The sequence below is a fragment of the Burkholderia sp. YHN3-13 genome (assembly GCF_055810675.1).
In genome coordinates this window covers 1-49,689 of sequence record NZ_JBVVNQ010000032.1, presented here as the reverse complement: position 1 = coordinate 49,689, position 49,689 = coordinate 1, and the positions used below count along the sequence as shown (strand labels likewise).

General features: G+C 65.3%; 42 protein-coding genes. 20 read left to right on the top strand and 22 right to left on the bottom strand.

The annotated features are described in order from the left end of the window. Positions 1–539, top strand: a 539-nt coding sequence (locus AC0KUR_RS36075; RefSeq protein ID WP_473377246.1) for a DUF3592 domain-containing protein, incomplete at its 5' end; no start/stop codon positions are given. 36 nt (positions 540–575) lie between these two features. On the opposite strand, the gene AC0KUR_RS36070 is transcribed toward AC0KUR_RS36075, so the two are convergent. Next, on the bottom strand, positions 576–1,190 hold the full coding sequence (locus AC0KUR_RS36070; protein ID WP_069245723.1) for a CGNR zinc finger domain-containing protein: 615 nt from the start codon (positions 1,188–1,190) through the stop codon (positions 576–578). Between the two features lie 81 nt (positions 1,191–1,271). On the opposite strand from AC0KUR_RS36070, the gene AC0KUR_RS36065 reads away from it, so the two are divergent. Beyond that, positions 1,272–2,087: an alpha/beta fold hydrolase gene (locus AC0KUR_RS36065; protein WP_473377245.1), complete on the top strand. Its 816-nt coding sequence runs from the start codon at positions 1,272–1,274 to the stop codon at positions 2,085–2,087. Positions 2,088–2,111: 24 nt separating this feature from the next. On the opposite strand, the gene AC0KUR_RS36060 is transcribed toward AC0KUR_RS36065, so the two are convergent. From AC0KUR_RS36060 to phnA, 5 genes are all read right to left on the bottom strand, one after another. Next, a complete protein-coding gene (locus tag AC0KUR_RS36060; protein ID WP_226229456.1) occupies positions 2,112–2,870 on the bottom strand; it encodes an amino acid ABC transporter ATP-binding protein in 759 nt (252 codons plus the stop codon). Then, entirely contained in the window at positions 2,867–3,547 is a 681-nt protein-coding gene (locus tag AC0KUR_RS36055; RefSeq protein WP_034190212.1) for an amino acid ABC transporter permease, read from the bottom strand. The genes AC0KUR_RS36060 and AC0KUR_RS36055 overlap by 4 nt, the downstream gene beginning before the upstream one ends. A 14-nt stretch (positions 3,548–3,561) precedes the next feature. After that, positions 3,562–4,344, bottom strand: a complete 783-nt coding sequence (locus AC0KUR_RS36050) for an amino acid ABC transporter substrate-binding protein (protein WP_049028912.1) — start codon at positions 4,342–4,344, stop codon at positions 3,562–3,564. Between the two features lie 180 nt (positions 4,345–4,524). Continuing rightward, positions 4,525–5,979: a phosphonoacetaldehyde dehydrogenase gene (gene phnY, locus AC0KUR_RS36045; protein ID WP_034190339.1), complete on the bottom strand. Its 1,455-nt coding sequence runs from the start codon at positions 5,977–5,979 to the stop codon at positions 4,525–4,527. 29 nt (positions 5,980–6,008) lie between these two features. Next, positions 6,009–7,247 carry a phosphonoacetate hydrolase gene (gene phnA, locus AC0KUR_RS36040; protein ID WP_473377244.1) on the bottom strand — a complete coding sequence of 413 codons (1,239 nt, stop codon included), beginning with the start codon at positions 7,245–7,247 and terminating at the stop codon, positions 6,009–6,011. 209 nt (positions 7,248–7,456) lie between these two features. On the opposite strand from phnA, the gene AC0KUR_RS36035 reads away from it, so the two are divergent. The 5 genes from AC0KUR_RS36035 to AC0KUR_RS36015 all read left to right on the top strand — a co-directional run bounded on the left by AC0KUR_RS36035 (position 7,457) and on the right by AC0KUR_RS36015 (position 14,103). Further along, positions 7,457–8,512: a putative 2-aminoethylphosphonate ABC transporter substrate-binding protein gene (locus AC0KUR_RS36035; protein WP_069706579.1), complete on the top strand. Its 1,056-nt coding sequence runs from the start codon at positions 7,457–7,459 to the stop codon at positions 8,510–8,512. Between the two features lie 106 nt (positions 8,513–8,618). Continuing rightward, entirely contained in the window at positions 8,619–9,710 is a 1,092-nt protein-coding gene (locus AC0KUR_RS36030) for a putative 2-aminoethylphosphonate ABC transporter ATP-binding protein (RefSeq protein ID WP_059561576.1), read from the top strand. Further along, a complete protein-coding gene (locus AC0KUR_RS36025; protein WP_473377243.1) occupies positions 9,707–11,434 on the top strand; it encodes a putative 2-aminoethylphosphonate ABC transporter permease subunit in 1,728 nt (575 codons plus the stop codon). The genes AC0KUR_RS36030 and AC0KUR_RS36025 overlap by 4 nt, the downstream gene beginning before the upstream one ends. Positions 11,435–11,481: 47 nt before the next feature. Further along, positions 11,482–12,612, top strand: coding sequence for a 2-aminoethylphosphonate--pyruvate transaminase (locus tag AC0KUR_RS36020; protein ID WP_367190012.1), 1,131 nt, complete (start codon positions 11,482–11,484; stop codon positions 12,610–12,612). Between the two features lie 102 nt (positions 12,613–12,714). Beyond that, positions 12,715–14,103 carry an FAD-dependent oxidoreductase gene (locus tag AC0KUR_RS36015; protein ID WP_034190336.1) on the top strand — a complete coding sequence of 463 codons (1,389 nt, stop codon included), beginning with the start codon at positions 12,715–12,717 and terminating at the stop codon, positions 14,101–14,103. A gap of 91 nt (positions 14,104–14,194) precedes the next feature. Here the strand turns inward: AC0KUR_RS36015 and AC0KUR_RS36010 are convergent, their stop codons facing one another. Together AC0KUR_RS36010 and AC0KUR_RS36005 are read right to left on the bottom strand one after the other, a co-directional pair. After that, positions 14,195–14,923, bottom strand: coding sequence for a phosphonate utilization associated transcriptional regulator (locus tag AC0KUR_RS36010; RefSeq protein ID WP_069245725.1), 729 nt, complete (start codon positions 14,921–14,923; stop codon positions 14,195–14,197). Between the two features lie 190 nt (positions 14,924–15,113). Further along, positions 15,114–17,285, bottom strand: a complete 2,172-nt coding sequence (locus AC0KUR_RS36005; RefSeq protein WP_059561453.1) for a phosphocholine-specific phospholipase C — start codon at positions 17,283–17,285, stop codon at positions 15,114–15,116. 230 nt (positions 17,286–17,515) lie between these two features. Between AC0KUR_RS36005 and AC0KUR_RS36000 the strand changes: the two genes are divergently transcribed. Then, positions 17,516–18,433 carry a LysR family transcriptional regulator gene (locus AC0KUR_RS36000; protein WP_034190205.1) on the top strand — a complete coding sequence of 306 codons (918 nt, stop codon included), beginning with the start codon at positions 17,516–17,518 and terminating at the stop codon, positions 18,431–18,433. Between the two features lie 95 nt (positions 18,434–18,528). On the opposite strand, the gene AC0KUR_RS35995 is transcribed toward AC0KUR_RS36000, so the two are convergent. Continuing rightward, positions 18,529–20,169: an L-lactate permease gene (locus AC0KUR_RS35995; protein WP_034190204.1), complete on the bottom strand. Its 1,641-nt coding sequence runs from the start codon at positions 20,167–20,169 to the stop codon at positions 18,529–18,531. A 466-nt stretch (positions 20,170–20,635) separates the two neighbouring features. Between AC0KUR_RS35995 and AC0KUR_RS35990 the strand changes: the two genes are divergently transcribed. Continuing rightward, positions 20,636–20,947: a DUF4148 domain-containing protein gene (locus tag AC0KUR_RS35990; protein ID WP_034190203.1), complete on the top strand. Its 312-nt coding sequence runs from the start codon at positions 20,636–20,638 to the stop codon at positions 20,945–20,947. A 74-nt stretch (positions 20,948–21,021) separates the two neighbouring features. Here AC0KUR_RS35990 and gshA read toward each other — a convergent pair whose 3' ends face one another. The 3 genes from gshA to ada all read right to left on the bottom strand — a co-directional run bounded on the left by gshA (position 21,022) and on the right by ada (position 25,148). Continuing rightward, positions 21,022–22,635: a glutamate--cysteine ligase gene (gene gshA, locus AC0KUR_RS35985; protein ID WP_473377242.1), complete on the bottom strand. Its 1,614-nt coding sequence runs from the start codon at positions 22,633–22,635 to the stop codon at positions 21,022–21,024. 465 nt (positions 22,636–23,100) lie between these two features. After that, on the bottom strand, positions 23,101–24,060 hold the full coding sequence (locus AC0KUR_RS35980) for a DNA-3-methyladenine glycosylase family protein (protein ID WP_226254298.1): 960 nt from the start codon (positions 24,058–24,060) through the stop codon (positions 23,101–23,103). Further along, positions 24,057–25,148 (bottom strand): bifunctional DNA-binding transcriptional regulator/O6-methylguanine-DNA methyltransferase Ada, encoded by a 1,092-nt coding sequence (gene ada, locus AC0KUR_RS35975; RefSeq protein WP_473377241.1) that lies wholly within the window; start codon positions 25,146–25,148, stop codon positions 24,057–24,059. Before ada ends, AC0KUR_RS35980 begins: the two co-directional genes overlap by 4 nt. Positions 25,149–25,579: 431 nt before the next feature. Here ada and AC0KUR_RS35970 point away from each other — a divergent pair, with 431 nt between their 5' ends. Next, positions 25,580–25,993: a VOC family protein gene (locus tag AC0KUR_RS35970; protein WP_049029763.1), complete on the top strand. Its 414-nt coding sequence runs from the start codon at positions 25,580–25,582 to the stop codon at positions 25,991–25,993. 21 nt (positions 25,994–26,014) lie between these two features. Here AC0KUR_RS35970 and AC0KUR_RS35965 read toward each other — a convergent pair whose 3' ends face one another. The 3 genes from AC0KUR_RS35965 to speG all read right to left on the bottom strand — a co-directional run bounded on the left by AC0KUR_RS35965 (position 26,015) and on the right by speG (position 28,152). Continuing rightward, the gene (locus AC0KUR_RS35965) at positions 26,015–26,569 is read right to left on the bottom strand and encodes a YaeQ family protein (RefSeq protein WP_034190198.1); all 555 of its coding nucleotides are present in this window, start codon (positions 26,567–26,569) and stop codon (positions 26,015–26,017) included. Positions 26,570–26,758: 189 nt separating this feature from the next. After that, the gene (sap1, locus tag AC0KUR_RS35960) at positions 26,759–27,106 is read right to left on the bottom strand and encodes a surface attachment protein Sap1 (RefSeq protein WP_034190197.1); all 348 of its coding nucleotides are present in this window, start codon (positions 27,104–27,106) and stop codon (positions 26,759–26,761) included. A gap of 488 nt (positions 27,107–27,594) precedes the next feature. Next, positions 27,595–28,152 (bottom strand): spermidine N1-acetyltransferase, encoded by a 558-nt coding sequence (gene speG / locus AC0KUR_RS35955; protein WP_175028613.1) that lies wholly within the window; start codon positions 28,150–28,152, stop codon positions 27,595–27,597. A gap of 151 nt (positions 28,153–28,303) precedes the next feature. On the opposite strand from speG, the gene AC0KUR_RS35950 reads away from it, so the two are divergent. The 3 genes from AC0KUR_RS35950 (at position 28,304) to AC0KUR_RS35940 (ending at position 30,301) form a co-directional block, all read left to right on the top strand. Continuing rightward, entirely contained in the window at positions 28,304–28,474 is a 171-nt protein-coding gene (locus tag AC0KUR_RS35950) for a hypothetical protein (protein WP_006489933.1), read from the top strand. Between the two features lie 111 nt (positions 28,475–28,585). Beyond that, positions 28,586–28,834 carry a DUF2795 domain-containing protein gene (locus AC0KUR_RS35945; protein WP_049029761.1) on the top strand — a complete coding sequence of 83 codons (249 nt, stop codon included), beginning with the start codon at positions 28,586–28,588 and terminating at the stop codon, positions 28,832–28,834. 108 nt (positions 28,835–28,942) lie between these two features. Beyond that, on the top strand, positions 28,943–30,301 hold the full coding sequence (locus AC0KUR_RS35940; RefSeq protein WP_473377240.1) for a sensor domain-containing diguanylate cyclase: 1,359 nt from the start codon (positions 28,943–28,945) through the stop codon (positions 30,299–30,301). Between the two features lie 466 nt (positions 30,302–30,767). Here the strand turns inward: AC0KUR_RS35940 and mnmE are convergent, their stop codons facing one another. Beyond that, complete coding sequence (gene mnmE, locus AC0KUR_RS35935; protein WP_069245729.1) at positions 30,768–32,162, bottom strand: tRNA uridine-5-carboxymethylaminomethyl(34) synthesis GTPase MnmE; 1,395 nt, start codon at positions 32,160–32,162, stop codon at positions 30,768–30,770. A 328-nt stretch (positions 32,163–32,490) separates the two neighbouring features. Between mnmE and AC0KUR_RS35930 the strand changes: the two genes are divergently transcribed. Beyond that, positions 32,491–32,925, top strand: a complete 435-nt coding sequence (locus tag AC0KUR_RS35930) for a transcriptional regulator (RefSeq protein WP_034190192.1) — start codon at positions 32,491–32,493, stop codon at positions 32,923–32,925. 116 nt (positions 32,926–33,041) lie between these two features. On the opposite strand, the gene yidC is transcribed toward AC0KUR_RS35930, so the two are convergent. The 4 genes from yidC to rpmH all read right to left on the bottom strand — a co-directional run bounded on the left by yidC (position 33,042) and on the right by rpmH (position 35,671). Next, entirely contained in the window at positions 33,042–34,709 is a 1,668-nt protein-coding gene (yidC, locus tag AC0KUR_RS35925; RefSeq protein ID WP_034190191.1) for a membrane protein insertase YidC, read from the bottom strand. Between the two features lie 8 nt (positions 34,710–34,717). Beyond that, entirely contained in the window at positions 34,718–34,984 is a 267-nt protein-coding gene (yidD, locus tag AC0KUR_RS35920; RefSeq protein WP_006750110.1) for a membrane protein insertion efficiency factor YidD, read from the bottom strand. Positions 34,985–35,059: 75 nt separating this feature from the next. Next, complete coding sequence (gene rnpA, locus AC0KUR_RS35915; RefSeq protein WP_006489941.1) at positions 35,060–35,521, bottom strand: ribonuclease P protein component; 462 nt, start codon at positions 35,519–35,521, stop codon at positions 35,060–35,062. 15 nt (positions 35,522–35,536) lie between these two features. After that, positions 35,537–35,671, bottom strand: coding sequence for a 50S ribosomal protein L34 (gene rpmH / locus AC0KUR_RS35910; RefSeq protein WP_004198824.1), 135 nt, complete (start codon positions 35,669–35,671; stop codon positions 35,537–35,539). Between the two features lie 421 nt (positions 35,672–36,092). Here rpmH and dnaA point away from each other — a divergent pair, with 421 nt between their 5' ends. The 6 genes from dnaA to AC0KUR_RS35880 all read left to right on the top strand — a co-directional run bounded on the left by dnaA (position 36,093) and on the right by AC0KUR_RS35880 (position 44,918). Continuing rightward, complete coding sequence (gene dnaA, locus AC0KUR_RS35905) at positions 36,093–37,670, top strand: chromosomal replication initiator protein DnaA (protein ID WP_473377239.1); 1,578 nt, start codon at positions 36,093–36,095, stop codon at positions 37,668–37,670. Positions 37,671–37,840: 170 nt separating this feature from the next. Then, positions 37,841–38,947: a DNA polymerase III subunit beta gene (gene dnaN, locus AC0KUR_RS35900; RefSeq protein WP_006490996.1), complete on the top strand. Its 1,107-nt coding sequence runs from the start codon at positions 37,841–37,843 to the stop codon at positions 38,945–38,947. Positions 38,948–39,140: 193 nt separating this feature from the next. Next, positions 39,141–41,615: a DNA topoisomerase (ATP-hydrolyzing) subunit B gene (gyrB, locus tag AC0KUR_RS35895; protein ID WP_200089149.1), complete on the top strand. Its 2,475-nt coding sequence runs from the start codon at positions 39,141–39,143 to the stop codon at positions 41,613–41,615. 1,036 nt (positions 41,616–42,651) lie between these two features. Then, on the top strand, positions 42,652–43,743 hold the full coding sequence (locus tag AC0KUR_RS35890; protein ID WP_473377238.1) for a hypothetical protein: 1,092 nt from the start codon (positions 42,652–42,654) through the stop codon (positions 43,741–43,743). A 6-nt stretch (positions 43,744–43,749) separates the two neighbouring features. Next, entirely contained in the window at positions 43,750–44,160 is a 411-nt protein-coding gene (locus AC0KUR_RS35885) for a hypothetical protein (RefSeq protein WP_473377237.1), read from the top strand. Beyond that, positions 44,157–44,918 carry a hypothetical protein gene (locus AC0KUR_RS35880; RefSeq protein WP_473377236.1) on the top strand — a complete coding sequence of 254 codons (762 nt, stop codon included), beginning with the start codon at positions 44,157–44,159 and terminating at the stop codon, positions 44,916–44,918. The genes AC0KUR_RS35885 and AC0KUR_RS35880 overlap by 4 nt, the downstream gene beginning before the upstream one ends. Before the next feature lie 174 nt (positions 44,919–45,092). Here the strand turns inward: AC0KUR_RS35880 and AC0KUR_RS35875 are convergent, their stop codons facing one another. Then, the gene (locus tag AC0KUR_RS35875; protein ID WP_473377235.1) at positions 45,093–48,215 is read right to left on the bottom strand and encodes a type I restriction endonuclease subunit R; all 3,123 of its coding nucleotides are present in this window, start codon (positions 48,213–48,215) and stop codon (positions 45,093–45,095) included. Beyond that, positions 48,212–49,159, bottom strand: a complete 948-nt coding sequence (locus AC0KUR_RS35870; RefSeq protein ID WP_081064077.1) for a DUF4268 domain-containing protein — start codon at positions 49,157–49,159, stop codon at positions 48,212–48,214. Before AC0KUR_RS35870 ends, AC0KUR_RS35875 begins: the two co-directional genes overlap by 4 nt. Positions 49,160–49,689 lie beyond the last annotated feature (530 nt).

Below are 49,689 nucleotides of genomic sequence, written 5' to 3'. Positions count from 1 at the left end.
TCGCGATCGGCGGCCTGCTGATTGCCGCCGAGCGGCGGCGCCGGCCGGCCGAGCCGCCGCCGACCCGTGCCGCGCTCAAACGGGCGCGGCGCCGCTGGGATGTCGCGATCGTGCTGATTCCGATCGCGATCGGCACGGGCTTTTTCGCCGGCGCCGGCGCGACCGCGCTGCATCAGTGGCAGATCGTGCACCACTACGCGCGCTCGACCGGCCACGTCGTCGAGATCGCGAAAAACGGACGGTCGTCGCGCTCGCGCACGTCGCTCTATTCGGCCATCGTCGCGTTCACGACCGACAGCGGGCGGCTGATCACGTTCGCGCAAGGCTCGGCGTCGTCGCATCCGGGCCTGCACGAGGGCGACGCGGTCAACGTGCTGTACGACCCCGTCACCCCCGAACGCGCGATCGTCGACCGTTTCTGGGATCGCTGGGGCCTCACGGCCATCCTGTTCGCGATCGGTGCGCCGTTCCTCGCCGCCGGGCTGTTCATCGCCGCGACGCTGTGGCCCGAACACCGGCCGCGCGAAACCGTCCAATGACGCACGCACGGCGCGCGCCCCGTCACGCCGTGCGCTTCATCGTTCCCTGAACGCCTCCACCTTCGCGCGGTTCCCGCACGTGCGCATGTCGCACCAGCGGCGCCCGACACCACGGCCGCGATCGACGAAGAACCACGTACACCGGCCGCACTGACGCACACGCGCGAAATCGTCGCTGCGCAGCAACTGCTCGAAGCCGAGCGCGGCCGCATCGATCCAGCGCGACGCGGCGCGCGCGTCGGGCCGCCACGCGAAGCGGCCGTCGACCGCGTCGAATGCGCTGCGCCCGATCGCTTCGCGGATCGCCACCGCGAGCCGGCCCGCCGCGCGCGCGCCGGCGCTGCCGCCCCCATCCGCCGTCAGGTGCGCGATCGCGGCATACGCATCGTCACGAAAGCGGCGCAGCGCCGCCAGTTCGTCAGGCCCGTCCTGCCGCGGATGACGCAGCAGCCGCGCCAGATCGTCCGGCGCCAGCAATCCGGCCTGCTCCGCCCACGCGCGCACGGCCGGCCAGTCGACGAGCTTGTCCTCGTCGCGAGTCTTGCCCGTGTCGGCCACCGTATTGAGGAAATCGAGCGCCGGATGGCCGCCGACGAAATCCGCCGCGCGCCATTCATGCGCGTGTCGCGCCGGCTCGGTTCGAGTAACCATTTATTTTCACCTATCGGTTTCACATCCGGACGATCCGGCGTAACCTGTTAACAACCAAAACAGGTTATCACGGAGAAGCCGATGCTCGAACTCCCGAATCGCTTCAATGTCGACGGCCACCGGATTGCCTGGGGCGCGTTCGGCGAAGGGCCGCCGGTGGTGCTCGTGCACGGCACGCCGTTTTCATCGCAGGTGTGGCGCCGGATCGCGCCGTGGCTCGCGCGGCGTCATCGCGTGTATTGGTACGACCTGCTCGGCTACGGCCAGTCCGACATGCCGGACGCGGATGTGTCGCTCGGCCGCCAGAACGCGCTGTTCGGCGCGATGCTGAATGCGTGGGGCCTTTCGCGGCCACGTGTCCTCGCGCACGACTACGGCGGCGCCACCGTGCTGCGCGCGCACTTTCTCGACGGCATCGCGTACGCGGATCTCACGCTCGTGAATCCGGTCGCGATCGCGCCGCAAGGGTCGCCGTTCGTGCGGCACGTCGCGCAGCACGAAGCCGCGTTCACCGGCTTGCCCGCGTATGCCCATCACGCGCTCCTCACGGCCTATCTCGGCCATGCGGTGGCGCGGCCGCTGAGCGACGACGCGCTGTCGATCTACCGTGCGCCGTGGCTCACACCGGCCGGCCAGGCCGCGTTCTATCGGCAGATCGCGCAGATGCGCCAGTGCTACATCGAGGAAGCCGAGGCGCGCTACGCGCCGCCGGATTTCCCGGTGCGCATCGTGTGGGGCGAGGACGACGCGTGGATTCCGCTCGAACAGGGGCAGGCGCTTGCCGATCGCATCGCGAACGGCAGGCTGATCAGGGTGCCGCGGGCCGGGCACCTGGTCCAGGAAGATGCGCCGGAGGCCATCGTCGCCGCGGTACTGGACGGGCACGTGACCGGCTGACCACCGCCGGCGTCGCGCCGCGCGTCAGAACACCGGCACGCCCTGCGCGAGCGTCGCGACGAACTTCGCGGTGCGCGGGTCGCGCGGCCGGCCGAACAGGTCGCGCGACGCACCGGCCTCGACGATGCGGCCGTCGGCGAGGAACACCGCGTCGTGTGCGATCGACGCGGCCAGGCGCAGGTCGTGCGTGGCCATCAGCATCGTCGTGCCTTCGCGTGCGAGCTGGCGCAGCACCTCGACCACTTCGACCGACAGCTCCGGATCGAGCGCCGACGTCGGCTCGTCGCACAACAGCACCTGCGGAGACGGTGCGAGCGCACGTGCGATCGCGACGCGCTGCTGCTGCCCGCCCGACAACGTGGCCGGCCATGCGTCGGCCTTGTCCGCGATGCCGACCTTGTCGAGCAACGCGAGTGCCCGCTCGCGCGCCCGCTCGCGCGGCCAGCGCTGCACGGTGACGAGCCCCTCCATCACGTTCTGCACGACGCTCAGGTGCGGAAACAGCTGGAAGTTCTGGAACACCATGCCGGTCTGCCGGCGCACCGCGAACACCGCGTCGCGCGACGGCCGCCGCCCCGGCGCGAACGCGATGCGCGCGTCGCCGACCGCGAGCGTGCCCGCTTCCGGCACCTCGAGCAGGTTCACGCAGCGCAGCAGCGTGCTCTTGCCGCTGCCGGACGGCCCGATCAGCGCAGTCACGCTGCCCGGCTGCAATGCCAGGTCGATTCCGCTCAGCACGCGCTGCGCGCCGAACGACTTGTCGATGCGTTCGAGACGGATCATCGCAACTCCGCCTGGAACAGCGCGTGGCGGCCGAAGCGGGCTTCGAGGCGACGTTGCAGCGTGGACAGCACCGAGCTGAACAGCAGGTAGATCAGCGCGGCTTCGGTATAGAGAATCAGCGGCTCGTAGGTCACTGCCGCGATCCGCTGCGCGGCCTGGAAAATCTCGGGCACGGTCAGCACGGCCGCGAGCGACGTGTCCTTCACGAGCGAGATGAACGAGTTCGACAGCGCGGGCAGCGCCACGCGCGCGGCCTGCGGCAGGATCGCGCGGCGCAACGCCTGCGCGCGCGTCATCGCCATCGAGTAGGCGGCTTCCCACTGCCCCTTCGGCATCGATTCGATCACGCCGCGGATCACCTCGGCGTTGTACGCGCCGACGTTCAGCGAGAATCCGATCACGGCCGCCGTCAACGGATCGAGCACGATGCCGACGTTCGGCAATCCGTAGAAGATCACGAACAGCTGCACGAGCAACGGCGAACCGCGGAACAGCCAGATATAGAAACGCACGACGGCCTGCGCCCAGCGCGGCCCGAACAGCCGCGCCAGCGCCGCGCCGAACGCGAGCAGTAGTCCGATCGCGAACGACGCGAGCGTGAGCGGAACCGTGAACACGAGCCCCGCGTATAGCAGGGGCCGCAGCGATTCCGCCATCAGGTGCAGCCAGGCCGGCATCGTTCAGCCTCGCGTCACGGCTGCGACACGTCGCGGCCGAAGTACTTCTGCGAGATCTTCGCGTAGGTGCCGTCCGCCTTGATGTCGGCCAGGGCCTTGTCGATCGCGGCCACCAGCGCGGGGCTGCCCTTGCGCAGCAGCACGCCGGATGCGTCGCCGGCGCCGGTCTTGTCGGTCGCCGCGATCTTCAGTTTCGCGTCGGGCTTGTGCTTGCGGAAATCGAGGTACGACAGCGAATCGTTGATCGTCGCATCGACGCGCCCCGACGTCAGCAGATCGATCGATTCGTTGAAGCCCTGTACCGGCACCACGTCGGCGCCATGGGCGGCCGCGAGCTTGCCGAAATTGCTCGTCAGCGTGTTCGCGGACTTCTTGCCCTTCAGGTCGTCGAACGAGCGGATCGTCGTGTTGTCCGAGCGCACGATCAGCACCGCGTGCGACGTGATGTACGGGGTCGAGAAATCGTATTTCGCCTTGCGCGCGTCGGTGATCGACACTTCATTGACGACCGCATCGTAGCGGTTCACGTCGAGGCCCGCGATCAGGCCGTCCCACTTGCCTTCGACGAACTGCGGCTTCACGCCGAGGCGCTGCGCGATCGCCGTTGCGATATCGACGTCGAAACCGGTCAGCTTGCCCGTTTCGTCGTGGTACGTGAACGGCGCATAGGTGCCTTCGGTGCCGACCCGGAACACGCCGGACGACTTGATCTGCGACAGGTCATCGGCGGCCAGCGCGCTGGTGGCCGCGGTGGCCTGCAGCAGCGCGACGATCAGGATGGAGCGGAGAAATTTCATGGTGCGGACCCCGAATGATTGGAGGAAATCATCCCGCCGGCACGCATGCGCCGTTCGAGAGGTCCGCGAATTCTACCGATGCGCCGGAGCGCGACAAACACGCAAATCCGCTAACGATATGAGCCGATCGAATAACGCCCGCACCGGCCGCGCAACCGGCGCGGGCGCCTTACACGCCGCTTACCACGGCAGCGAATAGGTCTTCGTATTCGTGAAGCTCTTCATCGCTTCCTGCACGCCTTCCTTGTATCCGAGCCCCGAATCCTTCACGCCGCCGAACGGCGTCAGTTCTAGCCGGTAACCCGGCACTTCGCGCACGTTCACGCTGCCGACTTCCAGCTCGGTGATGAAGCGCGTGATGTGGTCGAAGCGGTTCGTGCACACCGACGACGACAGCGCATAGTCGGTGCTGTTCGACATCCGGATCGCGTCGTCGATGTCGCGAAAGCGCAGGATCGGCGACACCGGGCCGAACGTCTCGTACTTCACGATCGGCATGTCGGGCGTCACGCGGTCGATCACCGTCGGCGAATACAGCGCGCCGTCGCGCACGTTGCCGACCAGCAGCCGCGCCCCACGCGCGATCGCGTCGTTCACCTGCTGCTCGCAGAACTTCGCGGCCGCCTCGTCGATCACGGTGCCCATGTCCACCGCCGGATCGGACGGGTTGCCGTACGACCAGGCCCGCGTCTTCTCGACGACGAGTTCGGTGAAGCGATCGGCCACCGATTCGTGCACCAGCATCCGCTTGATCGCCGTGCAGCGCTGCCCCGAGTTCTTGTACGAGCCCGACACCGCGAGCGTGCTCGCTTCGTCGAGATCGGCGTCTTCCATCACGATGATCGGATCGTTGCCGCCGAGTTCGAGCACGGCGCGCCGGTAGCCCATCCGCGCCGCGATCGACTTGCCGATCGACACGCCGCCCGTGAACGTGATGAGGTCGATCGCCGGGTTCGTGATCAGCTCGTCGGCGATCTCCTTCGGGTCGCCGGTGATCACCTGCAGCATCTGCGGCGGCAAGCCGGCTTCGTACAGGATGTCCGCAAAGAGATAACACGACAGCGGCACCTTTTCCGACGGCTTCACGACGATCCGGTTGTTGGTCGCGATCGACGGCACGATCTTGTGCGCGACCTGGTTCATCGGATGGTTGAACGGCGTGATCGCGGAGATCACGCCGAGCAGCGGGTCGCGCTGCGTGTACACGCGGCGTTTCTTGCCGTGCGGCGTCAGATCGCACGAGAAGATCTGCCCGTCATCCTTCAGCACTTCGCCCGCGCCGAACGTCAGCACGTCGGCCACGCGGCCCGCCTCGTACGTCGAATCCTTGAGGCACAACCCGGCCTCGGCCGTGATCAGCGCCGCGATCTCCGCCGTGCGCGCACGCACGATGTCGGCCGCGCGGCGCAGGATCGCCGCGCGATCGTGGCGCGTGAGCGCCGGCCGGTATGCACGCGCGACCGCGAACGCGCGGCGCACGTCGTCCAGCGTCGCCTTCGGCACGGTGCCGACCAGCGAGCCGTCGTACGGGTTGCGCACGTCGATCACCGCGTCCCGATGAATCCGCTCGCCGTCGATTCGCAGTGCTTCGCGACGAATCCCGCGGACGGCCGTCGATGCTGCAATGGCGTTCATGAGTATGTCCCCTTGCGGATGCAGGTGCATCACTGCAGATGGTTGAGCGCGATGTCGATGATGTCGAAGTTGCGCAGCCGCGCGCGACCCGCGACGTCGGTCGCGACCGGCTTGCTGAAGATCAGCGGCACGATCTGCTCGGAGATGCCGCCGTGCGAGCGCAGCGGCACGTCGAGGCCCGACAGGTCGTGCTTGATGCGACGCGTGCCGAGCACGACGTCCTGCTTCGAGATCACGATCAGGTCGCCCATCCGCGCGGGCGGCAGCTCGAAGCGCGCGCAGCCTTCGGCGCCCGTCAGCACGACCTCGATGCCGTCGACCGCGGCGAGCCGCGCGCGCAGCGCGTCGGCATCGGCCGTCGCCGGCACGTAGACGGTCGCGAACGAGCCGAGCGCGCCGTGATGAACGACGTACGGATCGGTGATCGGCAGGATCACGCGCGCCGCGTCGTGGCCGAGCCACTCGTCGAACAGTTCCTGCAGGTAGATCACGTTCGGCTCGCCGGTCTCGTCGTCGTGCTTCGCGTTCATCCCGTGGTCGGCCGTGATCGCGACGATCGCGCCGAGCGCGTCGAGACGCTGCAGGTACTGGTCCATCATCTCGTAGAACGCGTTCGCGCCGGGCGTGCCGGGCGCGCACTTGTGCTGCACGTAGTCGGTGGTCGACAGGTACATCAGGTCGATCGGGCGCGTCTCGAGCAGGCGCACGCCGGCCGCGAACACGAATTCCGACAGCGCCGCGCTGTACACGCTCGGCACCGGCTTGCCGACCAGCTCGAGCACGTTGTCGATGCCGTTTTCCTCGAGGCTCGCCTCGTCGGCCTTTTCCGACGAGAAGCAGATGCCCTTCAGCCCCTTGCCGAGCAGGCGGCGCAGCTTGTCCTTCGCGGTGACGACCGCGACGCGCGCGCCCTGTTCGGCGAAGGTCGCGAGCACGGTGGGCGCGACCAGGTACTTCGGATCGTTCATCAGCACCTCGGCGCCGGTGTCGCGATCGTAGAAATAGTTGCCGCTGATCCCGTGAATCGCCGGCGGCACGCCGGTCACGATCGACAGGTTGTTCGGGTTCGTGAAGCTCGGCACCACGCATTCGCCCTTGAGCGCCGTGCCCGGCTTCAGCAGCGTGCGCAGGAACGGCGCGACACCGGCCTCGGCGGCTTCCTCCAGATATTCGTATGCGCAGCCATCGACGCAGACCACCACCACGGGCCGGCTCATCCAGTTGTAGCGGCGGCCGTTCACTTCCACGGATACAGGCGTTTCACTCATGACGTTCATTCCTTTCGGTTCGAAGGGGTTGAGCCGTCGGCGCCCGCGCCGCGCCGAAGGGAGGTGTTTTCCATGCTTGACATTAAAATGGATGATTTGTAGATTGTCAACAACATGCAGAGAACAGAAAGCAAAACAACGCAGCAGCAAGAGGGCTGGTCTCCACTCATCCGCCGTGTGCCGCGGCGCCACAGTCAAGGGGTCTGAAGATGAACGAAGTGCCGGTAAACAAGCGTTTGAATGCATGGGCGACGGGCGCGGCCCGCCTCGCGCTGGCCGCGGCGGTCGCGCTCGGCGTCGCGCAGGCGGCGCACGCGAGGACGTCGCTGCTCGTCTACACCGCACTGGAAGACGAGGCGATGAAGCCCTACAAGGACGCGTTCGAGAAAGCGAACCCCGACATCGAGATCCGCTGGGTGCGCGACTCGACCGGCTCGGTCACCGCGAAGCTGCTCGCGGAAAAGAACAACCCGCGCGCGGACGTCGTGCTCGGCCTCGCCGCGTCGAGCCTCACGCTGCTCGACCTGCAGGGCATGCTGATGCCGTACGCGCCGAAGGGCTTCGACCAGCTCACGCGCAAGTACAGCGACGCGAACAACCCGCCGCACTGGGTCGGCATGGACGTGTGGGGCGCGACGATCTGCTACAACCGCGTCGCCGCGCAGGCGAAGAACATCCCGAAACCGACGTCGTGGGAAGACCTGACGAAGCCGGTCTACAAAGGCGCGATCGTGATGCCGAGCCCCGTGTCGTCGGGCACCGGCTACCTCGACGTGACCGCATGGCTGCAGACCTTCGGCGACGACAAAGGCTGGAAATTCATGGACGCGCTCGACAAGAACGTCGCGCAGTACGTCCACTCGGGCTCGAAGCCGTGCACGCTCGCCGGCACCGGCGAATTCCCGATCGGCATCTCGTTCGAGTTCCGCGGCCACGAACTGCAGTCGCAGGGCGCGCCGATCGACCTCGTGTTCCCGAAGGAAGGGCTCGGCTGGGACATGGAAGGCACGGCGATCATGAAGACGACGAAGCAGCCCGAGGCGGCGAAGAAGCTCGCCGACTTCATGGCGAGCAAGGATGCGAACCAGATCACCGCGCGCTGGTGGGCGATCGTCGCGTATCCGGGCGTCGCGCGCAAGCTGGCCGGCATCCCCGACAACTACGCGGACCTGCTCGTGAAGAACGATTTCGTGTGGTCGGCGAAGAACCGCCAGTCGATCCTCGATACGTGGCAGAAGCGCTACGGGGCGAAGGCCCAGCAATAACGCGGCCAGCACGCCGCGACCGGCAGCGGGGCCGCGCAGCGCGCCGCCCCGTGCCCCTTCCCCTCGTCGAATCCGGCCCCCGGGCCGCCCCAGCATGGAGGCGCGCATGGCACCTTATCTGAGCGTAGAACGCATCGAGAAGCGGTACAACGACACGCAGGTCCTCACCGACATCAACCTGAGCGTGATGAAGGGCGAGATGATCTGCTTCCTGGGGCCGTCAGGCTGCGGAAAGACCACGCTGCTGCGGATCATCGCGGGGCTCGAGACGCAGAACGCCGGCCAGATCATGCAGGACGGCCGCGACATCTCGCGGCTGCCGCCGCAACTGCGCGACTACGGCATCGTGTTCCAGTCGTACGCGCTGTTCCCGAACCTCACCGTGTACGACAACGTCGCGTACGGGCTCGTGAACCGGAAGATGAAGCGCGACGCGATCCACGCGCGCGTGCACACGCTGCTCGCGCTGGTCGGCCTGCCCGACAGCCATCGCAAGCATCCCGGCCAGCTGTCCGGTGGCCAGCAGCAGCGGATCGCGCTGGCGCGCGCGCTCGCGACGTCCCCGGGCCTGCTGCTGCTCGACGAGCCGCTGTCCGCGCTCGACGCGCGCGTGCGGGTGCGGCTGCGCCAGGAAATCCGCGCGCTGCAGCAACGGCTCGGCGTGACGACGATCATGGTCACGCACGACCAGGAAGAAGCGCTGTCGATGGCCGACCGCATCGTCGTGATGAACCACGGCGTGATCGAGCAGATTGGCACGCCGCTCGAAATCTACCGGCAGCCCGCCTCGCCGTTCGTCGCGGATTTCATCGGCCGGGTCAACACGATTCCCGCCGAAGTCGCGCGGGACGGCACGCTGCGCGCGGGCGCGGTCGGCCTCGACTGCCGTCATGGCACGGCCCGCCCCGCGCCAGGCGCGGCGGTATCGGTCTACGTGCGGCCGGAAGACCTGCGGATCCGCGTGCCGGGCGAGACGGCCGACAACGTGCTGGCCGGCCGCGTCGAGAAGCTCGAATTCCTCGGCGCGTTCTGCCGCGTGAGCTTCCGGATCGACGGGCTCGACGGCCAGGAGATCGTCGCCGACCTGTCGTATCACGACGTCGACCGCACCGGCGTGCAGGCCGGCGCGCGCATCGACCTCGCGCTCGATCGCGAGCATGTCCGCGTGTTCCCGTGCGCGAAGGAGCGACTGCAATGAGCACCGTCCTGACCGAGCGCCGCCGCGGCGCCGCCGCCCCCGCCGACGTGCGGCAGATCACGCACTGGCACGACCGCCTCGCGCAGCTCGCGCTCGTCGCGATGGCCGCGCTGATGTCGCTGTTCCTGCTGCTGCCGCTCGCGCTCGTCGTGCAGAAATGCTTCGTCGACGCGGACGGGCGTTTCGTCGGCGCGCACAACTTCGTCGAATACCTCGAGGACAGCGGCGTGCTGCGCTCGATGCTGCACTCGCTGACGGTCGGCGCGCTCGTCACGATGATCGTCGTGCCGATGGCGTTCACGTTCGCGTATGCGCTGACGCGCTCGTGCATGCCGCTGAAGAACGCCGCGCGCACGATCGCGCTGCTGCCGCTGCTCGCGCCGACGCTGCTGTCGGCCGTGTCGTTCATCTACTGGTTCGGCAACGCGGGGCTGTTGAAGCCGCTGCTGCACGGCCATTCGATCTACGGGCTGCCGGGCATTGTGCTGAGCATGGTGTACGCGTCGTTCCCGCACGTGCTGATGATCCTCGTCACCGCGCTGTCGCTCGCGGACGGCCGGCTCTACGAGGCCGCCGACGCCATGGGCACGCGCCGCATCCGCAAGTTCTTCACGATCACGCTGCCCGGCGCGAAGTACGGGCTGATCAGCGCGACGATGGTCGCGTTCACGATGTGCATCAACGACTTCGGCGTGCCGGTCGTGATCGGCGGCTCGTACAACGTACTGTCGACCGACATCTACAAGCTGATCATCGGGCTGCAGGACTTCAACCGCAGCGCGGTCGTGAGCCTGATGCTGCTGTGCCCGGCACTCGTCGCATTCGGCGTCGATTTCTTCATCCGCCGCCGCCAGCAGTCGCAGCTCGGCGCACGCTCGACGCCGTACCAGCCGAAACCGTCGCGCGGCTTCGACGCCGCGATGCTCGCGTATTGCGCGCTCGTGTGCGCTTTCTTCATCGCGGTGGTCGGCATCTCGGTGTTCGCGTCGTTCGTGAAGTTCTGGCCGTACCAGATGAGCCTCGGGCTGCAGCACTACCGGATGGGGCTGATCGCGGCCGGCATCTTCGATGCGTACCAGAACAGCCTGCGGATGGCCGCGACCGTGGCGATCGGCGGCACGATCGTCGTGTTCGGCGGCGCCTACCTGATCGAGAAGACGCGCGGCGCGCGCTGGCTGCACGGCTTCATCAGCCTGTGCGCGATCCTGCCGATGGGCGTGCCGGGGCTCGTGCTCGGCATCAGCTACATCTTTCTGTTCAACGCGCCCGGCAATCCGCTGAACGGGCTGTACGGGTCGCTGTGGCTGCTCGCGATCGTCACGGTCGTCCACTACTACGCGTCGAGCCACCTCACCGCCGTCACCGCACTCCGGCAGATCGACAGCGAGTTCGAGGCCGTGTCCGCATCGCTGAAGGTGCCGTTCTACAAGACCTTCCTGCGCGTGACGGTGCCCGTGTGCCTGCCCGCGATCCTGCTGATCGCGCGCTACCTGTTCGTCAACGGGATGACGACGGTCTCGGCCGTCGCGTTCCTGTACTCGCCGGACACGCAGCCCGCGTCGGTCGCGATCCTGAACCTCGACGACGCGGGCCAGATGGGCCCGGCCGCGGCGATGGCCACGCTCGTGCTCGCGACCTCCTCGTTCGCGTGCGTGCTGTTCGCCTGCATCTCGCACCGCCTGCTGCGCCGCACGCAGGCGTGGCGCAACCCGCATCGCCGTTGATTTCCCGCCGCATTCACGTGACGTCCCGACTTCATCAAGGAGACACCATGACGCTCGCCGCCCAGCCGATCCTGCTCACCCCCGGCCCCCTGACGACCTCCGACACCACGCGCGACGCGATGCTGCGCGACTGGGGTTCGTGGGACAGCGACTTCAACGCGATCACCGCGCGGCTGCGCGAACGCCTGCTGCGGATCGTGCACGGCGCAGGCACGCACGAATGCGTGCCGCTGCAAGGCAGCGGCACGTTCTCGGTCGAAGCGGCCATCGGTACGCTCGTGCCGCGCGACGGCCACGTGCTCGTGCCGAACAACGGCGCGTATTGCCAGCGCATCGCGAAGATCTGCCGCGTGCTCGGCCGCCGGCTGACGACGATCGACTACCGCGAGGATCGCCGCGTCGATCCGGCCGACGTCGAGCGCGCGCTCGCCACCGATCCGACCATCACGCACGTCGCGCTCGTCCACTGCGAGACCGGCGCCGGCGTGCTGAACCCGCTGCACGAGATCGCGCAGGTCGTCGCGCAGCACGGGCGCGCGCTGATCGTCGATGCGATGAGCTCGTTCGGCGCGATCGACGTCGATGCGCGCACGACGCCGTTCGATGCGGTGATCGCGGCGTCCGGCAAATGCCTCGAAGGCGTGCCGGGGCTCGGCTTCGTGATCGCGAAGCGCAGCACGCTCGAACGCTGCGAAGGCAACAGCCATTCGCTCGCGATGGACCTGCACGACCAGTGGGTCTACATGCAGCGCACGACGCAATGGCGCTTCACGCCGCCGACGCACGTGGTCGCGGCACTCGACGCGGCCGTCGCGCAATACGTCGACGAAGGCGGGCTCGCCGCGCGCGGCGGCCGCTACCAGCGCAACACGCGCGCCCTGCTCGACGGAATGCTCGCGCTCGGCTTCCGGCCGTTCCTGGATCCGGCGATCCAGGCGCCGATCATCGTCACGTTCCATGCGCCGGACGACCCGAACTACGACTTCAAGCGGTTTTATCAGGAGGTCAAAAAGCGCGGCTACATTCTGTATCCGGGCAAGCTGACCGAAGTCGAGACGTTCCGCGTCGGCTGTATCGGCCACTTCGGCGAAGCCGGAATTCCAGGCGCCGTCGCCGCGATCGCCGACACGCTGCGCGCGATGGGCGTTCGCCGCGTCTCGGCCGCAGCGGCGGCTTAACGACGCAGCGCGACGCAGCCGGCCGCGTGCGTACGCGCCTGCGGCCGCCCGTTTCCCGGCCGTGCGCGGCACGTGCCTCGACCCTTATTGACGAACCATCCGATGCGACCCTTCTGGATCGAACAAGCGCTGTTCAACGACGGCGATCTCGCCCCCGCGCTGCAAGGCGCGACGCAGGCCGACGTGTGCATCGTCGGCGGCGGCTTCACGGGACTCTGGACCGCGATCCAGGCGAAGCAGCAGAACCCCGCGCTCGACATCGCGATCCTCGAGGCCGACCTGTGCGGCGCCGGCGCGAGCGGACGCAACGGCGGCTGCCTGCTCACGTGGTCCGCGAAATTCCTGACGCTACGGCGCCTGTTCGGCGAAGCCGAGGCAATCCGGCTCGTGAGGGCATCCGAAGCGGCCGTGCAGCACATCGCCGATTTCTGCCGCGCGCACGCCATCGACGCGGAACTGCGGCTCGACGGCACGCTGTACACCGCGACGTCGCGCGCGCAGGTCGGCACGCTCGCGCCGGTGCTCGACGCGCTCGCCGCAGCCGGCATCCACAGCTACGAACCGCTGCCGCCCGCGGAGGTCGCGCGCCGCTCGGGCTCCGCGCGCAACATCGACGGCGTCTACTCGCCGATCGCCGCGACCGTGCATCCCGGCAAGCTCGTGCGCGGGCTGCGCCGCGTCGCGCGCGCGATGGGCATCCGGATCTACGAGCGCACGCCGATGCTCGACTTCACGCCCGGGCAGCCGGCCGTCGTGCGCACGCCGTCCGGCAGCGTCACGGCGGGCACACTCGTGTTCGCGATCAACGCGTGGATGGCGAGCCGCTTTCCGCAGTTCGAGCGCACGATCGCGGTCGTGTCGAGCGACATGGTGATCACCGAGAAATGCCCGGAACTGCTCGAGAAGACCGGCCTCGTGGACGGCGTGTCGGTGCTCGATTCGCGGATCTTCGTCTACTACTACCGCACGACGGCCGACGGGCGGCTGATGCTCGGCAAGGGCGGCAACACATTCTCGTGGCGCAGCCGCATCGCGCCGGTGTTCGACCGGCGCTCGCCGTACGAGGCGCAACTCACGCACAGCCTGCGCGAATTCTTCCCGTCGCTCGCCGGCGTGCCGGTCACCGCGAGCTGGAACGGCCCGTCGGATCGTTCGGTCACGGGCTTCCCGTTCTTCGGCCGCCTCGACGACGCGCCGAACGTGTTCTACGGCTTCGGCTATTCGGGCAACGGCGTCGGGCCGACCTACATGGGCGGGCAGATCCTGTCGTCGCTCGTGCTCGGCCTCGACAACGCATGGACGCGCAGTCCGATCGCGCGCGGCCCGCTCGGCCATTTCCCGCCGGAGCCGATCCGTTACGTCGGCGCGCACGTCGTGCGCAATGCGATCCGTCGCAAGGAGCGTGCGGAGGACGAAAGCCGGCAGCCATCGGCTGTCGATACGTGGCTCGCGAAGTTTGCGAGCGCGGCCGGCAAGGCCGACAAGGCGTGACGACGCGTCGACCTGACGACGCAACGAAAAAGGGACGCTGCGCAGCGTCCCTTTGTGTGTGTGCGGCAGCCCGCGCGGGCGCCGCCGACGCTCATGCGCGCGCGGTTTTATCCCGCGCCGCCTTGCCCGCGGCCGGCAGCCCCTGCTCGTGCGTCCGGCGCATCCGCGCGAGGCCGTGCGCGACGTGCTCGCGCACGAGCGCGACGGCCTGCTCGGCGTCGCCGGCCGCGAGCGCCTGCACGATCTTGTCGTGCTCGGCCGCGGACACGGCGATCGCGTCCTCCTCGGCCTCGATCGCGGCTTGGCGCAGCAGGCCGAGCTGGCGCACCAGCCGGCGGTAGGTGTCGGTGAGGTGCGTATTGCCGACGCCGACCACCATCGCATCGTGGAACTGCACGTTCAGCTCGGTATAGCGCGTGACGTCGTGCGTCTTCGCGGCGTCCTTCATCGACTGGATGATGCCCTTCAGCACCTTCAGCGTGTCGGGCGAGATGCGCGTCGCGAGCGCGCGCGCAACCGACTCGTCGAGCATCGCGCGCACTTCGTAGATCTCCTCGGCCTCGCGCAGCGGCACGACGCGCACGGTCACGCCGCGGTTCTTCTCGTTGCGCAGCAGGCCGGCCTGCTCCAGCGCACGAAACGCTTCGCGCACGGGGCCGCGCGACACGTTCAGCCTGGTCGCGATGTCGACTTCGTTGAGCTTTTCGCCGGGCGCGTATTCGCCGGAAACGATCGCGCGCTCGAGCATGTCCTGGACGATCATCGCGAGCGACTGGCTTTGCAGGAGTTCGATGGCGCTGAGCGCGTTCGGGGAAGTCATGGTCGGACAGGCAGCGGAGCTGCGGGTGAAAACGAGGGCGCCCTATCGGCGAATGATCCTTGTATACCCTCGGCCCGACACATTGTCAACAGTTTTCAGTTTCCAAAAATCCATGCCGCCTGCCGGAACACGCCCGGCAGGCGGCGCGCACGCGGCGGCCGAACCTGCCCGGCCGCGCGACCTCCGGCCGTCAGGCCGTGCGCTTCACCGGCCCCGGATCGCTCTGGCTCGGCCGGCCCGTTTCGACGTGGCCCGCGAAGCGGCGCACGACCTTGTCGTCGCCGCCGCGCAGCGTCGTCGCGGTGATCGTCAGATCGTACCAGCCGTGGCTCGACGACAGCGCGAAGTGGTCCTCGATGCGCTCGCCCGGCTCCAGCGTGTAGGTCCGCGCAGGCGCATGCCCGTATGCGTTGTCGACCGTCACGCGGCACGTCGCGCGGCCGCTGTTGCGCAGTTGCAGGTACACGTGGCGGTTGCGCACGTCGTAGCCGATCTTCGCCTCGGGGTTCGCGTGGCGGCCGTCCGCGGCGAGCCGCGTGTTGCCCTGGAACTCGCACAGATAGCCGTTCGGGCCGTAGGCGGCGAGATGGTACTCGCCGCGCGCGGCCGACGTGCTCCACGTATCGGCGAAGCGGTCGTGCGCGGACACCGCGTAGCGGCGCGGCGGCGTCGCCGGGTTGCGGCGGTCGTACACGTAGAACGCGGCGCCCGCGTCACCGGCGTTCGCGAAGTCGAGCGACACGCTGTCGTCGCGGCCATGCACGTGGGCATGCACGAACAGCTCGTACGGCAGCGCCCGCGCCGGACGCGTGCCGGGCTCCTGCGCCGGCATCGACTGCCGGGCGGGCACCTGGTACGCCTGGCCGGCCGTCGCGATGTGCTGCGGCACCGTGAAGCTCACCGTGCGCGTGTCGGGTCGCGCGGAGAAGTCGAACGCCGACGTGAGATCGCCGCAGATCGACCGGCGCCATGCGCTGATGTTCGGCTCCTTCACGCCGAAACGCGCTTCGAGGAAACGCAGCACCGACGTGTGGTCGAACGTTTCCGAGCAGACCCAGCCGCCCTTCGTCCACGGCGAGATGATGATCAGCGGCACGCGCGGCCCGAGGCCGATCGGCTGGATGCCGCCCGGGTCGGCGCCCGGCACGAGCGGGCTCATTTCGCCCGGATACTGGTTCAGGTCGAGCAGCTCGTCGCCGAGGTTCGACAGCAGGTTCGACGACACGATGCCCTGGCCGCCCACGCCGCTCGTGACCGGCGGCACCGGCGGCACGACGTGGTCGAACAGCCCGTCGTTCTCGTCGTAGTTCAGGATGAACACCGTCTTCGCCCACACTTCCGGGTTCGACGTCAGCGCCTCGAGCACCATGTTGATGTAGAACGCGCCGTCGGTCGGCGACGCCTGCGGGTGCTCGCTGTACTTGTACGGCGACACGATCCACGACACCTGCGGCAGCCGGTTCGCCTGCACGTCGGCCTTCAGCTCGGCGAGCGTGTGGTCCGATGCGCCCTTGTCGACCAGCGGGCCGCTCGCGCCTTCCTTCACCTGGAACTTCTTGAAGAACATCAGCGAGTTGTCGGTGTAGTTGTCGGTCGGGTCGCCCGGGATGCCCGTGCCGCCCTGGTACACCTTCCAGCTGATCTTCGCGTTCTCGAGGCGCTCGGCGTAGGTCGTCCACGTGTAGCCGTTCACGTCGTCGCGCTCGCCGATGCCCGGGCCGTTCGGCGGGTTGCCGTAGACGTTGCGCGGGTCGACCGTACCGGTCCACAGGTAGATGCGGTTCGGCGCGGTGTCTGCGTGCGCGGAGCAGAAGTACGAATCGCAGATCGTGAATGCATCGGCCAGCGCGTAGTGGTACGTGAGATCCTGGCGCTTCAGGTAGCCCATCGTCAGCACGTCCTGCTTCTGGTTCACCCATTGGTCCCACTGGCCGTTGTTCCAGGACAGGTGGCCGCTGCTCCAGCCGTGGTTGGTGCCCGGCTGGAATTCGGTCGTCTGCTTCGGATCGAGGTAGAACGGCAGCACGTACGGCGCCGACGGATCGAGGCCGCGCGAATGGTAGTTCTTCGTGAACACCGACGCCGGCGGCTGCTGCCATACCGGCGCACCGCTCGGCAGCAGGTGCGGGCGCGGATCGTCGAAGCCGCGCACGCCGCGCAGCCCGCCGAAGTAATGGTCGAACGAACGGTTTTCCTGCATGAAGATCACGACGTGTTCGACGTCGCGGATCGTGCCCGTGCGATAGGCGGCCGGCATCGCCAGCGCGTTGCGGATCGCGGGCGGAAAGCCCGCATAGGCGGCCATCGCGCCGGCCGACTGCGCGGCAAGGCGCAGGAAATCGCGTCGATTGTTCGAGGACATGAAGGGAACCCTGTTGTCGGTAGGAGTGAGGGCCGGTCGAGCGGGGCCGGCGGTCGGTGTGTTACCCGCCATTACCCCGCACCGGCGTGTCCCGGCCATGACCGGTTACCGCAGGATTCTTTGGGTGACCCACAGGTTTTTTTCGAAGCGGCGCACGACGCGCCTTTCATGCGGCCGACACACGCGTGCGCTACGCTGACGCGCGATGAAGAGGGGGGAGAAGCCGAGTCGTGTTCGATCAGCTGAAGGCGTTCCACGCGACCGTCCGGCAGGGCAGCATCACGCGCGCCGCACGCCATCTGGGCGTGAGCCAGCCGACGATCGCCGCGCAGATCCGGCAGGTCGAGCAGGTGTACGGCGTCGAGCTGTTCTACCGCAGCGGCCGCAAGCTCGAGGTGACCGAGACCGGCATCGAGCTGCTGCCGCTCGTCGAGCAGATGATCGCGCTCGAGGCGCAGGCCGACATCATGCTGCGCAACGTCGGCGGCCTGTTCGAAGGCCACCTGCGGATCGGCGCAACGGGCCCGTACTACATCATGGATGCGGTCGGCCGCTTCTCGCACGCGCATCCGTCGATCGCGCTCACGTGCCGGATCGGCAACTCCGATGAAATCCTGCAGGCGCTGCAGGAATTCCGCATCGACCTCGCCGTCTCGTCGCAGCGCAACGATGCCGACGGCCTCGAACGCAAGGTGATCTCGACCGATCCGCTCGTGCTCGTCGTGCACCGCAACCATCCGCTCGCGCGGTTCGATGCGATCGATCCGGCTCGACTCGCCGACGTGCGGCTGCTGATCCGCGAGGAAGGTTCGGTCACGCGCCGCTGCACGGAGACGATCCTGGCGGCGGCCGGTGTCGCGGCCGTGTCGGTTGCCGAGATCGGCAGCCGCGAAGCGATCCGCGAGGCGATCCTGCACGGCGTGGGCGGCAGCCTGTTTCCGCTCGGCGAGGCCGAACGCCATCCTGACCTGCGCGTGATCGCGCTGCGCGGCGCCGAAACGACGATCGACGAATACGTGTACTACCTGAAGGCGCGCCGCCAGAGCCCGGCGATCGACGCGTTCCTCGCGTGCATCCTGCCGGACGGCGGCAAGCCGGCCGCGGCGGACGAAACCGGACGCACGGCGCGGCGGGCGAACGCGCGCTGAGCTGCCGCGCGCTCGCCGGTTCCGCACTTGACCGGCGCTGTTCCCGCGCCTTCCCTCGTGTTGCCTCGTGCCTTCCTTCCGTCGTTGCGCTCACCTCATTTCGGCAGTGCCGGAATCATCCACGTCAGCACGTGCTGCTGCAGGAACACCAGCACGCCGAGCAGCAGCGTGAGAATCACGCTGTGCCAGAAGGTGCGCGCAAACACGACACCTTCCTGCCCTTTCAGGTCCGTCGTCGATACGCCCGTCGCGATGTTCTGCGGCGAGATCATCTTGCCCATCACGCCGCCCGACGAGTTGGTCGCGGCCATCAGCACCGGATCGAGGCCCAGCTGCCGGGCGGCCACGACCTGCAGGTTGCCGAACAGCGCGTTGCCCGACGTGTCGCTGCCCGACAGGAACACGGCGATCCAGCCGAGCGACGCGGACACCAGCGGGAACAACGCGCCCGTCGACGCGACGCCGGTGCCGAGCGTGTAGCTGATGCCCGAGTAGTTCAGCAGGTAGGCGAGGCCGACGATCATCATCACCGTGACGATCGCGATCCAGGTCTGCCGCCACGTCTTCACCACGCATTCGACGAACGCCCCGGGGCCGGTGCGCGTCAGCGCGGCCGTGATGAGCGCCGACACCAGGATCGCGGTACCCGTGCCGAGCGGCTGGAAGTCCCAGATCGCCGCATACGGCTTGTGGTACAGCGACACGAACACCGCGTTGTGCAGGCCCGGCCACTTGATCTTCACGTCGCCGATCGCCGCGATGTTCGCGTGCACCCACACGATCACGACCACCGACACGACGAGCCACGGCAGCCAGCCGCCGAAGCCCGCGCGCGCGGCGCCGGCCGCCGCCGGCACGCTGCGCGCGAGCGCGTATTGCGGATCGGGCTGCGGCTTCCACACCTGCAGGAAGCCGATCGTCACGATCAGCGACGTGAGCGACGACAGCACGTCGGTGAGCTGGTAGCCGAGGAAGTTCGACGTGACGAACTGCGCGAGCGCGAAACTGCCGCCCGACACGAGCAGCGCCGGCCACAGCTTCGAAATCGAGCGCAGCCCGCCGTACGCGCCGACCACGTAGAACGGCAGCAGCAGCGCGAAGAACGGCAGCTGGCGGCCGACCATCTGCGCGAGCGTCGCGGGCGGCAGCGACGTGACCGCGCCGAGCACGGTGATCGGCACGCCGAGCGCGCCGAACGCGACCGGCGCCGTGTTGAACAGCAGCGTATAGGTGAGCGCTTCGAGCGCGGGGAAACCCAATGCGATCAGCAGCGCGCTCGTGATCGCGACCGGCGTGCCGAATCCGGAGATCCCTTCGAGCAGGCACCCGAACGAGAACGCGACGACGAGCAGCACGAGGCGGCGGTCGTCGGGCAGGTTGTCGAGCATCCACTGCCGGAACTGGTCGAAGCGGCCCGACTTCACCGCGATGTTGTACAGCAGCAGCGCGTTGAAGACGATCCACATCACCGGCACGACCGCGAGCGCCATGCCAGCGCCGACCGCGTTGAACGCCAGCCCGGCCGGCATGCCCCACGCGCCGATCGCGACCGCGAGGCCCGCGACGAGCCCGGCGAGCGACGCCTGCCACGCCGGGCGGCGCAGCACGCCGAGCGCGATCAGCGCGACGGCGATCGGGATCGCGGCGACGAGAAACGACAGCAGCAGCGAGTGGGCGACGGGCGTCAGCGGCTGCGCGAAGACGATGCCGGGCGGTAGGGCGTCGGTCGGGTTCATCGTGTCTCCAGATGTCGACCCGAGTTGGCGCTTTAGCGCTTACTCGGGTCCCATGCCTTGCGCTGACGACCCGGGTTGGCGTGTCGATGCCCCGGGTTCGGTACAAGGCGATGTCCTGTGGTCACGACCACGATCGGGCGCTTGCGCACGCAACGACGTTGCATGGCCAACCGATCGGTCGCTTAAAAGAGGTTAGGAGGCGCGCGGCGCTTGTACAAGGGGGACAAGCCCGATGCGTGACGACCCGATACGGCCGTTGCGCCGCCAGATGACCGGCGGATGGCGGGCGGCTGTCGCGCTCGACAGGAAGCCCGGTCATGCGGTCGACCGCGCAATGTTGCGCGCGCGGCAAAGGTGACTGACGGCAACGAGGATGTTTCGTCCGGCATCCGACGCCTAGACTGGCTGCATCGATTCCGGCCGGGCCAGCAACGGCGCGGCACCGGAACCTCTCGGAGCAGACACGATGAAGACGATCCAACACGCGGCATGCGCCTTCCTGCTGATCGGCGCGGCCGTCGCCGCCCATGCGCAGGCGGCATCGACGGTGACGCGCGCGCAGGTCCGCCAGGAACTCGTTGAATTGCAGGCCGCCGGCTACCGGACGAGTCTTGCAAGCAGTCCCGACTTTCCGGAGCACATGCAGGCGATCATGCAGCGTGCCGCGCGGGCGCGCGGCGGCGACACCGGTCACGGCAGCGACGGCCGGGCGAACGGGGAATCAGGCAAGCCGGCGCTGCCGCACGCGATCGATCGCGGCACGTACGCGCATCACTGATCCGATGACGGAAGGAACCGGACGATCGCGCCGCGGCGGCGCGGCGCGCGCTGCGCCGGCCGCCCGCGCGACCGTCAGACGCTGAAGCGGTTCAGCGTATAGGCGCGATAGGCCGCGACGAACGCATCGAACGATCCGGCCTCCTTCGCTTCGAGTTCGGCCTGCTCGGCCAGCGACTTCGCGGCGAGCGCCTGCTCGGTGTGCAGCGTATCCGCCGACGGCGGACGGGCGCGGAAATGCGCGGCATGCGCTTCGCTCTGCGCGAGCGCAAACGCGAGGAACGACTGGCCGTTGTCGCGCATCGTGCGCAGCACGCGCGCGGACGGCGTGCGTTCCGGATCGGCGAGCTTCTCGCGCTGCGCGGCAATCGCGCGTGCGTGCTCGTCGCCGCCGCGGATCTCGTCGAGGCGGCGGCCGACGGTTTCGATATCGGCCATCAGCGCGTCGGCCCACTGCCGCAGCGAGATCGACTGGCCGTCGCGCGTGAGCGCGAGCCCCGGCTTGCGGCCTTCCATCGTCACGCTGCCGAAGTTCGCGTTCGCTTCCTTGTACGCATCGCAGTCGAGCGGCGCACTGTCGTCCAGCGCGCACGCGAGCAGGAATGCGTCGATGAAGCGCGTGGTTTCCAGCGCGATGCCGGTCGGCTCGAACGGATCGATGTCGAGGCAACGCACTTCGATGTACTGCACGCCGCGCGACGCGAGCGCATGCAGCGGCCGCTCGCCCGAGTACGTGACGCGCTTCGGGCGGATCGTCGAGTAGAACTCGTTCTCGATCTGCAGCACGTTCGTGTTGATCTGGATCCACTCGCCGTCGCGATGCGTGCCGATCGCCTCGTATGCCGGATACGGCTCGCTCACGGCCTTCGACAGCGCGTCGAGATAACCGGGCAGCGTGTTGTAGTCGACGTGCAGCGCGGCCTGGGCCGTCGTGTTCGAGTAGCCGAGATCGCTCATCCGCAGGCTCGTCGCATACGGCAGGTACAGCGTGTCGGCGTCGAACGTGTCGAGCTTGTGCGGCTTGCCGCGCAGGAACTTCGTGTCGAGCACCGGCGATGCGCCGAACAGGTACATCAGCAACCAGCTGCGGCGGCGGAAGTTGCGGATCTGCGCGAGATAGCGCTCCGACTGGTAATCGACGAGCGTGGCCGTCGAGCCTTCTTCCGCATGCAGGCGCCGCCACACCTCCTCGTGCAGCGAGTAGTTGTAGTGGATGCCGGCGATGCACTGCATCGTGCGGCCGTAGCGATACGCGAGGCCGCGCCGGTACACCGTCTTCAGGCGGCCGATGTTCGACGTGCCGTAGTTGGCGATCGGAATCTGGTCGTCGGCCGGCAGCAGGCCCGGCATAGAGTCGTTCCACAGCAGCTCGTCGCCGAGCGACGCATAGACGTAGCGATGCAGGTCGTCGAGGCGTTCGAGCGTGACGGCGGCATCGCGCTCGGCGGGCGTGATCAGCTCGATCAGCGCTTCGGAATAGTCGGTCGTCAGCGCCGGATGCGTGAGCGCCGAACCGAGCGCGCGCGGATGCGGCGTGAACGCGATCATGCCGTCGCGCGTCACGCGCAGGCTTTCCTTCTCGATGCCGCGCAGGCCGTCGGGCAGATGCTGCCGCGTCGGGCCCGAGCTCAGCGCGTCGAGGCGTTTCAGCAGCAGTTCGGACTGGCGGTGAGTCATGGTGTTCGACATGGAGACGCAAGTGCGTGACGGCCGCGCGCAGAACGCCGCGCGCGGCCGGCTGGATTGTTGGTCGCTTCGTTGGTAGCGGGCACTTTAACATCTCGCCGGAACACGCGCTTGAGGTGGCGCCGGGCACGGCACACGGGCCTGAGCGGGCCATCGGAGGGGCCGGCGCGGCAGTCCGGGCCCGTGTCACCCGTTCGCGACGAAGCCGATCCGCACGCCGGTCACCGCCATTCGTCGGACGGAACGAGAACGACGAACGGGTGGCGGCAGGTGCAACCGTGCCGCTGAACGGATCGGGAAACGACGCGTGCGCAGGCATCCGCACGCGCGACATCCGGCCGATGCCGGATGCGTGGAATCGCCCTCACGGGCCGCGTCACGCCGGCACTCGCCGCATGCCGGCATCGCGTGCGCAGCGGGTTGCGGCGCCGCCTTCTTGCGGTCGCACCCGACCGCGGTGCGCCGCGATCACCCGCCGCGCGCGCCGCCCGCCCGGTCGGCCACGTCGTTCCACAGATGCAGCGCCGCATACGCGCGCCACGGCCGCCAGCCTTCGGTGCGGCGTTTCTGGCTGGCGAGCCGGTCGAGCGCCGGATCGCGCGCGGCGATCGACTGCATCAGCACGAGATCGGAGGCCGGCCACGCATCCGGGTCGCGCCACGCGCGCATCGCGATGTATTCGACGGTCCACGGACCGATGCCCGGCAGATCGAGCCACGCGCTGCGCAGCGTCGCGAGATCGGCATGCGCGCGATCGACCGGCACGTCGCCGGCCGCCACCGCGCGCGCCACGCCCGTCAGCGCCGCCACCCGCTTGCCGGGCATCCCGATCTTGTCGAGATCGCACGCGGCCAGCGCGTCGGGCGTCGGGAAACGCCACGCGGGTGCGCCGTCGTCGTCATGCACCACGCGCTCGCCCGCCCGTTCGACGAGCCGGCCGACGATCGTCGTCGCGGCCTTCACGCTCACCTGCTGGCCGACGATGGCGCGCACGGCCAGTTCGAACCCGGACCACGCACCCGGCACGCGCAACCCCGGCGCGGCCTCGACGAGCGGCGCGAACCACGGATCGCGCCCGAGCCCGCCGCCGATCGCGGCCGGATCGGCGCCGAGGTCGAACATCGTCGCGACGCGCGCGGCGAACGCCTCGTCGACATGACGCGCGACGGCCCCTTCGACGGTCGCGATCAGGCAATGCTTGCGCGGATGTTTCGTGACGGTGAGCCGACCCGCATCGCCGTGCAGGTCGACGATGCGGCGATACGCGCCGTCCGCGACCTGTTCGACGCCCGGAATCGCGCGCCCGCTGAAGAAGCGCAGCACGCGCGCCCAGTCGTACGGCGCCTGGTAGCGCAGCGTCATTTGCGCGGACGGCGGCACGTGGCCGCCGTTCGCGATGGACGTGATCGTTGTCGTTTCGATGCTCAAACCGCACTGCCCTCCGTCACGGCTTCGGCTTCATCGGGGTGGATATGACGCGCCTCGGATGCGAGCAGCGTTGCCTTGCGGCGCACGCCCCAGCGATATCCTGCCAGCGCGCCGCCCTTTTGCACGACGCGATGGCACGGGATCGCGAGCGCGACCGGATTCGACGCGCACGCGGAGGCGACCGCCCGCACCGCGCGCGGCGAGCCGAGCGCCTCGGCAATCTCGGAGTAGCTGCGCGTCTCGCCGTACGGAATATGCGTGAGCGCTTCCCACACGCGCTGCTGAAATGCGGTCGGCGCGATGTCGAGCGGCAGGTCGAATGCGTGCCGCGTGCCGTCCAGGTATGCGCGGATCTGCGCGACGAATGGCGCGAGCCGGGCGGACGCCTCGACCAGCTCGGCGCGGGCAAAGGCGTCCTTCAGCTCGCCGACGAGCGCCGCCGGTTCGTCACCGAACGCGATCCGGCAGATGCCCTGCCCGGTCGCGGCGACGAGCACCGTGCCGAGCGACGTCGACGCGGTCGCATAGTCGATCGTCAGGCCGGCGCCCTGGCGGCGGAACTCGGACGGCGCCATCCCGAGCTCGCGCGGCACCGACGCATAGAGCCGCGACGGCGAGTTGAAACCCGCATCGACGGCCGCCTGCGTGACCGGCTGCCCGCTTTGCAGCGCCTGCCGCAACGCGGCGCCGCGCTGCGCGGCCTGGTACTGCCGCGGCGACACGCCGACCACGCGCTTGAAGAGCCGCTGCAGGTGGAACGGGCTCACGTGCACGGCATCGCTCAGTTGCTGCAGCGTGAGCCGCTCGGCATGCGTGTCGAGCACCGCGCACGCGCGGTTGACAATCTCGAGCTCGCGCGGCAGCCCTTCCGGCTGACAGCGCTTGCAGGGCCGGAAGCCGGCCGCGCGCGCGGCCGCCGGATCGGCGAAGAACGACACGTTCTCGCGGCGCGGCAGCCGCGACGCGCAGGTCGGACGGCAGAACACGCCGGTCGTGCTCACGGCATAGAAGAACGCGCCATCCGCATGCGGATCGCGCTTGGTCACGGCGCCCCAGCGGGCATCGTCGGTCGGATAGGCAGTTTTCATCTGAACCTCGCACGCTCTAGTGTAGATGGTGCCTACTCTAGACATCGGCACCTGCCGTCGCGCCCTGAATCTTGCTCTGTGATTCGCGCCGCCGAACCGGGGACACATCGACCGGCCATCCATCCGACAAAACACCCGAAACGGCTGCTCCGGCGCGGTTTTCGTCATCGTCCCGTCACCATTTTGCTGCAGTGCGGATGCGACAAATCGCCGTCCTGACGTTTTTTTGCAAACGGAATATTGCGTCGCACCATCGCCGTGTGTATAGTTGGAACTGTCTCCTCCATGTCTCCTCCTGATATGGATTAAGCCCGTTCCGCACTGCGTGAACGGGCTTTTTTTCGTCTGTCGATTGTGCCGTGTTCCGGCCGGCGGCGCCGGCGCGATGCGTCTACACTCGATGCTCGTCGACTGCGAAGGAGTATCGGTTCATGAAGCCCACCATCCGCGGGATCGATCACATCGTGCTGCGCGTGACCGACATGGCGGCGATGACGCGCTTTTACTGCGACGCCGTCGGCTGCCATGTGGAAAAGGAGCAGCCCGATCTGGGCCTCGTGCAGTTGCGCGCCGGCGATGCGCTGATCGACCTGCTGACCGTCGGCGGCCCGATCGACCGCCCCGACAGCGGGCCGCCCGGCACCGGGCGCAACCTGGATCACCTGTGCCTGCGCGTCGAGCCGTTCGACCCCGACGCATTGATCGCCCATTTCGCCGCGCACGGCGCGCGCCCGGGCGCCCCGGCCGACCGCTACGGCGCCGGCGGCTACGGGCCGTCGATCTACCTGTTCGATCCCGAAGGCAACATGGTCGAATTCAAGGGGCCGCCGCCCGCGATCGGCTGAACGCGGCCGGCATGCGGGCCGTCACGCGTCCGCGCGCGCCTTCAGCACCGTCCATTCGACCGCAACGGGATCGTGGTCCGCGCTCGAGATCCACGCCGCGCCGTCCTGCACCGTGCACTGCAGGCGCATCGTGCGCTCCGCGAGCTGCCCGAGCGCGCTCGCGACGCCGTCGGCGAGCGACAGCACCTGCACGTTGCGCAGCCGTTCGACCTTGCTGCGCACGCCCTGCCACCAGATATCCGAGGTCTTGCCGCCGTACGCGATCACCGTGACCTGCCCGGCGCGGCCGGCCGCCTTCGAGATGCGCCGTTCGTCGGGCTGGCCGGCCTCGATCCACACGTCGATCGCACCCGTCAGGTCCTTCTGCCACAGATCGGGTTCGTCGACGTCCGACAGCCCCTTGCAGAATTCGAGCCGCTCGTGCGCGAACAGCGCGAACGCGACGATGCGCACCATCATCCGGTCGTCGGTTTCCGACGGATGGCGCGCCACCGTCAGCGCGTGATCGGCGTAGTAGTGCCGATCCATGTCGGCGATTTGCAGTTCGGCTTTGTAGATCGTGGATTTCAGCGCCATGCGGAGTCGGCCCGGGCGGGCATTCGGTTCGGTCGGGCCGTGATGATACCGAATGCGCGCCGCCCGGCGCGTGTCATGCGTGCCCCACAGCGCAACGGCCCGGCATCAGCCGGGCCGTGTTCGGTTCGCGCCGCCGGCACCTCGGGCCGGCGCGCTCGCGCGTCGTGCGACTGCGCGGGGATGGATCGGTTACTGCTTCACGAAGCGCGAATCGGTCCAGAGGCCTTGCTGGTCGCTGTTGTCGGCGCTGACGAACTGCACGTCGCCCTGGTCGACCGACACCACGCGGAAGCGCTGGCCTTCCGGCACCGACAGGCAACGGAAGTCGTCGAAGTATTGCTGCTTCGCCTGCGACTTGCCGTCACGCTCGTGATTCAGTACGGAATCCAGATTGTCTTTCGACAGGCAGCCCCACGCATTCTTCGTCAACTGGATTTCCTGCTTCGGCTTCACGGCGGAATCGCCGCCGGCCTGGGCAATCGACACCGCGCAAAATGCGCCGACGAGGGCAAAAAGGATACCGGTACGCTTCATCATGTTCTGTCTCCAGGCTGCGGGCACCAAGCTTGGGTTAGCTATGCGTTTAAAGATGATCGTGAACCCGCGTTTTTCACTTTAGAAGACCGGCAAACGATAGCAAGCACATTTGTTGTGCGACCGCAATAGCGGCGGATTGTCGCACCCCCGTGCACAGCCCGTTTTTCGCGCGGCGCACGCGGCGGAAAACACCTGTCGCGTGGCGGACAGCCCCGTCACGCCGGGCGGAAAGCGTTATCCGACAAGGCTTTCATCCAAGTTACATGGCGGCAATTGAACGGTTTGGATAATCCATTTCGTGATCCCGATCATTTTGATGCGCCGCACATAAAGTCATCCGAAACGATTCGACTTTACCGCGGCGCGGAATCGCCATTACCCGATACAAGAAAAATGCCAGGTATAAGCGAATCCGTATTTATCCGTAGTTCCCCGCATGGATTCGGCACCCGAGAAAGTCCCGTCGCAAGCGTTTTTCGCCAGCGTGTTTACCCTGCCTTATTCGGACTGGATTGCTGTCGTTCGAAATAATCGCGCTGGAAAATGCACATGCGATAGGCGTTGTGATACGCGCCGTTTCCGAAAAATTCTTCCTTCAATTCGGCTTCGTGCTGGAATCCGCATTTCTCGTACACGTGAATCGCCGCCGCATTCGACGTGTCGACGATCAGGTACAGCTTGCGCATGTTCAGCACCTTGAAGGCGTACTCGATCGCGAGGCGCGTCGCCTGCCCTGCATAACCGCGCCCCTGGCATTGCGGCGCGATGATGATCTGGAACTCGCCGCGGCGGTGGATGTAGTCGAGCTCGATCAGCTCGACGAGGCCGACCAGCTCGCGTTGCGCATCGACCGCGACGAACCGGCGTTCGCGCTGGTCGTGCACGTGGCGGTCGTACAGTTGCGACAGTTCCGAGAAGGTTTCGTACGGCTCCTCGAACCAGTAGCGCATGATCTTCGCGTCGTTGTTCAGCTCGTGGACGAAGCGCAGGTCCTGGCGCTCCAGCGGCCGCAGCGCGAGCGTGTGGGTATCGTTCTGGAGTTGCATGTTGGTGTCCTGTTGGATGCCGGCGCACGGGCGGAATGCCCGCGCGGCACGGCCGCGTCCGGGCCCGTTCCGCACTGTAAGAAATTGAACGCGGGCGAGGTTCAGAGCCTAGAATGGGAGCAAGGGTTCCTGCCACCGCAAGGAGGCTATCGTGATCGAGCAAGTCATACTCGGAATATTCCTCGTGCTGCCGCTCGTCATCGTCGCGGCGCTGTTTTCCGACGAACTGTGGCAAGAACACCGGCGCCAGCATCCACGCGACGAAAACGCACCGCATATCGACTGGAAGCATCCGTGGCGCCGCGTGCGACGCGGCCATTGAGCCGGTTCACCCTCGATCCGCAGCACGCGCCGGCCCGGACGCCCCGGGCCAAGTAACGCGCGCTGCACCGCCCCTTCGACCCGATTCCCGCCCAACCCGCGAGACGCCGACGTGAACGACAAGCCCGCTGCCCCTGCTCACGATATCCCTCACGAAACGATCGACCTGCAGATCGCCGACGTGCTGGCGGCCGTCCGCTACCCGGCGAACAAGGATGCGATCGTCGATGCCGCGCGCGACGCCGGCGCCAGCAACGAAGTGCTGTCGATGCTCGACGGTCTGCCCGAACAGGACTACGCGGACGTCGATGCCGTCACGCACTGGGTCGCCGGCAACTTCGGCCCGGGGCTCGGTATTTGAGCGGATGCCGATAACGCGATAGGATCGGGCCGCACCGGTCGCGCCGCGACCGGGAGGCGTGCCGCCCGGCGCAAGATCGGGTGCGGGCACGCGTGTCCGGGGGACTCCATGGAAGGCATCCTGATCCAGCACACGACGCGACGTCAGCTCTGGTTCGGCGCGCTGACGGCGCTCGTCATCCTGCTCGCGCTCGGGATCGCCGCGCCGCACGCGAACGTCGCGCTGCCGGCCGTCGAGCCGTTCATGCCGATGTGCGCGCTCACCGTGTTCACGACCGCGAGCATCGCCGCGTTCTTCCTCGGCGCGCAATTCACCGTCACGCGCCAGCCCGTGCTCGGCGCACTCGGCGGCGCCTATGCGTTCACCGCGCTCGCCGTCGCGTTGCAACTGCTCACCTTTCCCGGCGTATTCGCGCCACACGGCCTGCTCGGCGCGCGCCCGCAAAGCGCCGCGTGGATGTGGATCTTCTGGCATGCCGGCTTCCCGTGCTTCGTGATGGCCGCGCTGTTCGCGCGCGAGCGGTTGACGCGCGCACCGGTCGGCGCGAACGAGACGCGCCGCTGGACGGTCGCGCTCGTCGGCGGGCCGGCCGTCGCCGCGGCGCTGCTGTGCGCGCTCGCGCTGAACGTGTCGCTGCCGCCGGCGTTCCATCCGCCCGGCGACGCGGCCGTGCTGCCCGTCAACGGCATCGCGCTCGTCGTGTGGCTCCTCAATGCGCTCGCGCTCGTCGCGGTGCTCGCCACCGGCCGGCTGCGCACGACGCTCGACCTGTGGCTCGCGATCGCGGTGCTCGCGTGCCTGACCGACACGACGCTGAACCTGCTGACGACGAATCGCTTCACGGTCGGCTGGTACGTCGCGCGCGTGTTCAGCATGTTCACGCCGGGCGTGCTCGTCTGCGTGCTCGCGTGGGAAGTGACGATGCTGTACCAGCAGCTGTTCGAGGCGCATGCGACGCTGGTTCGCTCATCCGCGCGCGACGGGCTCACCGGCGCATTCAACCGCAGCCACTTCAACGACCATTTCCACACGCTGTTCCTGCAGGCGCGGCGCCAGGGCGAACCGCTGTCGCTGCTGATGGTCGACGTCGATCACTTCAAGGCCTACAACGACACGTTCGGTCACGTGAAGGGCGATGCGTGCCTGATCGCGGTCGCGAATGCGCTGGCCGGCGCGGTGCGGCGGCCCGCCGATATCGTCGCGCGTTACGGTGGCGAGGAGTTCGCGATCGTGCTGCCGAACACCGGTGCGCGCGGGGCGCGCGTGGTGGCCGACGAAGCGCGCGAAGCCGTGCTTCGGCTCAACCTCGAGATGCCCGATTCGCCGGCCGGACGCGTGAGCGTCAGCATCGGTTGCGCGACCGTGTCGGCCGACGATCTGTCGACGACCGACGCGTTGATCGAAGCCGCCGATGCCGCGCTGTATCGTGCGAAGGATACGGGGCGAAACCGGGTCGTCGTCGCGTGAAAACGTCTGCTGTTTGGCTATTTGTTACGGTCATTGTGACCGGAATAATCCGCCGTTACGGATTGCGGAGCGGCGATACGATCGCTTACAGCCGGTGTTGATGGCGCTCGCTATGCTGGGCTTCATATCGAACCCGAGCAGGTGAACGCCATGAAGAAGACCCTTTTGCTGATTGCCGGCGTCGCCGTGTTGCTGAGCGGCTGTATCGTGGTGCCTGACGGTGGGTACTACGGCGACGGGTATTACCACCATCATCGTCATTGGGATTGATGCTGGCGAGGATTCCGGCGCGTCGCTCGCGTAACGGCCGACGCGCCGTCGTGATCGATGCGCCGACGGTTTGATTTTCGCCCAGCGATCGGCGCGACGAGTGCAAGCACGGTGGTCGTGCAGCGTAGTGTCGTAAGCAACAGGGCGACCGAGATCGCCTGACAAGAGAGCCGCCCGTCTTGTCCCTAGCGGCCGCTCACTTCCCAATGCAGAACCTGCTGAAAATCACCCCCAGCAGATCATCCGACGTGAACTCCCCGGTAATCGAATTCAGTTGCTCCTGCGCGAGCCGCAGCTCCTCGGCAAACAGGTCGAGCGACTGAGCGCGTTGCTCCGCGTGATCCGCCGCCTGCGCCAGGTGTTCCTGCGCGGCCCGCAGCGCGATCAGATGCCGCTCGCGCGCGAGGTACACACCTTCGGCCCCTGCCTGCCACCCGGCGATCCGCAGCAGTTCCGCGCGCAGCATGTCGATGCCGTCGCCGCGCTTCGCCGACAGATGCACCTCGGTCAGGTCGCCTTCCGCCGCCGGATGCTCGACACACGCCGGCACGCCGGTCAGGTCCGTCTTGTTCAGCACGCGCACCACCGGCACGCCGCCGGGAAAGCGCGCCGCGATCACTTCGTCATCGGGCGTCATTCCCGTGCGCGAATCGAGCAGATGCAGCACGACATCCGCGCGCTCGATCTCGCTCCACGTGCGCGCGATGCCGATCCGCTCGACTTCATCCTCGGTCTCGCGCAGCCCGGCCGTATCGATGATGTGCAGCGGAATCCCCTCGACCTGGATGGTCTGCGCGACCTTGTCGCGCGTCGTCCCGGCGATCGGCGTGACGATCGCCAGCTCCGCGCCGGCCAGCGCATTCAGCAGCGACGACTTGCCGACGTTCGGCTGCCCCGCGAGCACGACCGACAGCCCTTCGCGCAGCAGCGCCCCCTGCCGCGCATCGCCGAGCACATGCGCCAGCTGCGCGCGGATCCTCGCGAGCTTGCCGCGCGCGTCGGCCGCCTCGAGGAAGTCGATCTCCTCCTCCGGAAAATCGAGCGTCGCCTCGACCAGCATCCGCAACGTGATCACGTCGTCGACGAGCGCATGGATCTGCCGCGAGAACGCCCCATCGAGCGAACGCCCCGCCGAGCGCGCCGCGGCCTCCGTGCTCGCCTCGATCAGGTCGGCGACGGCCTCGGCCTGCGCGAGGTCGAGCTTGTCGTTCAGGAACGCGCGGCGCGTGAACTCGCCCGGCTCCGCGAGCCGCAGCCCGAAACCGCGCCCGGCATCCAGGCAACGCTGCAGCAGCAGTTGCATCACGATCGGCCCGCCATGCCCCTGCAGTTCGAGCACGTGCTCGCCGGTGTACGAATGCGGCGCCGGGAAATACAGCGCAATCCCGCGGTCGAGCGGCGCGCCATGCTCGTCGAGGAACGGCACGTAGCTCGCATGGCGCGGCGCGAGCTTCTGCCCGCACAACGCGTCGATCAGCGGCAGCGCGGCCGCCTCGCCGCCGCGCCCGAACGATACGCGGACGACCCCGATGCCCCCTCGGCCGGCAGCAGTGGCGATGGCGACGATCGGATCGGAGTCGGTAGCGAGCATGGGAATCGGGGATGAGGATGAAAACGGTGCGCCCGCACAACAGTTCGGGCATCGGAACGCCGGCATTGTAGCGTGCCGGCTCACACGCGACCGGCCACCGTGCCGGATTCGAACTCGCCCGAATTTATCCCGCCGGGGATAAGCCGAGTATCAGTCCAGCGCGATGACTTTGCCATCGTTTCGGACGAGTATGCCCGCTGGAGCGCCCCAACGATTTGCCCCCAAATTTCCGCACTCCATCCGGCCAAGGTCGCGATTCGTCCGAAAGAGATACGTTTAGCTCATATGGTTGTCTGAAACGCGTCGATGGAATTGCACAATCTCCCCCATGCCGACATCCGAAGAAAAAGCCGCGTTCTCGGAACGCCTGAAATTCGCCCTGCGGCGCAGCCCGGAGAAGGTCACCGGCGCGACCGAGCTGGCGAATCGATTCAATCTGCGCCACCGCGGAACGCATCCCGTTTCGCCGCAAACCGCGCACAAGTGGCTGACGGGCCGCACGATTCCGACATCGGACAAACTCGAAACGCTCGCCGAATGGTTGCGCGTCGAAGTGCACTGGCTGCACTACGGGCCGTCGCCAAGCGTGATCGAACACCCGACGCCGCAACCGCTGCCCCGCGACGAGCGCTACCCGCCGACGCCCGAGACGATCGAACTCGCGTCGAAGATCGAGGCGCTGTCGCCGCATCAGCGCTACCTCGTGCAGGAACTGGTCGAGCAGTTCTACGGCGATCTGAAACTCGAAGCGAAGAAAGCCTGACCGGGAACGGCGCGCCGCCGTCGCCGCCGGGAAACAAAAAAGCCGCATGGTCATGAACCATGCGGCTTTTTTTGCGTGCGTCGCGGGCGGCTGGCCGCCCGCGCGTGCAACGGGCGTCAGGCAGGCTTCTTCTTGACGCCGCCGAGCTTGCGCGTGATGTAGTACTGCTGCGCGATCGACAGCACGTTGTTCACGACGTAGTACAGCACCAGGCCGGCCGGGAAGAAGAAGAACATCACCGAGAACGCGATCGGCATGAACTTCATCATCTTCGCCTGGACGGGGTCCGGCGGCGTCGGGTTCAGGCTCGTTTGCACGAACATCGACACGGCCATCAGCACCGGCAGGATGAAGAACGGATCGCGCTGCGACAGGTCGTGGATCCACAGAATCCACGGCGCGCCGCGCATTTCGACCGAGGCGAGCAGCACCCAGTACAGCGAGATGAACACCGGGATCTGGATCACGACCGGCAGGCAGCCGCCGAACGGATTGACCTTCTCGGTCTTGTACAGCTCCATCAGCGCGGCATTCATCTTCTGCGGATCGCTCTTGAAGCGTTCGCGCAGCGCCTGCATGCGCGGCGTGATTTCCTTCATGCGCGCCATCGACTTGTAGCTCGCGGCCGACAGCGGGAAGAACACGGCCTTGATCAGCACCGTCAGCAGCACGATCGCCCAGCCCCAGTTGCCGACGTAGCTGTGGATCTTCTCGAGCAGCCAGAACAGCGGCTTCGCGATGATCGTCACCCAGCCGTAGTCCTTCACGAGCTCCAGGCCCGGCGCGATGCCTTCGAGCATGCGCTCTTCTTCCGGACCGGCGAACAGGCGCGCCTGCACGTCGGCCGACTGGCCCGGCGCGATCGCGGCGACCGGCTGCTTCACGCCGACGCGGTACAGCGTCGGATCGATCTTTTCAGCGTAGATGTCGCGCTTCACGCCCTGCTGCGGAATCCACGCCGACGCGAAGTAGTGCTGCACCATCGCGACCCAGCCATTGTCGGCGGAGTTCACGAAGTCGGCCTTGTTCTTGTCGAGGTCGCTGAAGTTGATCTTCTGGAAGTGCTTCGCGTCCGTGTAGACCGCCGGCCCGAGGAACGTGTGCGAGAACATCGGCGTTTCGACGGCCGTGTTGTCGCGCACCAGTTCCATGTAGACCGTCGGCGTGACAGGCGCCGTGCCGACGTTGTCGATCTTGGTGTCGACGCCGATCACGTAGCTGCCGCGCGTGAACGTGTAGGTCTTCACGACCTTCACGCCGCCCTTCACCGGCGACTCGAACGACAGCTTCAGCGTGTTCTGGTCGCCCGTCAGCGACGTCGAGCCGGGGTTCAGCTGCGTGTAGACGTCGTTGTGGTTCGGGAAATCGCCGCCGAGCAGGCCCGTGCGCGCGAGATACGTGTGGCCGGCCGTGTGGTCGAACAGCGTGATGTACAGGTCGGGCTGCTTGCCGTCGCCCTGCTTCTTCAGCGTCAGCTTCGCGAGCGTGCCGCCGCGCGTGTCGATTTCGCCGTCGTACACGTCGGTCGAGAACTTCACGAGCTGCGCCTGCGCGGCCGGGGCCGTCGTCGTCGGTGCGGCGCCGGCCGCGGCGGCAGGCACTTCACCTGCGGTCGTCGTCGTCGCGCCCGTGCCCGATGCGCCGCCGGCCGCGGCCGCGGGGGCCGTCTGCGTGGCGCTCGGGAAGAACATCGACGGGCGTCCATGGGACCGCTGCCAGTTGTCGTACAGCATGACAGCTGACATGAAGAAGATCACCCATAGGACGGTGCGTTTGATATCCATGCGTTGTCTCAGAGTCGATGGGACCGCGCGTCGGCTTCGCCGCGAGCGCGAGTGTCGGAGTTGGGCGGCGGGACGAGGTCGATGCCGCCCGCGGAAAACGGATGGCATCGGCACACGCGCCTGACGGCGAGATACGTGCCGCGCGCGGCGCCATGATACTGGATTGCCTCGCGCGCGTAATCCGAACAGGAAGGATAAAAACGGCAACGGTTGCCGAGCATCGGGCTCACGGCAACCTTGTAGAAGCGCAGCAAGGCGATCAGTACCGTTTCCATACCTTGGGCGGCGCCGTACGACGCCGCGTCAAAACCGGCCGGGCAGGCGCGAACGCCGCACCGGGCACGGATGCGTCACTCGGACGCGGGCTTCGACGCACGGCGCGCGATTTCCCGGACTGCCCTGTCGAGCAGTTCGCGGATCTCGGCCGCGCACATCGCCGCGAGCGGGGCGGAAGCCGCGCTCGGCAGCGCTTTCTTGTCGAAGCGCGTGTGCTGCCGCAGCAGCAGGTCGTAACCGGCGAATTCGGCCCGGCGCAGGCGAAACTGATCGCGCGCCAGCCGCTTCACGAGGTTACGCGTCACCGCTCGCGGCGCATACTTCTTGCCGATGACGAGCCCCAGACGTGCAGGCTGACCGGTCGGCTTGCCGTAAATCACGAAGTGCGCGGAGCGCCGCCAGGGGCGCAAACGAAAAACGGATGAAAATTCATCCGTTTTCAGAAGTCGCGCAGCTTTCGGGAAGGCGGCTTTCGTCTGCGACGGATTCGCACCCGGCTCGACGGCACCTTCCGCAGGACTGCGGACGGCGGACACAGCGCGCAACCTGCCTTAGATGGCGAGGCGCTTGCGGCCCTTCGCGCGGCGAGCGTTGATGACCTTGCGGCCACCTGCCGTCTTCATGCGGACACGGAAGCCATGGGTGCGCTTGCGGCGCGTCACGGACGGTTGGTAAGTACGTTTCATGATGTTCTCACTTGTTCGAGAATGTCGAAATTCAGGGGACCGCGTGCCCTTAACCGGAGGCATTCGGGCGAACGCAATCGCCGGGAATACAGGATTGGTTTTCGCGGAACCCGCTATTTAAACCGTTTTTCCGTTGACGGTCAATACTTTACGAGTCGCTCGCCTGTGCCGGGCCGCTCCGATCCGGCCCCGCGCCTCACCAACACAGCCTGTGGATAAGTCCCGCTGTGGCCGCGTTTGGCGTTAGAATCTCGCCTTATCTCCAAGAATCCCGCACGCCGCCTCGGCTCGCGCCTGCCCCTCCAACACTGTGACGCAGGCGTCCGAGGCACGCTCGCACGACCGCTTCGGGCCTTGTTGCGCGACCGCGACAAGGGCGCCGGCGAGCCGCGCTGTGCACGCAAAAAACGACAGTTACTTGATGAACGATTTCTGGCAACACTGTTCCGCACTGCTGGAGCGCGAGCTGACGCCCCAGCAGTACGTGACGTGGATCAAACCCTTGGCCCCGGTGGCCTTCGATGCGTCGGCGAACACGCTGTCCATCGCCGCGCCGAACCGTTTCAAGCTGGACTGGGTCAAGAGCCAGTTTTCGGGACGGATCTCCGATCTGGCCCGGGATTTCTGGAAGGCGCCGATCGAAGTCCAGTTCGTCCTCGATCCGAAGGCCGGCATGCGCAGCGCGCCCGCCGGCAGCGCGCCGGCCGCCCCGCGCGCGCCGCTCACCCCGAACGGCCCGGCCGCGACGGTCGCCGCGATCGCCGCCAACCTGACCGCGAATGCCGCCGCCGCGCCCAGCGCGCCGGCCGACGTGCCGATGACGCCGTCGGCGGCCGCCGCGCATCACCTGAACGCCGACGACGCCGACATCGACCTGCCGAGCCTGCCCGCGCACGAAGCGGCGGCCGGCCGCCGCACGTGGCGCCCGGGCCCCGGCGCGGCCCCCGCGAACGGCGGCGAAGCCGATTCGATGTACGAACGCTCGAAGCTGAACCCGGTGCTCACGTTCGACAACTTCGTGACCGGCAAGGCCAATCAGCTCGCGCGCGCCGCCGCGATCCAGGTCGCGGACAACCCTGGCATCTCGTATAACCCGCTGTTCCTGTACGGCGGCGTCGGCCTCGGCAAGACCCACCTGATCCACGCGATCGGCAACCAGCTGCTGCTCGACAAGGCCGGCGCGCGAATCCGCTACATCCATGCGGAACAGTACGTGTCGGACGTGGTGAAGGCGTACCAGCGCAAGGCGTTCGACGACTTCAAGCGCTACTACCACTCGCTCGACCTGCTGCTGATCGACGATATCCAGTTCTTCTCCGGCAAGTCGCGCACGCAAGAGGAATTCTTCTACGCGTTCGAGGCGCTCGTCGCGAACAAGGCGCAGGTGATCATCACCAGCGACACGTATCCGAAGGAAATCTCGGGCATCGACGATCGCCTGATCTCGCGCTTCGACTCGGGCCTGACCGTCGCGATCGAGCCGCCCGAGCTGGAAATGCGCGTCGCGATCCTGATGCGCAAGGCGCAGTCGGAAGGCGTGAACCTGTCGGAGGACGTCGCGTTCTTCGTCGCGAAGCACCTGCGCTCGAACGTGCGCGAACTCGAAGGCGCGCTGCGCAAGATCCTCGCGTATTCGAAGTTCCATGGCCGCGAGATCTCGATCGAGCTGACCAAGGAAGCGCTGAAGGACCTGCTGACCGTGCAGAACCGGCAGATTTCGGTCGAGAACATCCAGAAGACCGTCGCCGACTTCTACAACATCAAGGTCGCCGACATGTATTCGAAGAAGCGCCCCGCGAACATCGCGCGGCCGCGGCAGATTGCGATGTACCTGGCGAAGGAACTCACGCAGAAGAGCCTGCCGGAAATCGGCGAGCTGTTCGGCGGGCGCGACCACACCACCGTGCTGCATGCGGTGCGCAAGATCGCCGACGAGCGCAGCAAGGACGCGCAGCTCAACCACGAGCTGCACGTGCTGGAACAGACGCTGAAGGGCTGAGCGCGCGCACCGCGCTTGATAATTCGGCCTCCGCCCCAATTTAAGGGGGGCGGTTCGGTTTTGAGGCACAATACTGGTTTGACCGCCCCGGTGGTGGCGGGCCGAGAGCCCGGCCGGCGGGGCGCTGCGAGGCTGCTGCGCTGCAGGCCGTTACTCAACGAAGGAACTCTATGCAACTGGTCAAGACCGAACGAGACACCCTCCTCAGGCCGCTGCAAACGGTCAGCGGCATCGTCGAACGCCGCCATACGTTGCCGATCCTCGCCAACCTGCTGATCACCAAGAACGGCCCGGACGTTTCATTCCTGTCGACCGACCTGGAGCTGCAGATCACCACGCGCGCCGATTTCGGCGTCGGCGGCGACCAGATCGCGACCACCGTCGCGGCCCGCAAGCTGCTCGACATCCTGCGCGCGATGCCTGACGGCCAGGTCACGCTGTCGCTCGCCGACAAGCGCCTCACCGTTCAATCGGGCAAGAGCCGCTTCGCACTGCAGACGCTCGCGGCCGACGAGTTCCCGACCGTCGCGCAGGCCAAGGATTTCGGCGCTACGCTCACCGTCCCGCAGAAGTCGTTCCGCCAGCTGCTCGGCATGGTGCACTTCGCGATGGCGCAGCAGGACATCCGCTACTACCTGAACGGCATGCTGCTCGTCGTCGACGGCGACCAGCTGATGGCCGTGGCCACCGACGGCCACCGCCTCGCGTTCTCGTCGATGAAGCTCGAAGGCGGCACGTTCGGCCGCCAGGAAGTCATCGTGCCGCGCAAGACGATTCTCGAGCTGCAGCGCCTGCTCGAGGACATCGACGACACCGTCACCATCGACATCGCGCAAACCCAGGCCAAGTTCACGTTCGGCCAGGTCGAGCTCGTGTCGAAACTCGTCGAGGGCAAGTTCCCCGACTTCCAGCGCGTGATCCCGAAGGCGCACAAGAACACGTTCGAGATCGGCCGTGAAGAACTGCAGCGTTCGCTGCAGCGCGCGGCCATTCTGACCTCGGACAAGTTCAAGGGCGTGCGCTGCATCATCGCGCCGGGCCAGCTGAAGATCATGTCGACCAACGCCGATCAGGAAGAGGCGCAGGAAGAACTCGAAATCGCCTACCAGGGCGATACCGTCGACATCGGCTTCAACGTCACGTATCTGCTCGACGTGCTCGCGAACCTGAAGGTCGACACCGTGCAGGTGAGCCTCGGCGACGCCAGCTCGAGCGCGCTGATCACCGTGCCCGAGAACGACGAGTTCAAGTATGTCGTGATGCCGATGCGCATCTGACGCGCACGACATCAAGACACACACCAGGGGGCGGCAAGCCCCTTTGGCGTTTTTATGGCGAACCGACAACCCGCCCTTTCGGTGCCTGACCGGCACCGTGGATGGGCCAGGAAACTGGAGCGGCCCGGCGATTTCCTTCGCTGAAACGCACCGCGCCGCCACTAGAGTGGCCTCGCAGAACCGGAAGATATCCATGAGTGAACAGCACAATTCGCAACCCGATAACAGCAGCTACGGCGCCTCGTCGATCCAGATCCTCGAAGGTCTGGAAGCGGTGCGCAAGCGCCCCGGGATGTACATCGGCGACACGTCGGACGGCACCGGTCTGCACCACCTCGTGTTCGAGGTGCTCGACAACTCGATCGACGAAGCGCTGGCCGGGTACTGCAACGACATCCACGTGACGATTCACGCCGACAACTCGATTTCCGTGACCGACAACGGCCGCGGGATTCCGACCGACGTGAAGATGAACGACAAGCACGAACCGAAGCGCAGTGCCGCCGAGATCGTGATGACCGAGCTGCACGCCGGCGGCAAGTTCGACCAGAACAGCTACAAGGTGTCGGGCGGCCTGCACGGCGTGGGTGTGTCGTGCGTGAACGCGCTGTCGAGCTGGCTGCGCCTCACCGTGCGGCGCGACGGCAAGAAGCGCTTCATGGAATTCCACCGCGGCGTCGCGCAGGATCGCGTGATCGAGGTGGTGGACGGCGTGGAAGTGTCGCCGATGCTCGTGACCGGCGACACCGAGAACCGCGGCACCGAAGTGCATTTCATGGCCGATCCGACGATTTTCGGCACGGTCGAGTATCACTACGACATCCTCGCGAAGCGGATGCGCGAGCTTTCGTTCCTGAACAACGGCGTGCGGATTCGTCTCACGGACCTGCGTTCGGGCAAGGAAGACGATTTCGCGTTCGCCGGCGGGGTGAAGGGCTTCGTCGAGTACATCAACAAGACGAAGACCAACCTGCACCCGACGGTGTTCTTCGCGAACGGCGAGAAGGATGGCGTGGGCGTCGAAGTCGCGATGCAGTGGAACGACAGCTACAACGAAAACGTGCTGTGCTTCACGAACAACATTCCGCAGCGCGACGGCGGCACGCACCTGACCGGCCTGCGGGCCGCGATGACGCGCGTCATCAACAAGTACATCACCGACAACGAAATCGCGAAGAAGGCGAAGGTCGAGACGACCGGCGACGACATGCGCGAAGGGCTGTCGTGCGTGCTGTCCGTGAAGGTGCCGGAGCCGAAGTTCAGCTCGCAGACGAAGGACAAGTTGGTTTCTTCTGAGGTTCGTGCGCCGGTTGAAGAGGTTGTGGCGAAGGCGCTGGAAGAATTCCTTTTGGAAACGCCGATCGACGCGAAGATCATCTGCGGGAAGATCGTGGAGGCTGCTCGGGCGCGGGATGCTGCGCGGAAGGCGCGTGAGATGACACGCCGCAAGGGCGTGCTCGACGGCGTCGGCCTGCCGGGCAAGCTCGCGGACTGCCAGGAGAAAGACCCGGCTAAGTGCGAAATCTACATCGTCGAGGGTGACTCGGCAGGCGGCTCGGCCAAGCAAGGGCGTGATCGCAAGTTCCAGGCGATTCTGCCGCTGCGCGGCAAGGTGCTGAACGTCGAGAAGGCACGCTACGACAAGCTGCTGTCGTCGGAGCAGATCGTCACGCTCGTGACGGCGCTTGGGTGCGGGATCGGCAAGGACGATTACAACCTCGAGAAGCTCCGCTATCACCGCATCATCATCATGACCGACGCGGACGTCGACGGTGCGCACATCCGGACGCTGCTGCTCACGTTCCTGTATCGCCAGATGCCGGACATGATCGAGCGCGGGTACGTGTATATCGCGCAGCCGCCGCTTTACAAGATCAAGGCGGGCAAGGACGAGCGGTATCTGAAGGATGACGTGGAGCTCAACGCGCACATGCTGCGGTTGGCGCTGCAAGGGTCGGAGCTGGTGCCGGGTGAGAATGCGGCTGCGATTTCGGGCGATGCGCTTGGGGAGCTGGCACGGTCGTATCTGCTGTCGCAGAGCGTGATCGAGCGGTTGAGCCGGTTGTATGACCCGGCCGCGCTGGAAGCGGTCATGGATGGGGTGGTGATCGATCTCTCCAGCGAGGCTTCGACTGAGGCTTCGGCGAAGGCGCTTCATGCGGCGTTGCATGACGAGGCTTTGAAGAACGAAGTTCGTGTGGTGCCTTCGTATGACCCGGTTCGCGAACAACGTGCGCTGCATGTCGAGCGCACGCACCACGGCAACGTGCGGGTCTCGGTCATCGACCAGGAATTCCAGCACACGGCGGATTATCAGCAGCTCGTGACCACCGCGAATACGTTCAAGGGGCTTATTGGGGAAGGTGCGGTCATCAAGCGCGGTGAGCGCAGCATGGCCGTGGCGGACTTCAAGAGCGCAATGAAGTGGCTGCTGGCGGATGCTGAGCGGAACGTTTCGAAGCAACGCTACAAGGGCCTTGGCGAGATGAACCCTGAGCAGCTGTGGGAAACGACGATGGATCCGGCTGTGCGGCGTCTGCTGCGTGTGCAGATCGAAGACGCAATTGCTGCAGACGGGATCTTTACTACCCTCATGGGGGATGACGTCGAGCCGCGGCGGGCGTTTATCGAGTCGAACGCGTTGCGGGCGGGGAATATTGACGTTTGATTTTTCTGTAGCGTGACCCATAAGGTGAGATTTTGGGAACCATCCACTGAGACATGTATTACTGACTGAGTCCCGATAGCTCGGACTTCTGGTGCTTAGCCTAACGCTACTCTGCACATAACTGCGGCCGCCTCATTGAGGCGGCCGTCGTTTTTTTCAACTGCAACATCACTCGTTGGCGTTTCATCCGGATACCGTCCTGAGTGGCTTAGATTTAGATTCGACGGGCGGTACAGAACGCTCGAAGACCTATGGATTCACGCGGAGCCGGACTTCAGGTTCCTTCGTCTACGGTATCACGCACCTGCACGTAGGAAGGAACCTGGTCCAGCTAACTTCATCATGCCTGAGCCCATTAGTGCGAGCCCAGCGTGGATGACAGGCACATACCCACCGCCTCATCCATTTGCCATCGATAAGATGCGGTGTGCGTTTCCACGAGAGCTCGCGCCGGGGGTTTAACATAGGCGTATGTATGGCACGTCTCGCTTTTGGCGAAGCCCCTCAGTCCGACGTAATAGCTCCATGGCCTGTTGAAGGCTTCCAACGCAGACCGATATCGTGCCAAGTACCCGCGAGCGGATAGACACGGGCCTATTTTTGTCGATAAACACCTCGATGACCAAGTGCGCATATAGCCAGGTTACGTCGGGACCGTGGGCTTTGTGACAGACGGATAGCAGAGGGTAGTCCCCTGCGTGAACGTCGATAATGGTCGCCAAATCTACAACTGTGGCGTCAAATTCGGATGAGTGCGATAGCGTTGTCATAAGGAGCGTGTTGTGACAAGTCTTATCGTATAGTCGCCAATTGCGCGCATGACTTTTTGGGCGCATATAGGGACAACCTGACCCGCTCAATAGTTTGGTGCCCCCTTTCCAAGGCGCTCCACCGCGGAATCGATGCTCCCGTTCTAGGGCGAACCACTGTTCGCCAATCTGACGATTGTTCTACAATACCGCGTCGCTCCACCCCGTAATAGGGTGCACGAGAGTCACGCGACAACCTATCGAACAAAACTATCGAGACCGAAGAAATGGCCGGGGCAAGCGCACTCACGCATACAAATACTTTGGTGGCAAAATCTGACGCCATAATCGGCGCTATGCGCAATCGATGCCGTTGGCCGAAGGTTCGAGCAGCGCTGAAAAAGGCAAACCTTCCCACGGGACTGGGATGGACTGAACTCGAGGGGGCCGCCTGCGATAAGCACGGTAACGGGCCGAAGTTGCGTCAGTTCCTGGCGGACTATTACAGAGAACACATGATAGCCGGCGACCGGTACGTTCAGCTTTACGACCTGCCTGACAGCGCCAAGACGGCGTTGCTCGCGACGCTGAAGGGGGCAACCGTCCCAGCATCTGTGTTTTCGGCATCATACCCGCTACCTTTGCCTTCGCAGCAACTTCTGACTGCGCCGTCAGACTCGACGCTGGTCGAAGTGCGCTCGTTAGGAAATGATGAATATGCGCTCGTTTACTGTTCTGTCCGCACCTATGACGACCGCATAAAGTATGAGTACAGCCAGCTTCCCTCGCAGGTTCAACAGACCTACAAGGGAATTGACGAACTCATCACGGTCAAGAAGGTTCATTTCCAAGCCTTCGACGTCGCGATTATCCGCCCGGGTCTGCAGCGAATTGAGATTTGCATCGACCAGCCTGCGAAAGGTGTTCGCGGCTTTCTTGGGACGGCAGTTCTCAGCGTATTCGGCACGCTTTGCAACAACATTCCCGTGCTCAAGCAGGCATGGGAAACTGAACCCTATAACGTCTTCCCGGCAATAGGCGGAATTTATTTCACGCAAGGTGAAGGCACCGTACGTGCATTATCGTTTCGTACTCTTACGGGCTCGCGCAAGCATGAAAAAATGATTAAATCGGATGACGACCTGCGCTCCGAGAAATTCCATCACGCCGGTGCTCGAGCTGTCGAACAAAAGCTCAAACCCTACGAGTTGGCGGTAGACTGGGACTCAAAAATCCCGGTTGGACAAGTTGAGGTGGAAATGAAGGCACTGATTCGCGAGGTGTCAAACCCGCTACCGCGCCTGGAAGGTTTCTATGTTTCCGCCGACTCGGTACCGCTCATCGCGGTCGGCATAAACAAAGTCCTGAAGTATCTCTGACCATCCATGGTTCCTGCGAACAAGGCCGAAGCGTTGGCTGGACTTGCAAGCGTCTGGGGCGACCGCCCCGAGACGCAGGTCGGTCACGTCATTCTCGACTTGGTGGCCGAGAACCTCGACTGCAGGTTTCTTCCCCTATCGGCGTTCTTCGAAGCGACCAATAGCGTACGTTCAGACCAGCAACTTACAGTGCTGAACGTTGTGCATTTCTTCGCAGGCGCGGGTGTTCAACTCCTGACACTGCAGCTCGAATACATTGATGACGACGAGGTCATCCTGCTGGACGACGACGCAGCAAAGGCCGCATCCGAGCACAACATCAATCCAATCACGGGAGAACGGGATAGCGAGTTAAGCACTAAGCTTTTCATTTGCTACGCACCGTCGGACATCGCACGGAGGGCCTTAAGGAAATGAACGGGCTGCCTAACGTGTCGCTCAATGACTTTATGCTCATGGTCAAGGACAATCCCGTCCATCGGAATATGGTCCGGCAGCACTTCGTCAAAACGTATGAAGAGTTCATCGACATCTTCAACGAGATGTTGGACTATGCAATCACGAGGCTCGAGGAGAATCCTCAGCATCATCAGAAAGACAATGAAGATGCTTTGACTGAAAAGCTCGTCACGTCGCTACAGATGGCCGGCTACGACGCAACTCATGGCACCTCCGGCGGCGGAAGCAAGGACCTGACGGTTAGATGGAAAAATCCGCAGTGGACGTGGATTGGCGAAGCAAAGAAGTACAAGAGCCTGGCCGATGTGCGCGAGGGCTTTTTGCAACTGACCACGCGTTACCGCACCGCCAATCCTTTGTTCACGCGCGGGGCTCTAATTGCGTACACTTTGCGTCCAAAGGCTGCGACCTTACTTAAGGAATGGATACAAGAAGCTGCGAACGTGGCGGCAGGCACGAAAGTGCCACTGGATAACTTTCGCATCGAAGACTGCCCTCTCCGTCCCAAGCTGGCGTACATCTCCTTCCATGACCATGTCGCCACTGGCTTGCCCTGCCAGATTCGACACATGGCGGTGGTTTTGTACCATCTGCCCGAAGACAAGAGCGGCCGCACCGCGCAAAAGTACAAGCGCGACGGTGATGCAGGTAACGACCAATCCGCAGACCCGTCTCAGCCGGTCGGAACGACGGGTGGTGCCGCAGCGGCTGCGTAACGCGACGACAAACTAGTCTTCAGTTACCGTCGCAATTGACCTCTGGTACACCTCTGCCCGAGGCACGCCAAGATTTCCTGCACGACACGCACAATATCGAAGTCGACTCATTCCAGCAGGACCTAGAATCCGAAGGGCCGCAATTCAGGAGTTGCAGTGGTCCGCGGTTGCTCTCTATGCTCCAACCCAAGCTAATGAAAGCGATTCCGCCTGCGACAGGACAGTATCCGTTGCCTCCTCTTGCCGGTCCGGTGGGTACTTATAGCGCTTGAGCAGCGTCTTCACCATCACACGCAGCCTTGCACGCACGGTTTCCCGCTTCGACCAATCGACCGTGACCGAGCCCCGCAACTTCACGACCAGCTCAACTGCGATTTTCTTAAGCGTGTCATCGCCTAGCTCGCGCACAGCGGCTTCGTTGGTCGCAAGGGCATCATAGAACGCCATCTCGTCGGGGCTCAGGCCTAACTCCATACCGCGCTGAGCCTCAACCTGGAACTTCTTCGCCATCGCAATCAGTTCCTCGATGACCTGGGCAGTCTCCACGGCACGGTTGCGGTAACGCGTCAGGCTCTGTTGCAGTAGTTCCGAGAACTTCGCGCTCTGCACAACATTGGTCTTGAAACGCGACTTGATTTGGTCTCTTAGCAGGCGCTCCAGCAGCTCGACAGCCAGGTTGCGTTGCTGCATGTGGCGCACATCCTCGAGAAAGCCATCCGAGAGCACGCTGATGTCGGGACGCTTCAGGCCTGCCGCAGAAAAGACGTCGATGACCTGGTCGCTGACCACGGCCCGGCTAATAATTTGCCGCAGCGCATGTTCCTTCTGCTCGTCGGTCAACGCCTTGTCAGCGCCGTCATGCTTGATAAGCGCGGCCTTCACGGCTTGCAGGAAGGCTAGCTCGTCACGATACGCAAGCGCTTCCGCGAGCGTGCAGCACAACGCGAATGCTTTGCTCGCTGCAAGCACCGTGTCGGCAAAGCGCTTCTTGCCGTCGTCCTGACCGAGCACATGGTTCGCCACAGCGGGTAGCAGTTGCCACGCCTGCGAACGGAACGCTGCGTAATCGACGCCGTGCAGCATGTTGTGCAGCACGTCTATCTTTTCGGCCAGGACTGCCAAGGCTTCGCGCGCGTCGATGGTCGGTCGGCCACGTCCACGGGCCTGAGTGTAGGTCGCGAGGGCAGCTTTCAGCTCGTTCGCGATGCCGATATAGTCGACTACCAAACCGCCGGGTTTGTCTTTGAAAACCCGATTCACGCGGGCGATGGCCTGCATCAGGCTGTGGCCGCGCATCGGCTTGTCGATGTACATGGTGTGCATACACGGTGCATCAAAGCCGGTGAGCCACATGTCGCGGACAATGACGAACTTAAAAGGGTCTGATGGGTCCTTGAAGCGCTTTTCGAGGTCGTCGCGCACCTTCTTCGAGTAGATATGCGGCTTGAGCATCGCCTTGTCGGACGCCGAACCGGTCATCACTATCTTAATGGCACCCTGTGTGGAGTCGTCGCTGTGCCATTCCGGGCGAAGTTGGGTAATCGCGTTGTACAGATGCACGCAGATGTCGCGGCTCATCGCGACAATCATTGCCTTGCCGTCCATGACGGACTGGCGGTTCTCAAAGTGGCTGACGATGTCGGCGGCGACTTTCTGGATACGCGGCGGCGCGCCGACGATTTTCTCCAGAGCAGCCCAGCGGCGCAGCGTCGCAACCTTGGCCTCGTCGTTCTCCTCGTCCTCGGTCAGCTCGTCCACCTCGTCATCGAGAATGCTCGCGTCTCCCTCTTTCAGCTCCAGGCTGGCGAGGCGGCTTTCGTAGTAGATGGGTACGGTAGCGCCATCCTTTACCGCCTGCTCAATGTCATAGATATGGACGTAGTCGCCAAACACGGCGCGCGTGTCACGGTCATCGAGTGATACTGGCGTGCCAGTGAAGGCGACGAAAGTGGCTTCGGGCAGCGCGTCGCGCAGATATTGCGCATAACCATAGCGAACGGCCGTGCTTTCGCCCTTGCAGTCCGTAATTGGTAGGCGGGCGTCAAAACCATACTGGCTGCGGTGAGCCTCGTCGCAAATCACAACAATATTGCGGCGGCTGGACAGCACGGGGAACGTGTCTTCGTCCGTCCCGGGCGTGAACTTCTGGATGGTCGTGAAGATGATTCCGCCGGACGGGCGATTTGCCAGTAGACGGCGCAGTTCAGGCCGGGTGTCGGCCTGTACCGGGGTTTCACGCAGCAGCTCCTTCGCACCAGCAAAGACCCCGAATAGCTGGTTGTCGAGGTCATTGCGGTCTGTCACGACCACGAGCGTTGGGTTACCCATGTCTTCGTGGGCCATCAGCGCACCAGCCAAGCAAGTCATCTCGATGCTCTTGCCCGCGCCCTGCGTATGCCAGACCACGCCGCCCTTGCGCGAACCTCCTGGGGCTGAGGCTTGCAGTACGCTTTGCACGACCGCGCGTACGGCGTGGAACTGGTGATAGGCAGCGACTTTCTTGATGAGCTGGCCGTCGTCCTCGAACAGGATGAAGTGGCGCAGGTATTCGAGCAGGTAGTCGCGCCGGAACAGGCCCCGCGTCAAGGTTTCCAGCTCACGCATCGCGCCAAGCGGGTCGATTTCATTGCCGTCAATGGTGCACCAGGCCAGGAAGCGTTCCTTGTTCGATGTGAGCGAGCCCATACGGGCCGTGGTGCCGTCCGAAATGACTTCAAGCACGTTGGCATTGAACAGGTCGGGGATGTCTTGATGGTAGGTCTGAAGCTGGTTCCAGGCAGCCCAGATGTCGGCGTTCTCATCGCCGGGATTTTTCAGCTCGACCACGACAATCGGCAGGCCGTTGAGGTACAGCACGACATCGGGACGGCGAAGCTGCTTTGGCCCCTGAAATGCGAGCTGGTTGACGGCGAGCCAGTCGTTCGCGGCGATGTCTGTAAAATCGACCAGGCGCACGCGGTCGCCGCGCGTTTCACCGTCTTTCTGGAACTCAACCGGCACGCCGTCCACAAGCCAGCGGTAGAGCTGGCGATTCGCGTTGACGTGGCCGGGTGTGTTCGGATTTAGCGCACGGCGCAGCGCGTCGTCGCGGGCGACGGCGGGAATTTGCGGGTTCAGCTTGGCAATGGCAGCAGCCAGGCGGTGACGCAATGCCACGTCGCGATAGCTGTTGCGTTCCGTGCCCGGAGTCTTGGCGTCCGGGGGGGATACGTCGGGGCCGTGGGCGGTCTGCCAGCCCAAATTGGCCAGCCATTCAAGCATCGCCTGTTCGACAGCATCCTCGCTGATACCGCTCATGCAAGTCCCCGGATAAGTGGCCGGAACACCCGGTCAAGTTTTTCTCCACGCTCAGCGAACCACGCGAAATACTCCGGCCAACGCGCTTCATCTGATAATGATGAATCGGTTCGTGCGACCCCGATGCGGCATGCGTGTGAATCTGGCGATTCATCCCAGTCCGGCTCAAATCCAAGCTGTTGTTGGATTTCAATTTTGCGCTGCTCCAACTGCTGAAAATAAGCTTTCGACTGTTCGTGCCTGATATAGATGGAAATTGCGAGCTTATTTTCCCGCACATTGACAGTCGCGCTGAGCTCGAAGCCGCCGCGACCGATGGAGGTATTGAGCCAGTGCTGTGGACGCGGCGTATGAGGGCGAAGCGCAGAATGCTTGTTCTGAAGGTAAGTCACGTACCCCTGCCAAAACAGCAACTGCATTTGCTTAACTGGAGTCGCTGTAGTGGCTGCCCGAGCAATCTCGCGACCTGACTTACTCCAATCGTTCGGCTTGACCACTACATTGAAACTAGGCGCCAGTGGTGATTCGGCAATTCGCCACAACTCGATTTCGGCCGCAAAGAAATTCAGGTTGCCCGTTGTGTTCTGGTTCAGAAATTCCAGTGCGGCCAAATGCTCTGGTCTGAATGACTCGGCAACCCATATCACCTTCTTCGCACCCACGCCGGCCGCATATGTGACAACTTGACCAAGATGCTTATGGTCGGTGGGTTCGAGCTGATTTTCGATTATTATTTCACCGTCGTCATCCGAACAAAGGATATCGACCTTAAAATCGCCGACTGGATGTTCGATTGCAACCAGTTCGATTTCAGTAATCCCTAGCGCCTGCGCCAAAAGCTGTAAGTTATCGTCCAGTGCCAGCCATGGTGTAAACTCGCCCGCTTCGTGCCTCCAGGCTTCCCGCAAGTTGACGCGTTCTAGACGGGCAAGAGCTGTTTTCATGCAACTGCCTCGTTCAGTTGGGCCTCGGCTTCGGGGATGCGTAGTTTACCTGAGATTAGGCGAGGCAGTAGCGCGTCACGTAGGCAGGCCAGGCAGTCCATTGCTCCCATATTAGCGAATATCCGGTCAAATAGTGGGTTCAGAATATCGTTAAATGCCTTAACACAACATTCATCTGGCAGAACAACTGTGTAAGCGCCCACATCATGCCAGCTTGTACGAGGCATTCGAGCACCGTTAGATAATCGCGTAGTATGTGCAATTAGCTCGTCACTCGAAGCATGCATTGCAACGTAGCCCAGCCAATTCATTTCACGAGGCCGGATGACCAAGATATCCGTCGAGCACACCCCTTTGCAAGGTGCTATGCCAACTTTGTGGAAATAAGGGCGAAGTTTTCCGAAGAGAATATCCCGGTGCGGATTTCGGTGATGGTGATCAGCCGTTTCGGCGAACGTGATCAGTTTGGAAGGTGGTGTTGCGCGGTCAATGGATTATAGCGAAGGTGATCACGATCAGGATGCGGAGGA

What these genes read in the sequence shown, in the direction of transcription:
- AC0KUR_RS35965 (WP_034190198.1), bottom strand. Translation starts at nt 26,569, where the DNA reads ATGGCGCTGAAATCCACGATCTACAAAGCCGAACTGCAAATCGCCGAC.
- AC0KUR_RS36030 (WP_059561576.1), top strand. Translation starts at nt 8,619, where the DNA reads ATGGCACCTTATCTGAGCGTAGAACGCATCGAGAAGCGGTACAACGAC.
- AC0KUR_RS36035 (WP_069706579.1), top strand. Translation starts at nt 7,457, where the DNA reads ATGAACGAAGTGCCGGTAAACAAGCGTTTGAATGCATGGGCGACGGGC.
- AC0KUR_RS36055 (WP_034190212.1), bottom strand. Translation starts at nt 3,547, where the DNA reads ATGCCGGCCTGGCTGCACCTGATGGCGGAATCGCTGCGGCCCCTGCTA.
- gyrB (WP_200089149.1), top strand. Translation starts at nt 39,141, where the DNA reads ATGAGTGAACAGCACAATTCGCAACCCGATAACAGCAGCTACGGCGCC.
- ada (WP_473377241.1), bottom strand. Translation starts at nt 25,148, where the DNA reads ATGAAAACTGCCTATCCGACCGACGATGCCCGCTGGGGCGCCGTGACC.
- phnY (WP_034190339.1), bottom strand. Translation starts at nt 5,979, where the DNA reads ATGAACGCCATTGCAGCATCGACGGCCGTCCGCGGGATTCGTCGCGAA.
- yidD (WP_006750110.1), bottom strand. Translation starts at nt 34,984, where the DNA reads ATGGAAACGGTACTGATCGCCTTGCTGCGCTTCTACAAGGTTGCCGTG.
- AC0KUR_RS36065 (WP_473377245.1), top strand. Translation starts at nt 1,272, where the DNA reads ATGCTCGAACTCCCGAATCGCTTCAATGTCGACGGCCACCGGATTGCC.
- AC0KUR_RS35940 (WP_473377240.1), top strand. Translation starts at nt 28,943, where the DNA reads ATGGAAGGCATCCTGATCCAGCACACGACGCGACGTCAGCTCTGGTTC.
- phnA (WP_473377244.1), bottom strand. Translation starts at nt 7,247, where the DNA reads ATGAGTGAAACGCCTGTATCCGTGGAAGTGAACGGCCGCCGCTACAAC.
- AC0KUR_RS36020 (WP_367190012.1), top strand. Translation starts at nt 11,482, where the DNA reads ATGACGCTCGCCGCCCAGCCGATCCTGCTCACCCCCGGCCCCCTGACG.
- AC0KUR_RS35885 (WP_473377237.1), top strand. Translation starts at nt 43,750, where the DNA reads ATGGTTCCTGCGAACAAGGCCGAAGCGTTGGCTGGACTTGCAAGCGTC.
- dnaA (WP_473377239.1), top strand. Translation starts at nt 36,093, where the DNA reads ATGAACGATTTCTGGCAACACTGTTCCGCACTGCTGGAGCGCGAGCTG.
- AC0KUR_RS36060 (WP_226229456.1), bottom strand. Translation starts at nt 2,870, where the DNA reads ATGATCCGTCTCGAACGCATCGACAAGTCGTTCGGCGCGCAGCGCGTG.
- AC0KUR_RS36015 (WP_034190336.1), top strand. Translation starts at nt 12,715, where the DNA reads ATGCGACCCTTCTGGATCGAACAAGCGCTGTTCAACGACGGCGATCTC.
- AC0KUR_RS36005 (WP_059561453.1), bottom strand. Translation starts at nt 17,285, where the DNA reads ATGTCCTCGAACAATCGACGCGATTTCCTGCGCCTTGCCGCGCAGTCG.
- AC0KUR_RS35880 (WP_473377236.1), top strand. Translation starts at nt 44,157, where the DNA reads ATGAACGGGCTGCCTAACGTGTCGCTCAATGACTTTATGCTCATGGTC.
- dnaN (WP_006490996.1), top strand. Translation starts at nt 37,841, where the DNA reads ATGCAACTGGTCAAGACCGAACGAGACACCCTCCTCAGGCCGCTGCAA.
- AC0KUR_RS36050 (WP_049028912.1), bottom strand. Translation starts at nt 4,344, where the DNA reads ATGAAATTTCTCCGCTCCATCCTGATCGTCGCGCTGCTGCAGGCCACC.
- AC0KUR_RS35995 (WP_034190204.1), bottom strand. Translation starts at nt 20,169, where the DNA reads ATGAACCCGACCGACGCCCTACCGCCCGGCATCGTCTTCGCGCAGCCG.
- mnmE (WP_069245729.1), bottom strand. Translation starts at nt 32,162, where the DNA reads ATGCTCGCTACCGACTCCGATCCGATCGTCGCCATCGCCACTGCTGCC.
- yidC (WP_034190191.1), bottom strand. Translation starts at nt 34,709, where the DNA reads ATGGATATCAAACGCACCGTCCTATGGGTGATCTTCTTCATGTCAGCT.
- AC0KUR_RS35990 (WP_034190203.1), top strand. Translation starts at nt 20,636, where the DNA reads ATGAAGACGATCCAACACGCGGCATGCGCCTTCCTGCTGATCGGCGCG.
- AC0KUR_RS36025 (WP_473377243.1), top strand. Translation starts at nt 9,707, where the DNA reads ATGAGCACCGTCCTGACCGAGCGCCGCCGCGGCGCCGCCGCCCCCGCC.
- AC0KUR_RS36070 (WP_069245723.1), bottom strand. Translation starts at nt 1,190, where the DNA reads ATGGTTACTCGAACCGAGCCGGCGCGACACGCGCATGAATGGCGCGCG.
- AC0KUR_RS35870 (WP_081064077.1), bottom strand. Translation starts at nt 49,159, where the DNA reads ATGAAAACAGCTCTTGCCCGTCTAGAACGCGTCAACTTGCGGGAAGCC.
- rpmH (WP_004198824.1), bottom strand. Translation starts at nt 35,671, where the DNA reads ATGAAACGTACTTACCAACCGTCCGTGACGCGCCGCAAGCGCACCCAT.
- gshA (WP_473377242.1), bottom strand. Translation starts at nt 22,635, where the DNA reads ATGTCGAACACCATGACTCACCGCCAGTCCGAACTGCTGCTGAAACGC.
- AC0KUR_RS35890 (WP_473377238.1), top strand. Translation starts at nt 42,652, where the DNA reads ATGGCCGGGGCAAGCGCACTCACGCATACAAATACTTTGGTGGCAAAA.
- AC0KUR_RS35930 (WP_034190192.1), top strand. Translation starts at nt 32,491, where the DNA reads ATGCCGACATCCGAAGAAAAAGCCGCGTTCTCGGAACGCCTGAAATTC.
- AC0KUR_RS35970 (WP_049029763.1), top strand. Translation starts at nt 25,580, where the DNA reads ATGAAGCCCACCATCCGCGGGATCGATCACATCGTGCTGCGCGTGACC.
- AC0KUR_RS36010 (WP_069245725.1), bottom strand. Translation starts at nt 14,923, where the DNA reads ATGACTTCCCCGAACGCGCTCAGCGCCATCGAACTCCTGCAAAGCCAG.
- speG (WP_175028613.1), bottom strand. Translation starts at nt 28,152, where the DNA reads ATGCAACTCCAGAACGATACCCACACGCTCGCGCTGCGGCCGCTGGAG.
- AC0KUR_RS35875 (WP_473377235.1), bottom strand. Translation starts at nt 48,215, where the DNA reads ATGAGCGGTATCAGCGAGGATGCTGTCGAACAGGCGATGCTTGAATGG.
- sap1 (WP_034190197.1), bottom strand. Translation starts at nt 27,106, where the DNA reads ATGATGAAGCGTACCGGTATCCTTTTTGCCCTCGTCGGCGCATTTTGC.